Annotated in this window: 61 protein-coding genes and 2 tRNA genes (2 of these 63 running past the window's edge); 23 read left to right on the top strand and 40 right to left on the bottom strand. The window is 50.2% G+C overall.

All coding sequences use genetic code 11. The features are described 5' to 3' along the window. The 4 genes in view from astB to ACE15A_RS09430 are tightly spaced (each overlapping or abutting the next) and all read right to left on the bottom strand, a layout consistent with a single transcriptional unit that may run on beyond the window. Window positions 1–672, bottom strand: the start of a protein-coding gene (astB, locus tag ACE15A_RS09445) for an N-succinylarginine dihydrolase (RefSeq protein WP_053509414.1). 672 nt of this gene lie to the left of the window's left edge; only the first 672 of its 1,344 coding nucleotides appear in the window; the start codon lies at window positions 670–672; its stop codon lies beyond the left edge, outside the window. Further along, on the bottom strand, window positions 669–2,147 hold the full coding sequence (gene astD / locus ACE15A_RS09440; protein WP_129382407.1) for a succinylglutamate-semialdehyde dehydrogenase: 1,479 nt from the start codon (window positions 2,145–2,147) through the stop codon (window positions 669–671). The genes astB and astD overlap by 4 nt, the downstream gene beginning before the upstream one ends. Further along, a complete protein-coding gene (gene astA / locus ACE15A_RS09435) occupies window positions 2,144–3,178 on the bottom strand; it encodes an arginine N-succinyltransferase (RefSeq protein ID WP_023248005.1) in 1,035 nt (344 codons plus the stop codon). The genes astD and astA overlap by 4 nt, the downstream gene beginning before the upstream one ends. Continuing rightward, entirely contained in the window at window positions 3,169–4,395 is a 1,227-nt protein-coding gene (locus ACE15A_RS09430; RefSeq protein WP_053509418.1) for an aspartate aminotransferase family protein, read from the bottom strand. Before ACE15A_RS09430 ends, astA begins: the two co-directional genes overlap by 10 nt. 445 nt (window positions 4,396–4,840) lie before the next feature. On the opposite strand from ACE15A_RS09430, the gene xthA reads away from it, so the two are divergent. Both xthA and ACE15A_RS09420 read left to right on the top strand, forming a co-directional pair. Continuing rightward, on the top strand, window positions 4,841–5,647 hold the full coding sequence (gene xthA / locus ACE15A_RS09425) for an exodeoxyribonuclease III (RefSeq protein WP_023248003.1): 807 nt from the start codon (window positions 4,841–4,843) through the stop codon (window positions 5,645–5,647). Window positions 5,648–5,719: 72 nt separating this feature from the next. Beyond that, window positions 5,720–6,136: a pyrimidine (deoxy)nucleoside triphosphate diphosphatase gene (locus ACE15A_RS09420; RefSeq protein ID WP_053509420.1), complete on the top strand. Its 417-nt coding sequence runs from the start codon at window positions 5,720–5,722 to the stop codon at window positions 6,134–6,136. Here ACE15A_RS09420 and ACE15A_RS09415 read toward each other — a convergent pair. After that, the gene (locus ACE15A_RS09415; protein WP_023248001.1) at window positions 6,096–6,371 is read right to left on the bottom strand and encodes a YnjH family protein; all 276 of its coding nucleotides are present in this window, start codon (window positions 6,369–6,371) and stop codon (window positions 6,096–6,098) included. The genes ACE15A_RS09420 and ACE15A_RS09415 overlap by 41 nt on opposite strands. Window positions 6,372–6,609: 238 nt before the next feature. Between ACE15A_RS09415 and gdhA the strand changes: the two genes are divergently transcribed. After that, complete coding sequence (gene gdhA, locus ACE15A_RS09410; RefSeq protein WP_053509427.1) at window positions 6,610–7,953, top strand: NADP-specific glutamate dehydrogenase; 1,344 nt, start codon at window positions 6,610–6,612, stop codon at window positions 7,951–7,953. A gap of 29 nt (window positions 7,954–7,982) precedes the next feature. Here gdhA and topB read toward each other — a convergent pair whose 3' ends face one another. From topB to ACE15A_RS09395, 3 genes are all read right to left on the bottom strand, one after another. Further along, the gene (gene topB, locus ACE15A_RS09405; protein WP_053509429.1) at window positions 7,983–9,932 is read right to left on the bottom strand and encodes a DNA topoisomerase III; all 1,950 of its coding nucleotides are present in this window, start codon (window positions 9,930–9,932) and stop codon (window positions 7,983–7,985) included. Window positions 9,933–9,936: 4 nt separating this feature from the next. Further along, entirely contained in the window at window positions 9,937–10,980 is a 1,044-nt protein-coding gene (gene selD / locus ACE15A_RS09400) for a selenide, water dikinase SelD (RefSeq protein WP_053509430.1), read from the bottom strand. 117 nt (window positions 10,981–11,097) lie between these two features. Beyond that, on the bottom strand, window positions 11,098–11,649 hold the full coding sequence (locus ACE15A_RS09395) for an NAD(P)H nitroreductase (RefSeq protein WP_023247997.1): 552 nt from the start codon (window positions 11,647–11,649) through the stop codon (window positions 11,098–11,100). Window positions 11,650–11,822: 173 nt separating this feature from the next. Between ACE15A_RS09395 and sppA the strand changes: the two genes are divergently transcribed. From sppA to pncA, 3 genes are all read left to right on the top strand, one after another. Next, a complete protein-coding gene (gene sppA / locus ACE15A_RS09390; protein WP_053509433.1) occupies window positions 11,823–13,679 on the top strand; it encodes a signal peptide peptidase SppA in 1,857 nt (618 codons plus the stop codon). 92 nt (window positions 13,680–13,771) lie between these two features. Continuing rightward, window positions 13,772–14,788, top strand: coding sequence for an asparaginase (gene ansA / locus ACE15A_RS09385; RefSeq protein ID WP_053529810.1), 1,017 nt, complete (start codon window positions 13,772–13,774; stop codon window positions 14,786–14,788). Window positions 14,789–14,813: 25 nt separating this feature from the next. Continuing rightward, window positions 14,814–15,470: a bifunctional nicotinamidase/pyrazinamidase gene (gene pncA, locus ACE15A_RS09380; protein ID WP_053509437.1), complete on the top strand. Its 657-nt coding sequence runs from the start codon at window positions 14,814–14,816 to the stop codon at window positions 15,468–15,470. Window positions 15,471–15,624: 154 nt separating this feature from the next. Here the strand turns inward: pncA and ACE15A_RS09375 are convergent, their stop codons facing one another. Together ACE15A_RS09375 and msrB are read right to left on the bottom strand one after the other, a co-directional pair. Further along, on the bottom strand, window positions 15,625–15,903 hold the full coding sequence (locus tag ACE15A_RS09375) for a YeaC family protein (protein ID WP_053509439.1): 279 nt from the start codon (window positions 15,901–15,903) through the stop codon (window positions 15,625–15,627). Window positions 15,904–15,944: 41 nt separating this feature from the next. Next, window positions 15,945–16,358 carry a peptide-methionine (R)-S-oxide reductase MsrB gene (gene msrB / locus ACE15A_RS09370; RefSeq protein WP_023247992.1) on the bottom strand — a complete coding sequence of 138 codons (414 nt, stop codon included), beginning with the start codon at window positions 16,356–16,358 and terminating at the stop codon, window positions 15,945–15,947. Window positions 16,359–16,699: 341 nt separating this feature from the next. On the opposite strand from msrB, the gene gapA reads away from it, so the two are divergent. Next, window positions 16,700–17,695, top strand: coding sequence for a glyceraldehyde-3-phosphate dehydrogenase (gene gapA, locus ACE15A_RS09365; RefSeq protein ID WP_000153505.1), 996 nt, complete (start codon window positions 16,700–16,702; stop codon window positions 17,693–17,695). A gap of 335 nt (window positions 17,696–18,030) precedes the next feature. Beyond that, entirely contained in the window at window positions 18,031–18,915 is an 885-nt protein-coding gene (locus ACE15A_RS09360; protein WP_053509441.1) for a D-hexose-6-phosphate mutarotase, read from the top strand. A gap of 98 nt (window positions 18,916–19,013) precedes the next feature. Here ACE15A_RS09360 and ACE15A_RS09355 read toward each other — a convergent pair whose 3' ends face one another. The 3 genes from ACE15A_RS09355 to ACE15A_RS09345 all read right to left on the bottom strand — a co-directional run bounded on the left by ACE15A_RS09355 (window position 19,014) and on the right by ACE15A_RS09345 (window position 22,197). Then, a complete protein-coding gene (locus tag ACE15A_RS09355) occupies window positions 19,014–19,871 on the bottom strand; it encodes an aldo/keto reductase (protein ID WP_072158716.1) in 858 nt (285 codons plus the stop codon). A gap of 94 nt (window positions 19,872–19,965) precedes the next feature. Then, a complete protein-coding gene (locus ACE15A_RS09350) occupies window positions 19,966–21,162 on the bottom strand; it encodes an anaerobic sulfatase maturase (RefSeq protein ID WP_053509445.1) in 1,197 nt (398 codons plus the stop codon). Window positions 21,163–21,450: 288 nt separating this feature from the next. Then, window positions 21,451–22,197 carry a MipA/OmpV family protein gene (locus ACE15A_RS09345; RefSeq protein ID WP_053509447.1) on the bottom strand — a complete coding sequence of 249 codons (747 nt, stop codon included), beginning with the start codon at window positions 22,195–22,197 and terminating at the stop codon, window positions 21,451–21,453. 422 nt (window positions 22,198–22,619) lie between these two features. On the opposite strand from ACE15A_RS09345, the gene yeaG reads away from it, so the two are divergent. The 4 genes from yeaG (at window position 22,620) to ACE15A_RS09325 (ending at window position 28,668) form a co-directional block, all read left to right on the top strand. Next, window positions 22,620–24,554, top strand: a complete 1,935-nt coding sequence (gene yeaG, locus ACE15A_RS09340; protein ID WP_023179719.1) for a protein kinase YeaG — start codon at window positions 22,620–22,622, stop codon at window positions 24,552–24,554. Window positions 24,555–24,676: 122 nt separating this feature from the next. Next, window positions 24,677–25,963: a YeaH/YhbH family protein gene (locus ACE15A_RS09335; protein WP_023247987.1), complete on the top strand. Its 1,287-nt coding sequence runs from the start codon at window positions 24,677–24,679 to the stop codon at window positions 25,961–25,963. A gap of 643 nt (window positions 25,964–26,606) precedes the next feature. After that, complete coding sequence (gene dgcJ, locus ACE15A_RS09330) at window positions 26,607–28,097, top strand: diguanylate cyclase DgcJ (RefSeq protein WP_053509449.1); 1,491 nt, start codon at window positions 26,607–26,609, stop codon at window positions 28,095–28,097. A gap of 52 nt (window positions 28,098–28,149) precedes the next feature. Beyond that, window positions 28,150–28,668, top strand: a complete 519-nt coding sequence (locus ACE15A_RS09325) for a YbaK/prolyl-tRNA synthetase associated domain-containing protein (protein ID WP_162786051.1) — start codon at window positions 28,150–28,152, stop codon at window positions 28,666–28,668. On the opposite strand, the gene yoaI is transcribed toward ACE15A_RS09325, so the two are convergent. Further along, the gene (yoaI, locus tag ACE15A_RS09320) at window positions 28,665–28,772 is read right to left on the bottom strand and encodes a small membrane protein YoaI (protein WP_023247984.1); all 108 of its coding nucleotides are present in this window, start codon (window positions 28,770–28,772) and stop codon (window positions 28,665–28,667) included. The two genes, ACE15A_RS09325 and yoaI, sit on opposite strands and share 4 nt — an antisense overlap. Window positions 28,773–28,978: 206 nt before the next feature. Here yoaI and ACE15A_RS09315 point away from each other — a divergent pair, with 206 nt between their 5' ends. Next, on the top strand, window positions 28,979–29,425 hold the full coding sequence (locus ACE15A_RS09315; RefSeq protein WP_023247983.1) for a DUF441 domain-containing protein: 447 nt from the start codon (window positions 28,979–28,981) through the stop codon (window positions 29,423–29,425). Here the strand turns inward: ACE15A_RS09315 and ACE15A_RS09310 are convergent. After that, a complete protein-coding gene (locus ACE15A_RS09310) occupies window positions 29,405–30,199 on the bottom strand; it encodes a helix-turn-helix transcriptional regulator (protein ID WP_053509451.1) in 795 nt (264 codons plus the stop codon). The genes ACE15A_RS09315 and ACE15A_RS09310 overlap by 21 nt on opposite strands. A 99-nt stretch (window positions 30,200–30,298) precedes the next feature. Here ACE15A_RS09310 and ACE15A_RS09305 point away from each other — a divergent pair, with 99 nt between their 5' ends. Beyond that, window positions 30,299–31,483, top strand: coding sequence for a CynX/NimT family MFS transporter (locus ACE15A_RS09305; RefSeq protein WP_023247981.1), 1,185 nt, complete (start codon window positions 30,299–30,301; stop codon window positions 31,481–31,483). 156 nt (window positions 31,484–31,639) lie between these two features. Continuing rightward, complete coding sequence (locus tag ACE15A_RS09300) at window positions 31,640–31,987, top strand: DUF488 domain-containing protein (RefSeq protein WP_023247980.1); 348 nt, start codon at window positions 31,640–31,642, stop codon at window positions 31,985–31,987. On the opposite strand, the gene ACE15A_RS09295 is transcribed toward ACE15A_RS09300, so the two are convergent. Next, window positions 31,973–32,284, bottom strand: a complete 312-nt coding sequence (locus tag ACE15A_RS09295; RefSeq protein WP_053509453.1) for a hypothetical protein — start codon at window positions 32,282–32,284, stop codon at window positions 31,973–31,975. The genes ACE15A_RS09300 and ACE15A_RS09295 overlap by 15 nt on opposite strands. A 68-nt stretch (window positions 32,285–32,352) precedes the next feature. After that, window positions 32,353–32,604, bottom strand: coding sequence for a DUF333 domain-containing protein (locus ACE15A_RS09290; RefSeq protein WP_023247978.1), 252 nt, complete (start codon window positions 32,602–32,604; stop codon window positions 32,353–32,355). Window positions 32,605–32,799: 195 nt separating this feature from the next. Between ACE15A_RS09290 and ACE15A_RS09285 the strand changes: the two genes are divergently transcribed. Next, window positions 32,800–32,898: a YoaK family small membrane protein gene (locus ACE15A_RS09285; RefSeq protein ID WP_001589065.1), complete on the top strand. Its 99-nt coding sequence runs from the start codon at window positions 32,800–32,802 to the stop codon at window positions 32,896–32,898. Between the two features lie 138 nt (window positions 32,899–33,036). Here ACE15A_RS09285 and ACE15A_RS09280 read toward each other — a convergent pair whose 3' ends face one another. From ACE15A_RS09280 to ACE15A_RS09250, 7 genes are all read right to left on the bottom strand, one after another. After that, on the bottom strand, window positions 33,037–33,285 hold the full coding sequence (locus ACE15A_RS09280) for a GlsB/YeaQ/YmgE family stress response membrane protein (RefSeq protein WP_000512151.1): 249 nt from the start codon (window positions 33,283–33,285) through the stop codon (window positions 33,037–33,039). Between the two features lie 315 nt (window positions 33,286–33,600). Continuing rightward, the gene (locus ACE15A_RS09275; protein ID WP_023247977.1) at window positions 33,601–34,242 is read right to left on the bottom strand and encodes a hypothetical protein; all 642 of its coding nucleotides are present in this window, start codon (window positions 34,240–34,242) and stop codon (window positions 33,601–33,603) included. Window positions 34,243–34,471: 229 nt separating this feature from the next. Continuing rightward, a complete protein-coding gene (locus ACE15A_RS09270; RefSeq protein ID WP_023247976.1) occupies window positions 34,472–34,654 on the bottom strand; it encodes a DUF1869 domain-containing protein in 183 nt (60 codons plus the stop codon). 2 nt (window positions 34,655–34,656) lie between these two features. Further along, window positions 34,657–35,019 (bottom strand): DUF1971 domain-containing protein YeaR, encoded by a 363-nt coding sequence (gene yeaR, locus ACE15A_RS09265; RefSeq protein WP_023247975.1) that lies wholly within the window; start codon window positions 35,017–35,019, stop codon window positions 34,657–34,659. 172 nt (window positions 35,020–35,191) lie between these two features. Beyond that, the gene (leuE, locus tag ACE15A_RS09260; RefSeq protein ID WP_023247974.1) at window positions 35,192–35,830 is read right to left on the bottom strand and encodes a leucine efflux protein LeuE; all 639 of its coding nucleotides are present in this window, start codon (window positions 35,828–35,830) and stop codon (window positions 35,192–35,194) included. A gap of 97 nt (window positions 35,831–35,927) precedes the next feature. Beyond that, on the bottom strand, window positions 35,928–36,710 hold the full coding sequence (locus tag ACE15A_RS09255; RefSeq protein ID WP_024149664.1) for a transporter substrate-binding domain-containing protein: 783 nt from the start codon (window positions 36,708–36,710) through the stop codon (window positions 35,928–35,930). Between the two features lie 22 nt (window positions 36,711–36,732). Beyond that, window positions 36,733–37,278 carry a chorismate mutase gene (locus ACE15A_RS09250; protein WP_023247972.1) on the bottom strand — a complete coding sequence of 182 codons (546 nt, stop codon included), beginning with the start codon at window positions 37,276–37,278 and terminating at the stop codon, window positions 36,733–36,735. 316 nt (window positions 37,279–37,594) lie between these two features. Between ACE15A_RS09250 and ACE15A_RS09245 the strand changes: the two genes are divergently transcribed. Then, window positions 37,595–37,843, top strand: a complete 249-nt coding sequence (locus ACE15A_RS09245) for a biofilm/acid-resistance regulator YmgB/AriR (RefSeq protein ID WP_000208086.1) — start codon at window positions 37,595–37,597, stop codon at window positions 37,841–37,843. A gap of 52 nt (window positions 37,844–37,895) precedes the next feature. Here ACE15A_RS09245 and ACE15A_RS09240 read toward each other — a convergent pair whose 3' ends face one another. From ACE15A_RS09240 to ACE15A_RS09215, 6 genes are all read right to left on the bottom strand, one after another. Continuing rightward, a complete protein-coding gene (locus tag ACE15A_RS09240) occupies window positions 37,896–38,744 on the bottom strand; it encodes a MerR family transcriptional regulator (RefSeq protein WP_053509455.1) in 849 nt (282 codons plus the stop codon). Window positions 38,745–38,812: 68 nt separating this feature from the next. Next, window positions 38,813–39,406 (bottom strand): helix-turn-helix transcriptional regulator, encoded by a 594-nt coding sequence (locus tag ACE15A_RS09235; protein WP_053509456.1) that lies wholly within the window; start codon window positions 39,404–39,406, stop codon window positions 38,813–38,815. A gap of 144 nt (window positions 39,407–39,550) precedes the next feature. Further along, window positions 39,551–40,339: a cryptic aminoglycoside nucleotidyltransferase ANT(3'')/ANT(9) gene (aadA, locus tag ACE15A_RS09230; protein WP_053509459.1), complete on the bottom strand. Its 789-nt coding sequence runs from the start codon at window positions 40,337–40,339 to the stop codon at window positions 39,551–39,553. A gap of 108 nt (window positions 40,340–40,447) precedes the next feature. Then, window positions 40,448–41,095, bottom strand: a complete 648-nt coding sequence (gene zinT / locus ACE15A_RS09225) for a metal-binding protein ZinT (RefSeq protein ID WP_164984572.1) — start codon at window positions 41,093–41,095, stop codon at window positions 40,448–40,450. Window positions 41,096–41,205: 110 nt separating this feature from the next. Next, a tRNA-Arg gene (locus tag ACE15A_RS09220) sits at window positions 41,206–41,282 on the bottom strand. 8 nt (window positions 41,283–41,290) lie between these two features. Then, entirely contained in the window at window positions 41,291–41,617 is a 327-nt protein-coding gene (locus ACE15A_RS09215) for a four-helix bundle copper-binding protein (RefSeq protein WP_023247967.1), read from the bottom strand. Between the two features lie 193 nt (window positions 41,618–41,810). Here ACE15A_RS09215 and ACE15A_RS09210 point away from each other — a divergent pair, with 193 nt between their 5' ends. Then, entirely contained in the window at window positions 41,811–42,944 is a 1,134-nt protein-coding gene (locus ACE15A_RS09210) for a mechanosensitive ion channel family protein (RefSeq protein ID WP_053509464.1), read from the top strand. A gap of 81 nt (window positions 42,945–43,025) precedes the next feature. On the opposite strand, the gene ACE15A_RS09205 is transcribed toward ACE15A_RS09210, so the two are convergent. Genes ACE15A_RS09205 through ACE15A_RS09185 form a run of 5 tightly spaced genes read right to left on the bottom strand, consistent with a single transcriptional unit; the run spans window position 43,026 to window position 47,817 of the window. Then, window positions 43,026–43,616, bottom strand: coding sequence for an ATP-binding cassette domain-containing protein (locus ACE15A_RS09205; RefSeq protein ID WP_023247965.1), 591 nt, complete (start codon window positions 43,614–43,616; stop codon window positions 43,026–43,028). Then, on the bottom strand, window positions 43,610–44,407 hold the full coding sequence (locus ACE15A_RS09200; protein ID WP_023247964.1) for an ATP-binding cassette domain-containing protein: 798 nt from the start codon (window positions 44,405–44,407) through the stop codon (window positions 43,610–43,612). The genes ACE15A_RS09205 and ACE15A_RS09200 overlap by 7 nt, the downstream gene beginning before the upstream one ends. Continuing rightward, window positions 44,401–45,213, bottom strand: coding sequence for an ABC transporter permease (locus ACE15A_RS09195; protein WP_023247963.1), 813 nt, complete (start codon window positions 45,211–45,213; stop codon window positions 44,401–44,403). Before ACE15A_RS09195 ends, ACE15A_RS09200 begins: the two co-directional genes overlap by 7 nt. After that, entirely contained in the window at window positions 45,203–46,177 is a 975-nt protein-coding gene (locus ACE15A_RS09190) for an ABC transporter permease (protein ID WP_063390369.1), read from the bottom strand. Before ACE15A_RS09190 ends, ACE15A_RS09195 begins: the two co-directional genes overlap by 11 nt. Further along, window positions 46,177–47,817, bottom strand: coding sequence for an ABC transporter substrate-binding protein (locus ACE15A_RS09185; RefSeq protein ID WP_072158718.1), 1,641 nt, complete (start codon window positions 47,815–47,817; stop codon window positions 46,177–46,179). Before ACE15A_RS09185 ends, ACE15A_RS09190 begins: the two co-directional genes overlap by 1 nt. Before the next feature lie 688 nt (window positions 47,818–48,505). On the opposite strand from ACE15A_RS09185, the gene ACE15A_RS09180 reads away from it, so the two are divergent. Together ACE15A_RS09180 and ACE15A_RS09175 are read left to right on the top strand one after the other, a co-directional pair. Continuing rightward, window positions 48,506–48,820, top strand: a complete 315-nt coding sequence (locus ACE15A_RS09180) for a TRL-like family protein (RefSeq protein WP_023247960.1) — start codon at window positions 48,506–48,508, stop codon at window positions 48,818–48,820. 149 nt (window positions 48,821–48,969) lie between these two features. Continuing rightward, window positions 48,970–49,500 carry a cytochrome b gene (locus ACE15A_RS09175; protein ID WP_023247959.1) on the top strand — a complete coding sequence of 177 codons (531 nt, stop codon included), beginning with the start codon at window positions 48,970–48,972 and terminating at the stop codon, window positions 49,498–49,500. 81 nt (window positions 49,501–49,581) lie between these two features. Here the strand turns inward: ACE15A_RS09175 and ACE15A_RS09170 are convergent, their stop codons facing one another. After that, window positions 49,582–50,625 (bottom strand): exo-alpha-sialidase, encoded by a 1,044-nt coding sequence (locus ACE15A_RS09170; protein WP_053509468.1) that lies wholly within the window; start codon window positions 50,623–50,625, stop codon window positions 49,582–49,584. 339 nt (window positions 50,626–50,964) lie between these two features. Further along, a complete protein-coding gene (locus tag ACE15A_RS09165) occupies window positions 50,965–51,432 on the bottom strand; it encodes an Hsp20 family protein (RefSeq protein WP_044136293.1) in 468 nt (155 codons plus the stop codon). Between the two features lie 249 nt (window positions 51,433–51,681). On the opposite strand from ACE15A_RS09165, the gene ACE15A_RS09160 reads away from it, so the two are divergent. Further along, window positions 51,682–51,843 carry a hypothetical protein gene (locus ACE15A_RS09160; RefSeq protein ID WP_154707552.1) on the top strand — a complete coding sequence of 54 codons (162 nt, stop codon included), beginning with the start codon at window positions 51,682–51,684 and terminating at the stop codon, window positions 51,841–51,843. 207 nt (window positions 51,844–52,050) lie between these two features. Here the strand turns inward: ACE15A_RS09160 and ACE15A_RS09155 are convergent, their stop codons facing one another. Further along, the gene (locus ACE15A_RS09155; protein WP_000758947.1) at window positions 52,051–52,176 is read right to left on the bottom strand and encodes a lipoprotein; all 126 of its coding nucleotides are present in this window, start codon (window positions 52,174–52,176) and stop codon (window positions 52,051–52,053) included. Between the two features lie 378 nt (window positions 52,177–52,554). Between ACE15A_RS09155 and ACE15A_RS09150 the strand changes: the two genes are divergently transcribed. Next, complete coding sequence (locus ACE15A_RS09150) at window positions 52,555–52,899, top strand: c-type lysozyme inhibitor (RefSeq protein WP_023247956.1); 345 nt, start codon at window positions 52,555–52,557, stop codon at window positions 52,897–52,899. 727 nt (window positions 52,900–53,626) lie between these two features. Here ACE15A_RS09150 and ACE15A_RS09145 read toward each other — a convergent pair. Together ACE15A_RS09145 and ACE15A_RS09140 are read right to left on the bottom strand one after the other, a co-directional pair. After that, window positions 53,627–53,703, bottom strand: a tRNA-Arg gene (locus ACE15A_RS09145). Between the two features lie 390 nt (window positions 53,704–54,093). Next, a complete protein-coding gene (locus ACE15A_RS09140; RefSeq protein ID WP_023247955.1) occupies window positions 54,094–54,651 on the bottom strand; it encodes an Ail/Lom family outer membrane beta-barrel protein in 558 nt (185 codons plus the stop codon). Between the two features lie 821 nt (window positions 54,652–55,472). On the opposite strand from ACE15A_RS09140, the gene pagD reads away from it, so the two are divergent. Continuing rightward, window positions 55,473–55,566: the start of a virulence protein PagD gene (gene pagD, locus ACE15A_RS09135; RefSeq protein WP_380913452.1), read on the top strand. Its footprint extends 170 nt past the window's final position; only the first 94 of its 264 coding nucleotides appear in the window; the start codon lies at window positions 55,473–55,475; its stop codon lies off the right edge, out of view.

Raw genomic sequence — 55,566 nt, 5'->3', positions numbered from 1 at the left:
AAGACGCGCCACGGCCTCGCTGGCTTCGCGGGTCTGGCGTGCCGGGTAACGAGCGGGTCGCATTTCATTCTCTTCTTCGCGCCCATAGACAAAAAGCTGCACGCCTGCCGAACCATATTCGCCGCCAAGACGGTTATGATTCGCCGCGCCTTCATCTCCCAATAATGCGACCTGCGGTAACGCGCTATGCACTGAAAACTGGCTTTCATCGCGAAATATGGCGCGTAGCAGTGCTTCGGTAACTGGTGCCTCAATAGAGCGATGAAATTTATTGTTTAAATTCGCCACCGTCAGGTGAACTTTCCCGTCCAGCGCGTCTGCCGATGGGCAAACCGTCGCCGCATTCGCAACCCACATTGACGACGCTGAACTCACGCTGGAAAGCCAGCGTGGTGCCTGACGCGCAACCTTATCCAGAATCTGCTCATCGCTACCCGTGAAGCCGAGCTGACGCAACGCCGGAATAAAAGGCCGCTCATGCGGCGGGATCACGGCCTGGGGAAAACCGGCATCCGCCAGGGCTTTCATCTTTAGCAGCCCCTGCTTTACCGCCAGACGCGGGTTCGACACCTGAAAACGGTGGCGGGTCGATGCCTCATTGCCGAAGGATAGCCCAGCATAATGGTGCGTAAGCCCCACCAGTCCGTCAAAATTAACCTCATACGCCGTCATACCGCCTCCCTGCGAGAAAAGTCGAGGCCGGGGCTTAATGTCGCAGGCAACGTCAGTTCGGGAGATTCCAGACTGGCCATCGGCCAGGCGCAATAATCGGCGGCATACCAGGCGCTGGGCCGATGGTTGCCAGACGCGCCGACACCGCCAAACGGCGCAGTACTCGCCGCCCCGGTGAGCGGTTTATTCCAGTTAACGATCCCTGCCCGCGCCTCCAGCAAGAGCTGTTCGAACTGCGCGCGATCCGTCGACACCAGCCCACACGACAGACCAAAACGGGTATTATTCGCCAGACGAATCGCCTCATCGAAATGATCATAACGCCAGACGCTCAGCAGCGGACCAAACACCTCTTCATCCGGCACATCCGCGACGCCCGTCAGTTCAATGATACCAGGCGTCAGCAGGGAGGTTCCCTCTTTGACCTTCCGCGGCGCCAGTAGCGTGCGTCCGCCTAATGCCTCTCGTTGACGCCAGGCCTCCATCACATGCTGTGCCGCCTGCACTGAAATCAGTCCGCCGATAAACGGCTGCGGATCGTCGTCCCATCTGCCGGGCTGCAGGCGTCCGGCGACGTCAACCAGCCACGCCAGAAATGCATCTCCCTGCGCACCCTGTTTTACCAGAAGGCGTCGCGCGCAGGTACAGCGCTGTCCGGCGGTAATAAACGCCGATTGCAGCGTCAGATGTACCGCCGCATCCATATTTGCCGCATCCTCAATAATGAGCGGGTTGTTTCCGCCCATTTCAAGGGCCAGGATTTTTTCCGGCTGGCCGGATAGCTGGCGATGAAGCTGATATCCGGTACTGGCGCTGCCGGTAAACAGCAGTCCGTCGAGATCGTCGAGCGAACTTAGCGCTTGTCCGGTCTCCCGGCCGCCCTGCACCAGATTAAGAACCCCTGTCGGTAGCCCCGCCCGTTCCCAGAGTTTTATTACCGTTTCCCCGGTCCATGGCGTTAACTCGCTAGGCTTGAAGATCAGCGTATTGCCTGCCAGCAACGCGGGCACAATATGACCATTCGGTAAATGGCCGGGAAAGTTATAAGGCCCGAATACCGCCAGCACACCGTGAGGACGATGGCGCAACGTCGCGGCGCCATCGGCAAGTTCGTTTTTTTGTTCGCCTGTTCTGGCATGGTAAGCCTTAATCGAGATGGCAATCTTATTGATCATCGCCGTAACTTCCGTCGCCGCCTCCCAGCGCGGTTTACCGGTTTCACGGGCGATGACTGCCGTGAGATCGGTTTTATGGGCCTCCAGCAGGACGGCAAATTTCTCTACGATAGCCTGTCGCGCTGCAAAAGGCTGTCTGGCCCAGCGAGGAAACGCCGCGCGCGCTGCCTGGCAGGCCTCGGTGACCTGCGCCGCAGCCGCGTCATTCCCCTGCCAAAGTATCTCCGCGCTCACCGGATTAGTTTTGCTGCGGCGTTCGCCCTGACCGGTTATCCAGTCGCCGTTTATCCATAGCGTCATACGGTTTTCTCCTCTGCGCAAAGACGTACCAGCCGAACGTGGTCGCCCGCGCGACATTTCAGCGCATCCAACTGCGCGGCGGTAAATACAAGTCGTGAAGTCTGCGGATCGGCGCGCACCAGTGCGGCCCGAAAGTGGTGATAGTTTTCATTGGCAACCAGACATGCCGGATAGTCGCCAGGCGCGGGTTGCCCTTCCACGACTTCCACCAGTCGGCTTTTACGAATGGCCCGTACGCGGTCAATATCACACTCCAGCGTCGGCCCGCCGTCGAAGATGTCGATATAGTGGCGATAGCGAAAGCCTTCCTTTTCCAGCACCGCGCGGGCTGGTGCTGTTTGCGGGTGGACTTCGCCAATCACGGCCTGAGCCTCTTCAGATAAGAAATGGGTATAAATAGGATGTTTGGGCATCAGCTCGGCGATAAACGCTTTTTGCCCGGTACCGCATAAAAAGTCCGCCCGGCTGAAATCCATAGAAAAAAAACGTTTGCCGAGACTTTGCCAGAAGGGAGAATAACCGTGCTCGTCAATGACGCCGCGCATTTCCGCCACGACTTTCTCATTGAATTTATCGCGAAACGCGGCCATAAACATAAAGCGCGATTTTGACAACAAGTAGCCGTTACCCTCTTTACGCCATTCGGGATCGAGAAACAGCGTGCAAAGTTCACTGCTGCCGGTGTGATCATTACTCAGGAATAATGTTGGCAACGCGTTATATACATTCAGCTCTTTGGAGGCATGAACCAACGTACCGACACGATAGTTATACCAGGGGTCGTTAAGGCCGACCGCGACCTCAATGGCGCAGATCCCGCCAACCTCTCCCGTTTCACTGTCCTCGAGAACGAATACATACCCTTGCTCGCTTTTTGGCTGCTCGCCGGACCAGGTTTTTAGCGCGCGTTCAATGCGGGCCGCCAGCGTCGCTTCATTTGCCGGTAGCGAGGTTAAGCCGCCGCCCGTTTTGCCTGCAAGCTGCATCAGCGCGGCGATATCCGCATGTTCGACAGGACGAATCACCCGCATGATGCGCCTCCCGTCTGAAGGCGTTCGCACGCCAGGGCAAAACGATCAAGCCCGGTGGCTATCTCTTCGTCGCTCACATTTAACGCTGGCGCAAAACGCACCACGTCGCCGCCGGCGATAAGCACCATGACGCCTGCTTTTGCCGCTTCCTGGGCGATGAGTTTGGCTTTTCCGGCAAACTCCGCCTGTAATGCACAGCCAAGCAGTAGTCCCAGCCCGCGAATTTCACTGAACATGCCAAAACGTTCATTAATGGTATTTAACCGTTCAATAAACACATCGTGGCGCTGCCTGACGCCGTTTTGCATCTCCGGCGTATTGATGATATCCAGCACTTTTCCGGCGACTGCCGTCGCCAGCGGATTACCGCCATAGGTGGTGCCATGCGTACCTGGCGTCATGACGCTGGCATAGTCTTGCGTGGTCAGCATCGCGCCGATCGGGAAGCCGCCGCCCAGCGCTTTAGCGGTCGTCAGGATATCGGGCGTAACGCCATAATGGATATACGCATACAGTTCGCCGGTACGTCCAACGCCCGTCTGCACTTCATCAAAAATCAGTAACGCCTGATGCCGGTCGCACAATTCACGTAGCCCCTGCAAAAAAGCTTTCGTGGCGGGGATCACGCCGCCCTCGCCCTGCATAGGCTCTACGATCACGGCGCAGGTATTGTCATCGATGAGCGCACTGGCGGAGTTCAGATCGTTATAGGCGGCGTGACGAATATCCGGCGGCAGTGGCGCAAAGTCCTGTGAATAGGTGGGTTGGCCGCCAGCGCTGACGGTAAAGAGCGTGCGTCCGTGGAACGCGTTTTTAAAGGCCACAATGCCGCTTTTATGATTGCCGACACGATCGCGGGCGTATTTGCGCGCCAGTTTTAACGCTGCTTCATTCGCTTCAGCGCCTGAATTACAAAAGAAAACGCGTTCGGCGAAGGTAGCGTCGATAAGTTTTTTCGCCAGTCGCAGCGCCGGTTCATTGGTGTAACCGTTCCCGGTATGCCAGAAGCGGCTCGCCTGTTCATTTAACGCCTCGCGCAGCGCCGGATGCGCATGTCCCAATGCGTTGACCGCGATTCCGCCAGCAAAATCAATATACTCTTTCCCCTGCTGATCCCACAGACGTGAGCCTTCTCCGCGTACGGGAATAAAAGGCGCAGGAACATACACCGGCACCATCCATTCCTCAAAGTTTTCACGCGTAACTGACAGAGACATAGCGACCCCTTTCGGTAAAAATAAAGTTATTTATATGTTAAATAATATGAGTGTTTGCGCTGTAAATGTAGATTGCAGCGTTCGTGCCAGCCAGCGTTAAAATTGCATAAACGGAAGTGATGGACGGTAAATCAATGGTTTACAGCGTAACGATATTCACTTTTACTGCATGAAAAGTGAATATTCCCGCATAGTCGCTGACTAAAAAGAGGAAAAAGCGAAATATTATTCAGTTGCCAAATATAATTCTGGAATTGTGATCTTATACGAAATTTACTGGAAATTACCGCCCCGTTCTGGCGCATCTGCATTCAAACAGCGCCATTTTTGCTCTATAGAAAACACCATACGCTTCCATTGGCCGAATCTGACGATGAGTGGCAGTCACCCGGCAAAATTTCTGCTACCATCCCAACACGATTCACCTTGCAAAGTGGCAGTGACTATGAAATTTGTCTCTTTTAATATCAACGGCCTGCGCGCCCGTCCCCATCAGCTTGAAGCGATTGTCGAAAAACACCAGCCCGATGTGATCGGTCTACAGGAGACAAAAGTCCACGACGAAATGTTCCCGCTCGAAGAGGTTGCGAAGCTGGGCTATAACGTTTTCTATCATGGACAAAAGGGCCATTACGGCGTCGCGCTGCTAACAAAAGCCACGCCAATTTCCGTCAGACGCGGTTTCCCGGATGATGGCGAAGAGGCGCAACGCCGCATTATCATGGCGGAAATCCCCTCGCCGCTGGGTAATATCACCGTCATTAACGGCTATTTCCCGCAGGGGGAAAGCCGGGATCATCCGCTGAAGTTCCCCGCGAAAGCGCAGTTTTACCAGAACTTGCAAAACTATCTTGAAACGGAACTCAAATGCGATAATCCGGTATTAATTATGGGCGACATGAATATCAGCCCGACCGATCTGGATATTGGCATCGGCGAAGAGAACCGCAAACGCTGGCTGCGTACCGGTAAATGCTCCTTCCTGCCGGAGGAGCGTGAATGGATGTCGCGGTTACTGAAGTGGGGATTAGTGGACACGTTCCGTCAGGCGAATCCAGAAACGACGGATAAATTTTCGTGGTTTGATTACCGCTCAAAAGGTTTCGTGGATAATCGCGGACTGCGCATCGATCTCTTGCTGGCAAGCGCTCCGCTGGCGGAACGTTGCTCAGAAACCGGTATTGACTATGACATTCGCAGTATGGAAAAACCCTCCGACCATGCGCCGGTCTGGGCGACGTTTCGTGTTTGATTCCGCTATCTGATTAACCGTAAGACCGGGATAGCGCGACGCTTCCCGGCAGGAATAACGACCTTAACGAAAATGATAAAAAAACTCGATGTTGTTGCTGCCATCATTGAACGCGACGGCAAAATTCTGCTGGCCCAGCGCCCAAGTCATGCGGATCAAGCCGGCTTATGGGAGTTTGCCGGGGGTAAAGTCGAACCCGGCGAAACCCAGCCGCAGGCGCTTATCCGCGAGCTACGCGAAGAGTTAGGAATTGACGCCACGCCCGGCGTCTATATCGCCAGCCATCAACGCGACGTGTCTGGCCGACGGATTCATTTGCACGCCTGGCATGTGCCTGCGTTTAACGGTCTGATTTGTGCGCTGGAACATCAGGCATTCGCCTGGTGTACGCCGGAGGAAGCGTTGGAGTACCCGCTCGCCCCGGCGGATATTCCGCTATTGCAGGCGTTTATAGCTTTACGCGACGCCAGACTAACGGATTTGTGCTGATGGTTTTTTCGTCACGCTGGCACTGGAGCACTACCCCTTCCACTTTTATTACCGCGCCTTCGGAGTAATTCTGATCCTGGTAAACGCAGCACTGAATGCAGGGCTGGGACGACTGACCGTGCGTGCTGAAAACTTCCGGCGGGACATTCACCTGGATATCAGGACGACTGTTCTGGTTTGCCAGCGCGACCATTGGCATTACCGACATCACGGCGATCACAAGGCTTCGGCGCATAGGATTTCCTTATTTTTCTGGGCATATTCTCAGTATAACGGTAAGCCGCCGCGAAAACTTTAATCCTCTTTCGTCATCGCTTTTAGTTATGACCCTCGCCCCGTTATGAATTTACTTAGCGGCGTTATTTTTTTCTTGCTTACCGTCACATTGCTGATGGTATAGTCGAAAACTGCAAACGCTTATTCTGATAACACGCAAATACAACCACATTAATATATAAGAGGTTTTTATATCTATGGATCAGACATGTTCTCTGGAATCGTTCCTCAACCATGTACAAAAGCGCGACCCGCATCAAACCGAGTTCGCGCAAGCCGTCCGTGAAGTCATGACCACCCTGTGGCCGTTTCTTGAACAAAACCCCCGTTACCGCCACATGTCTTTACTGGAACGTTTGGTTGAACCAGAGCGCGTGATCCAGTTTCGCGTGGTGTGGCTGGACGACAAAAACCAGGTGCAGGTGAATCGCGCCTGGCGCGTGCAGTTCAACTCTGCTATCGGCCCCTATAAAGGCGGTATGCGCTTCCATCCTTCGGTAAATCTTTCCATCCTTAAGTTCCTCGGCTTTGAACAAACCTTTAAAAATGCCCTCACCACGTTGCCGATGGGCGGCGGTAAGGGCGGCAGCGATTTCGATCCGAAAGGGAAAAGCGAAGGCGAAGTGATGCGTTTCTGCCAGGCGCTGATGACTGAACTGTATCGCCATTTAGGGCCGGATACCGACGTGCCTGCCGGTGATATCGGCGTGGGCGGGCGCGAAGTGGGCTTTATGGCGGGAATGATGCGCAAGCTTTCCAATAACAGCGCCTGCGTTTTCACCGGCAAAGGGCTTTCCTTCGGCGGCAGTCTGATTCGCCCGGAGGCGACGGGCTATGGACTGGTCTACTTCACCGAAGCGATGCTTAAACGTCATGGTCTCGGTTTTGAAGGGATGCGCGTCGCCGTGTCCGGCTCCGGCAACGTAGCGCAATATGCCATTGAGAAAGCGATGGCCTTTGGCGCGCGCGTGGTTACCGCGTCGGATTCGAGCGGGACGGTGGTCGATGAAAGTGGCTTCACGCAAGAGAAGCTGGCGCGTCTGTGTGAAATTAAAGCCAGCCGTGACGGTCGCGTCGCTGACTACGCCCGTGAGTTTGGTTTAACCTATCTGGAAGGCCAGCAGCCCTGGAACGTACCGGTGGATATCGCCCTGCCATGCGCGACGCAGAATGAACTGGACGTTGACGCCGCGCGCGTACTGATTGCCAATGGCGTAAAAGCCGTGGCGGAAGGGGCAAATATGCCGACCACGATTGAAGCGACCGATCTGTTCCTTGAGGCGGGCGTACTGTTTGCGCCGGGTAAAGCCGCCAACGCGGGCGGCGTGGCGACATCGGGGCTGGAAATGGCGCAAAACGCCGCGCGGTTGAGCTGGAAAGCCGAGAAAGTGGACGCCCGTCTGCATCACATTATGCTGGATATCCACCACGCCTGTGTGGAGTACGGCGGCGACAATAAGCATACCAACTACGTTCAGGGCGCCAACATCGCCGGTTTCGTGAAAGTCGCCGACGCCATGCTGGCGCAGGGCGTCATTTAATCCCGTCGTCAGGCCAGATGGCTTTGCGCTTATTCGGCCTGACGACCTGTCTCCTCAGCAGGCGGGCTTTTTTTGCCCGCTCGCTTGCGCGGCGCGCTCTTTTTCTTTTCTCCGCCGCCTGGCGCTACAATCCCTCTGAAGCGCTTCACCGGCGTGCGCTTAGCCTGATCGATCAGCTGATACAACGTGCCGACCAACGGTTGCATAAAATCCTGGTAACGGCACTGCTTTTCGCTGATTTGCGTCAGAACAGATTCCCAGTGCGCGGTCATATCCGGACGGGCCACCATTTCCGGCAGCGAATGTATTAACGCTTTTCCAGCATCGGTAGAATGAATGTAGCGCCCTTTTTTAGTCAGAAAGCTACGCTTGAACAGCAGCTCGATAATCCCGGCGCGCGTGGCTTCCGTCCCCAGCCCATCGGTCGCACGCAGGATCTTTTTCAGATCTTTATCCTGCACGAAGCGGGCAATTCCGGTCATCGCGGAAAGCAATGTCGCATCAGTGAAATGACGCGGGGGCTGGGTTTGGCGTTCGACCACTTCCCCCTTTTCACACAGCAACTCATCACCTTTCGCGACAACCGGCAGCGGCGTACCGTCGTTCTCCTCGTCGCGCTCTTTACTGCCCAGTAACGTCCGCCAACCGGCCTCCGCCAGAAAACGCGCTTTGGCGACAAATTTCCCTTTGGCGATTTCCAGTTCAATAACGCATTTACGAAACACCGCGTCCGGGCAGAACTGCATCAGATACTGACGCGCAATCAGGGTATAAACTTTCGCTTCATTTTCCGTCAGATGGACAGAAGAACTGCGCGCCGTCGGAATAATCGCGTGGTGCGCATCCACTTTTTTGTCATCCCAGCAGCGATTGCGCGTATCAGGATTAACCACAGGCTGCGGCAGTAAATCCGGGGCGTGGACGCTAATCGCGTTCATTACCGCGTGCCGTCCGGCAAAGTGTTCTTCCGGCAGATAACGGCAGTCGGAACGCGGATAGGTAATCAGCTTGTGGGTTTCATATAGCTTCTGACAAATATCAAGCACGTTTTGCGCGCTCAGGCCAAAGCGTTTGGCGGCTTCAATCTGCAGCGTCGAGAGCGAAAACGGCAGCGGCGCGGATTCTGATTCCCGTTTATCATTATAACTGGTTACCAGAGCGGGCTGACCGTTGATCCGGTTCACCACATGCTCCGCCAGCGGACGATGAAGCAAACGCCCCTCTTCATCCTGATAAGGTTCGCACGCCTCGCTCGGCTGCCAGATAGCGGTAAAACGCTCGTCGGCAGGCGTAACGATGTGCGCCTTCACTTCAAAGAAGTCTTTGGCGACGAAGTTCTCAATCTCTTCATCTCGCCGCACCACCAGCCCCAGTACCGGCGTCTGCACGCGTCCCACGGATAACACGCCCTGATAGCCCGCATTACGGCCCAGGATCGTGTAAGCGCGGGTCATATTAATGCCATACAGCCAGTCCGCTCGCGCTCGCGCCAGCGCGGAGACGCACAGCGGCACGAAGTCGCTGTTCGCCCGTAGCCTGTCGATAGCACGCTCGACCGCCTGCGGGTTAAGGTCGTTTATCAGACAACGCTGCACCCGCTGGCGCTTTTCGGCAGAAAGCTGGAGATAATCCAGCACTTCATCAACCAGAAGCTGCCCTTCACGATCCGGGTCGCCGGCGTGAATAATTTCACCGGCTTGATGCAAAAAGCGCTTAATCACGTTGAGTTGTTTGGTGACGGAAGGTCGAGGCTGAAGCTGCCATTTTTCCGGCACGATAGGCAGGTCAGCCAGATTCCAGCGCGCATAACGGCTGTCATACGCATCGGGCTGCGCCTGTTCCAGCAAATGACCAATACACCAGGTGACGACCTGCCCGTTTCCGCATTCAATAAAACCATCGCCTTTACGGTGCGGCTTTGGCAGCACATCCGCAATGGCGCGCCCCAGACTCGGTTTTTCGGCAATAAACAACCGCATCAGGTTAACGAATCTCAACCATAGCACGACCGCCGCGGGCGTCGACCAGCTCGCCAATCGCGGTCAGATCGATACCAAATTCCGCCGCGGTGGCTTTAACGTCGTCTTCGGCGTCCGGCGTTACCGCCAGCAGCAAACCGCCTGACGTTTGCGGATCGCACAGCAGGCTACGAACTTCACGCGGCATGTCGCCCATCAGATGACCATAGCTGGCGAAGTTGCGCTCTGTGCCGCCTGGTACGGCACCCAGAGCAATATACTCTTCCACGCCCGGCAGTTTAGGGATGTCCTGATAGCAAAGCAGCGCCTGCACGCCTGCGCCCTGGCACATCTCGCTCAGGTGCCCCAGCAGACCAAAACCGGTAACGTCAGTCATGGCTTTTACGCCGTCGATATTGGCAAACGCCGCGCCAGCAACGTTCATCCGACACATGACTTCCGTCGCCAGCCCCTGATGTTCAGGTTTAAGCAGCGATTTTTTCTCGGCGGTGGTCAACACGCCAATCCCCAACGGTTTGGTCAGAAAGAGTTTGCATCCAGCCTGCGCGGTACTGTTTTTCTTCACCCGTTCGGTCGGCACCACGCCAGTGACCGCGAGACCAAAGATCGGCTCCGGGGCATCAATAGAGTGTCCACCCGCCAGCGCAATACCGGCCTGACGGCAGGCAAAACGCCCCCCCTCGGTCACTTCACGCGCAATATCGGGCGACAGGGTATTAATCGGCCAGCCAAGGATCGCGATCGCCATAATCGGTTTACCGCCCATCGCAAAAATATCGCTGATGGCATTTGTTGCCGCAATGCGGCCAAAATCAAACGGATTATCGACTATCGGCATAAAGAAGTCGGTGGTGCTGATAATACTGGTGCCATTACCCAGATCGTAAACCGCCGCATCATCGCGGGTTTCATTACCCACCAGCAGATTCGGGTCGACGAACTTCGCCTGCTCGCTATGCAGGATAGTCTCCAGCACTTTAGGGGAAATTTTACAACCGCAACCAGCGCCGTGGCTGTATTGCGTTAAACGAATGGCTTGCTCGCTCATGGACATCTCCTGTCATTGCATTCGCGCTATGGTAGCGCTCATTCCCTGATGTGGTAAGTATCACTGTCTGAATTACCGCGCCTTTGCTCAGAATCCAGACAGTTTTATCCCTCAGCGTCAGAAATAACGCACAAACGGCGTGGGGTCGGGGGTACTGATCGTCGTTGACGCTTTGAGCTGCGGCGTGCCGAGATAGAGAAAACCAACAATTTTATCCTGAGGGCGGCACTCAAAGGCTTCCCGCACGATAGCGCTCTCAGTTAACGCGCCGCTACGCCAGATACCATTAAACCCTTGCGCAATCGCCGCCATTTGCATTGCCATCACCGCGCATCCGGCGGACATCTCCTGTTCCCACACGGGAACCTTATGGTTTTCTTCGCATCTCGCCACCACGGTAATGATCAGCGGCGCGCGAAACGGCGCATTACGCGCTTTTTCGATCGCTTTCTCATCCTCCCCGGCAGCGGCAGCGCCTTGTTCAAGCACGGCGCTGAAACGGTCGCGCCCCTCTCCTTCAATCACAAAAAAACGCCACGGCTGTAGAGACTTATGATCGGGAACACGCATTCCTGCCCGCAGAATGTTCTGTAATTGCTCTCCGACAGGCGCCGGTTCTGCGAGACGAGAGGCGCTACGACGGTTGATCAGCAGTTCTAGTGCATCCATTTGATTAACTCCAGCAATGATATTTATTCACAAAATTAACACGGGAGCGGATTTTGTTACAGCACAGGCAGTGATTCCTGCTGACAACTGCCTGATGGGTCATTACGATAGCCACATCTTAATGCTTTATCCTCATCGAGGTATAAGCGTTGTTACTCAGATAGGGAGAATACATGCGAACCCTGTGGCGATTTATTGCCGGATTTTTTAAATGGACGTGGCGATTGTTGAATTTCGTCCGTGAAATGGTACTCAACCTGTTCTTTATTTTTCTGGTCCTGGTGGGCGTTGGGATCTGGATGCAGATCGGTAACGGCAGCAACAGCGAGCAAACGGCGCGCGGCGCTCTGCTGCTGGATATTTCCGGCGTCATTGTGGATAAACCGTCCACCAATCATCGTCTGGGCGCGCTGGGTCGCCAGTTATTTGGCGCCAGCTCCGACCGTCTACAGGAAAACTCCCTGTTTGACATCGTCAACGCTATTCGTCAGGCGAAAGATGACCGTAACATCACTGGTATCGTTCTGGATCTGAAAAACTTCACCGGCGCCGATCAGCCGTCAATGCGCTATATCGGTAAAGCGCTGCGCGAATTCCGCGACAGCGGCAAACCGGTTTTTGCCGTGGGTGAAAACTACAGCCAGGGTCAGTATTACCTCGCCAGTTTCGCCAATAAAATTTGGCTTTCCCCACAGGGTCAGGTAGATCTTCACGGCTTCGCTACGAATGGCCTGTACTACAAAACGCTGTTGGATAAACTGAAAGTTTCTACCCACGTTTTCCGGGTCGGCACCTATAAATCCGCCGTCGAGCCGTTTATCCGCGACGATATGTCGCCCGCCGCCCGCGAGGCCGACAGCCGCTGGATAGGCGAACTGTGGCAGAACTACCTGCATACCGTTTCCGCCAATCGCCAGATTTCGCCGCAACAGCTCTTCCCCGGCGCGCAGGCTATTATCGACGGGTTAACCAGCGTGGGCGGCGACACCGCCAAATATGCGCTCGACCATAAACTGGTGGATGCCCTCACCTCCAGCGCAGACATTGAAAAAGCGCTGACGAAGCAGTTTGGCTGGAGCAAAACCGAAAATAACTATCGGGCGATCAGCTATTACGATTATTCGCTGAAAACGCCTGCGGGTAACGGCGGTACTATTGCAGTTATTTTCGCCAATGGCGCAATTATGGATGGCGAAGAAACGCCAGGGAATGTCGGCGGCGACACTACAGCATCGCAGATCCGCGACGCACGCCTTGATCCTAAAGTGAAAGCAATTGTGCTGCGCGTCAATAGCCTAGGCGGTAGCGTCAACGCCTCCGAAGTTATCCGCGCCGAACTGGCGGCGGCAAAAGCGGCTGGCAAACCGGTGGTGGTCTCAATGGGCGGCATGGCGGCCTCCGGCGGTTACTGGATCTCTACGCCGGCAAACTATATCGTGGCCAGCCCCAGCACGCTGACGGGTTCAATTGGCATCTTCGGCGTCATCAATACGGTAGAAAACAGCCTGTCGTCGATTGGCGTACACAGCGACGGCGTCTCCACCTCGCCGCTGGCGGAGATTTCGATGACCAAAGCGCTGTCGCCGGAAGTGCAGCAGATGATGCAACTCAGTATTGAGTACGGCTACAAACGCTTTATCACGCTGGTGGCAGAAGCGCGTAAGCGTACGCCGGAACAGATTGATCAAATCGCTCAGGGCCATGTCTGGACAGGAGAGGACGCGAAAGCCAATGGTCTGGTGGACAGTCTCGGCGACTTTGACGATGCCGTCGCCAAAGCGGCAGATCTGGCGAAACTAAAACAGTGGCATCTTGATTATTATCAGGACGAACCAACGGTCCTTGATATGGTAATGGACAGTATGACCGGATCTGTACGCGCCATGCTGCCGGAGGCTATTCAGGCGATACTCCCGGTGCCGCTCGTTTCCGCCGCCAACACGGTGAAGGCCGAGGGGGATAAACTGGCGGCATTTAACGATCCGCAAAACCGTTATGCGTTCTGTTTGACTTGCGCGAACGTTCGCTAATGCTTCATCAATAGCCATGCCGGATGGCGGTTACTTATAGCTGCCATCCGATAATCATTAATACGTCCTTTGCGACACAACTAAACATTATCATGCAAAAGAAATCAATTTACGTTGCCTATACCGGCGGTACTATCGGTATGCAGCGCTCAGATCAGGGGTATATCCCGGTGTCCGGGCACCTTCAACGTCAGTTGGCGCTGATGCCGGAATTCCACCGCCCGGAGATGCCGGATTTTACCATCCATGAATATGCCCCGCTGATGGATTCATCAGATATGACGCCGGAAGACTGGCAGCATATCGCTGAAGATATCAAAGCGCACTACGATGAGTATGACGGTTTTGTTATTCTGCACGGCACCGACACGATGGCGTTTACCGCATCGGCGCTGTCTTTCATGCTGGAAAATCTGGGCAAACCGGTTATTGTGACAGGGTCACAAATTCCGCTGGCTGAGCTGCGCTCCGACGGGCAAATTAATTTGCTGAATGCGCTTTATGTCGCCGCCAACTACCCTATTAATGAAGTAACGCTGTTTTTTAATAATCGTCTGTTCCGCGGCAATCGCACGACCAAAGCACATGCGGATGGTTTCGACGCTTTTGCCTCTCCTAATCTGCCGCCCTTGCTGGAAGCGGGAATTCACATTCGCCGTTTAAATACGCCTCCCGCGCCCCACGGCTCTGGTGAATTAATCGTTCATCCTATTACGCCGCAGCCGATAGGCGTAGTGACTATTTATCCGGGGATTTCCGCCGAGGTAGTACGTAACTTTCTGCGTCAGCCGGTAAAAGCGCTGATTCTGCGCTCTTATGGCGTAGGCAACGCGCCACAAAATAAAGCGTTTTTACAGGAGCTGAAAGAGGCCAGTTCGCGCGGCATCGTGGTCGTTAACCTGACGCAATGCATGTCAGGGCGAGTCAATATGGGCGGGTACGCTACCGGTAATGCGCTGGCGCACGCTGGCGTGATTGGCGGTGCCGATATGACCGTCGAAGCCACCTTAACCAAACTGCATTATTTGTTAAGCCAGGGTCTGGACACTCAGGCGATTCGTAGCGCGATGGCGCAAAACTTGCGTGGTGAATTGACGTCGGATGATTAAAAATCCCGACGACAAGGAGGATATAATGACAAACCGGGCCTTATTACTGGTCGACTTGCAAAATGACTTTTGCGCCGGCGGCGCGCTGGCTGTGCCGGAAGGCGACAGCACTATCGATATCGCCAACTCTCTTATTGACTGGTGCCAGCCCCGCCAGATTCCGGTGCTCGCTAGTCAGGACTGGCATCCCGCGAAGCATGGCAGCTTCGCCAGCCAGCATCAGGCGGAACCCTATAGTCAGGGAGAGCTGGACGGTCTGCCGCAAACGCTCTGGCCGGATCACTGCGTTCAACATACCGACGGCGCGGCGTTACATCCCCTGCTTAGCCAACATGCGCTCGACGCCACCATTTATAAGGGTGAAAACCCGCTGATTGACAGCTACAGCGCGTTTTTTGACAACGAACATCGGCAGAAAACTACCCTTGATACCTGGCTTCATGAGCGTGACGTTACCGAGCTTATCGTGATGGGGCTGGCGACCGATTACTGCGTAAAATTTACGGTGCTGGATGCATTACAGTTGGGCTATGCCGTTAACGTGATCACCGATGGCTGTCGCGGCGTGAATATTCACCCGCAGGATAGCGCGCACGCGTTTATGGAGATGGCAGCGGCAGGCGCGACGCTGTATACGCTGGCAGACTGGAAAGAGACGCAGGGACCGGATACGTCGCGTTAGCATCGCTGCCAGACAAAGCTCAACGCAGGCAGGAGAGCGTTTCTAACGAAACTCTTCTCGTTTCAATGCCAAAACAAAACGCAACATCATATACAGCACAACTCATCGGCAATGAAAGAGCCGGATGGCGGCTACGCCCTCTCCGGCCTACCAATTACTGCATTTTCAATGTCGTAATCGGCTTTGACGTAATACCGAAATCCGCTTTGAGCTGCTGCTTACTTTTCATCACCATCTGACCATGAGTATCGATCGTCATATGTTGCGCTTCGGTATTGTGCCGCGCCTGCCATAGCATCACCAATTGCAGGCTGTTTTCTTTCTGTTCCGGCGTTAACGCCACACCGTCCGGCCATTTACCCAACTCAACAGCGGTGGATAAACGTTGATACACTTCCGGCGTCATGCTGTTAATGATCTCATCAAGATTCATGATGTATCCGCTCCTGTGGAATAATTTGCTGAATCGTTTTTTCAGCCTTTCAACTGATCGCCGTTTTTTTCGTCAGAAAAGGCGAGCGAGGCCGAGTTAACGCAATAGCGTTCACCGGTCGGCTGCGGACCATCCGGGAAAACGTGTCCGAGATGCGCATCGCAGTTTCCGCAACGAATTTCGACACGCTGCATTCCATGAGAAAAATCGTCTATGTAACGAATCGCCTCTTCGCTGACAGGCTCGTAAAAGCTGGGCCAGCCGCAGCCTGAATCGTATTTGGTGTGGGAGTGAAAAAGCGGCGTATCACAGACCAGGCAGTGATAAACCCCATCGCGTTTATTATGCAGTAGGCGTCCAGTAAATGGCGGTTCTGTGCCACGATCCTGCGTCACATAGAATTGCATTTCGGACAATTTTTTCTTGAGTTCTTCTGCTGAAGATTGGTTAGCCATTTGCTCACATCTCACTTTAAACGTGCTCACATTGCCTGACCGATTCTAACAAAACATTAACACCTCAGTACCAACTTTTGTTCTAAACTTGATCATTGCGAAATGGCGGCTTACGAATCGTGACTGATGTCACATTATTATCTCGGTTGCCCTTTAAAATTCGGGGCGGCGCCCCCATGTGGTTTCCAGCCGAAAGGAAGAGTGAGGCGAATCAGCCGCGCAAAGGTTGTGCAGAGGATTGATTTGTCGCAATGATTGACACGATTCCGCTTGACGCTGCGTAAGGTTTTTGTAATTTTACAGGCAACCTTTTATTCACTAACAAATAGCTGGTGGAATATATGACTATCAAAGTAGGTATCAACGGTTTTGGCCGTATCGGTCGCATTGTTTTCCGTGCTGCTCAGAAACGTTCTGACATCGAGATCGTTGCAATCAACGACCTGTTAGACGCAGAGTACATGGCATACATGCTGAAATATGACTCCACTCACGGCCGTTTCGACGGTACTGTTGAAGTGAAAGACGGTCATCTGATCGTTAACGGTAAAAAAATCCGTGTTACCGCTGAACGCGATCCGGCTAACCTGAAATGGGACGAAGTTGGTGTTGACGTAGTGGCTGAAGCTACCGGTATCTTCCTGACTGACGAAACCGCGCGTAAACACATCACCGCTGGCGCGAAAAAAGTGGTTCTGACTGGTCCGTCTAAAGACAACACCCCAATGTTTGTTAAAGGCGCTAACTTTGACAAATACGAAGGCCAGGACATCGTTTCCAACGCTTCCTGCACCACCAACTGCCTGGCGCCGCTGGCTAAAGTTATCAACGACAACTTCGGCATCATCGAAGGTCTGATGACCACTGTTCACGCGACTACCGCAACCCAGAAAACCGTTGACGGCCCGTCTCACAAAGACTGGCGCGGTGGCCGTGGCGCATCTCAGAACATCATCCCGTCCTCTACCGGCGCTGCTAAAGCGGTAGGTAAAGTACTGCCGGAACTGAATGGCAAACTGACTGGTATGGCGTTCCGCGTTCCGACTCCGAACGTATCCGTTGTTGACCTGACCGTTCGTCTGGAAAAAGCTGCTACCTACGAGCAGATCAAAGCTGCTGTTAAAGCTGCTGCCGAAGGCGAAATGAAAGGCGTTCTGGGTTACACCGAAGACGACGTTGTATCTACCGATTTCAACGGCGAAGTATGCACTTCCGTGTTCGATGCTAAAGCAGGCATCGCGCTGAACGACAACTTCGTGAAACTGGTCTCCTGGTACGATAACGAAACCGGTTACTCCAACAAAGTACTGGACCTGATTGCTCACATCTCCAAATAAGTTGAGATGAAACAGTCATTGGTAAGAGCGACTCAGGTCGCTCTTTTTTTTTCCTGAAAATATACCCGTCATACTTCAAGTTACAGGTGTGTTGGCTACGCTCTTTCACCCGAATCACTGACGGAAGTCAAGCTCATCGGGATGAATCAGGGATATCCATGTCCCTGGCCGAAGGTAACCTCCGGTTGCTCAAATTCGTTCCTGACGAATTTGTCGTTCACTTGCCGCGTTACCCGGTCTGCGACCTCGCCCCTTCGGGGCCAGCGCAAGCACTGGTCAAGGCACAAGCGCCTTGTCCTGCAACTCGAATTATTTAGGGTAAAGAGGATTGCGTAATGATTAATAAAATTTTTGCTCTTCCGGCTATCGAACAGTTTACCCCTGTCCTTTCCCGCCGCCAGCTTGATGACCTTGATCTGATCGTCGTTGACCACCCGCAGGTTAAAGCCTCTTTTGCATTACAGGGCGCGCACCTTCTCTCCTGGAAACCCGTCGGTGAGGAAGAGGTATTGTGGCTCAGTAATAATACGCCTTTCAAAACCAGCGTGGCGCTACGCGGCGGCGTACCGATCTGCTGGCCCTGGTTTGGACCTGCGGCTCAACAAGGTCTGCCGTCACACGGCTTTGCGCGTAATCTGCCGTGGGCGCTAAAAGCGCATAATGAAGATGATAACGGCGTAATGTTGACATTTGAGCTGCAAAGCAGTGAGGCCACCCGAAAATACTGGCCGCACGATTTCACGCTGCTGGCACGTTTTAAAGTAGGCAAAACCTGTGAAATTGAACTGGAAGCGCATGGCGAGTTTGCAACCACATCCGCTCTCCACAGCTATTTTAACGTTGGCGACATCGCCAGCGTTCAGGTCAGCGGACTCGGCGACCGGTTTATTGATAAAGTTAACGACGCCAAAGAAGGAGTCCTGACCGACGGCGTGCAAACCTTTCCGGACCGTACCGATCGCGTTTACCTCAATCCTGAAGCATGTAGCGTGATCCACGATGCGACATTAAACCGCACGATTGATGTGGTTCACCATCATCATCTTAACGTCGTAGGCTGGAACCCTGGCCCGGCGTTGTCCGTCAGCATGGGCGACATGCCGGATGACGGCTATAAAACATTTGTGTGCGTTGAAACGGCTTACGCTACTGCGCCGCAACAAGCCACAGAAGAAAAGCCATCTCGTCTGGCGCAGACTATCTGCGTCGCTAAACGCTAAAAGTGAATTGATACCAGCGTTTCTGTAGGCCCTGGAAGGTGCCAGCCGCCATCAGGCATTACTTGCCGAATGGCGGTGCTTACGCATTTTATTCGGCGTCACACCATATCCAACGCGGTTTTCCCTTTTGGCGCAGGCCAGGCGTTGTCCAGTAAGGCAAGTTCGTTTGCTGACAAGGCGATCTCGAGCGCCGCCGCATTTTGCTTCACGTGTTCTGTACTGCCGGCTTTCGGGATCGCCACCACGCCCGGATTCGCAATCACCCACGCCAGTAAGATTTGCGCCGCCGTAGCGTTATGTGCGCACGCAATTTCATTCACCACCGGATGATTCAGTAAACCGCTACGTAATCGGCCGGCCTGCGCAAGCGGACTATAGGCCATTACTGGCATCCGCTGTTGTTGACACCACGGCAATAAATCATACTCAATACCGCGTGACGCCAGATGATAGAGTACCTGATTTGTCGCACATTGCTGTCCCCCCGGGATGCGCCACAGCGCCTGCATTTCGTCATAATCAAGATTAGAGCCCCCCCAACGGCGAATTTTCCCCTGCGCTATTAGCCGCTCCATACCCTCAACGATCTCTTCGAATGAAAAGCTTCCGGCCCAGTGCAACAGATAGAGATCGAGATAATCTGTTTTCAGACGACGCAGGCTTCCCTCACAGGCGGCAACTATCTTCTGGCCACCAGCGTTCCACGGGTACACTTTTGACACCAGAAATGCCTCATCACGTCGCCCCACCAGCGCCTCGCCCACGACCTTTTCTGCCCCGCCGTCGGCATACATTTCAGCCGTATCAATAAGGCGTAACCCCAAATCCAGCCCCGCGCGCAGCGCCGAAACCTCGCGCTGACGATGATCTGCGCGCTCGCCCATATACCATGTTCCCTGTCCTATAGCAGGAAGCGTCTCCTGCCCGCAAAACGTTACGTTTTTCACTGTCTTCATTTCCTTTTCAATGTCACTCGACGGTAAAACAATACAGGACGCTTATACCCCAGGTAATGTTCGGCATCATACCGCGTAGGGGGCGATTTTCTTGTCACTGACGAATGTCATCCGCAATCATGTCGACGATGCGGGTAATATGCGCGGCGGGTCGATGATTCAATAATAATTGACGCATCACATTCATATAGGGCGTCACATGTTGAAAGAACTCCAGATATCCTTTACAGAGATAATTTTGTCGTTCGCCGCCGTCCATACAAATTCGGTGTTTCGGACAGCCGCCGTAACAGGCAAAGCGCCATGTACAGTTCTGGCAGCGTGAGGAAAGGTTTGCTTTAGCCGCGCCAAACTGCTGCTGAAAAGGAGAGGCCGCCATTTCTTCTAAAGAGTGTTGCCGTAGACTGCCCAGTTTATAGGCGGGAAAAACAAAATGGTCGCAGCTAAACACGTCGCCATTCTGCTCCACCAGCAAACTTTGTCCGCAGGTCGGCTGCATCGTACAAAGCGTGGCGGGCTCCCCCATCCAGACGCCAAGTAAGTTGTCAAAAAGCTGTACAAATATGCGTCCGACATCGTGACGTATCCATTGATCAAAAACATCGCACATAAATGCGCCCCACCCTTCAGGCGTGACGGAAAAGGGCATCAGCGAAGGCGAATCATCATTGCCAGATAACGTCAAAGAACGCTGCGCTTTTTGCGCGAGCGGCTCAACAATGGGAATAAATTGCAGGTGCTTACTTTCCAGTTCCTGCGTCAAAAAATGATAAATAGCGTTGCCATGACGGCATGACGCATCATTCACGACAGTGAGTGTGTTGAACTCGACATCATTTGCCTGCAGAAGGCGGATAGCATTAACGACTCGGGAAAAAGACGCCCGCCCTGACGGCGTTTTCCGGTAATGATCATGAACGACTTGCGGCCCATCAATCGATATACCGATCAGGAACTGGTGCTGCGCAAAGAAAGCAGCCCACTCTTCATTGATTAATACGCCATTGGTTTGCAGACTGTTGTAGATAGTTTTGCCGTTGGCATAGCGTTGCTGCAAGCGCACCACTTTTTGGTAAAAAGAGAGGCCGCATAGCGTCGGCTCTCCCCCCTGCCAGCAAAACGAGACTTCTGAGGATGGCGTATCATCAATTACCCGGCGGATATACGTCTCCAGCACATCATCAGACATGACGCGCTGCCCCCGGGGTTTATCAAGATAGAAACAATATTTGCAGGATAAGTTACACAGACTGCCGCCAGGCTTGGCTACTGTGTTGAATACTATGCTCATTCGTCTTACTCGCGGTGAAGAATGGGTATAGCATAAACGGGACGTTATAGGGAGATAGTCACCAGCATTGCAACAATTACTACACTAATTGTTAGCGCAATTGTAATCACCTGGATTTTTCATATAAACGACTCGTTTTTTAAACGGATGTAACAAAGCGTGAACCACGTAAGCCTGTACCATACCCGGTTAACAGCGCATTGATATACGCCACAATATTCGCGTATCAGTCAGCACAAAGCCTGCATAACGCAGGCTTTGTAGCGGTTTTCCGACAAATTCAATCAATCAGAATCTATAGGTTACGCCAGTAGAAAGGATACCGGTCCAGGATTTATCCACCATCGGGCTATCGGTAATTTCATCCGACAGACGGGTGTAGCGCGCAGTACCGTATACGCTCCAGTTACCCGCGAAATTATAGTTAGCGCTAAGCTCAAGATACGGGTTCCAGCTATCATTTGGGTTATAGCCGCGCAGGCCGCTACGCGAAGACTCTTTACGTGATACGCCGTAATAATAGTCGTTCTGGTTCTCGCTATTCCATTCTACCCCGATACCTGGCGTTAAGGTCAGCCCGCCATTGGTATACCGATACAGCCAGGCCAGATCCCAGACGATACCGTTACTGTTATCCAACGTATCCCCTGCCAGAGAGGTACGCAGGAAACCATATTGGGTGTGATGCGCGTAAGAGACGCCCGCCATCATAGTACTTTTACGCCTGTCCAGACGACGCAACTGATGGTCGTCGCTGTCGCCCGGCTTGAAGTACATCGGGGACCAGTACGCCATGATTGACAACTTATCGGTATTGTCATTCCACAGGTAATAACCGCCGCCCAGACCGCGGAACCAGAAATTTTCGCTTTCATAAGCGATGACCGGTATCGGGTAAACATCACTATCGTAATCTTTATAAGGGTGTTCAACCACACCAACGCCTGCGCCCAGCGTCAGGTTGCTTTCAGCGTGCGCGACGCTGGCGGACGTTGCGATAAGCATGCCAAGAGCCAGAAGTTTAAGTTTGGTCACAATCCATAATTCCTTATTCAAATGTTCTGCGGCAAAAGTGTAACCGCCAATACTTATAAGCCCAACTATTTTACACAATGTAACCGTTTAATATCACCATCACAGATTATTTTCAGATGATCGGCTGATGATCGTTATGTGACCGGAAACGCTTTTTCTGACATTAACCAGGCTTTTCCACCCGATGAGTTATTGATATGTCATCGAAATCTACTGGCGCGTACAGGCAAGTTTTGCAAATGCCATCTACGCTTAATGTTAAGAAGGTGTATCACCGGGCACGTTGATCTCCTGACCAATAAAATGGCATGAGAGTTGCTTTTCCTTAGCAGAGACGGCGTTCAGTCTACCTCTTCCGGGAGCCTCTACTATTCATATGAACGGCTCTTAACATGTGCGAAAAAACGAAAGGATGGCATATCATGAATATATTCGATCACTATCGCCAGCGCTACGAAGCTGCCAAGGACGAAGAGTTCACACTGCAGGATTTTCTTACCATTTGCCGGCAAGATCGCAGTGCTTATGCCAACGCGGCAGAGCGGCTATTAATGGCTATTGGCGAGCCTAATATGGTCGACACTGCCCAGGAACCCCGACTTTCTCGACTCTTCTCCAACCGGGTGATTGCTCGCTATCCTGCGTTTGAAGAGTTTTACGGCATGGAAGACGCGATTGAACAGATTGTCTCTTATCTGAAACATGCGGCGCAAGGGCTGGAAGAGAAGAAGCAAATTCTCTATTTGCTGGGGCCTGTGGGGGGTGGCAAATCATCGCTCGCTGAACGGCTGAAATCGCTAATGCAGCGCGTCCCAATTTATGTTTTAAGCGCCAACGGCGAACGTAGTCCGGTCAACGATCATCCGTTATGTCTGTTTAATCCACAGGAAGACGCGCAGATTCTGGAAAAAGAGTACGGTATTCCGCGCCGCTATCTCGGTACGATTATGTCCCCGTGGGCGGCCAAACGGCTGCATGAGTTTGGCGGCGATATTACTAAATTCCGCGTGGTGAAAGTCTGGCCCTCTATTCTGGAACAGATTGCCATCGCCAAAACGGAACCCGGCGATGAAAACAATCAGGATATTTCGGCGCTGGTCGGCAAGGTGGATATTCGTAAACTCGAACACCACGCCCAGAACGATCCGGATGCATATGGTTACTCCGGCGCGCTGTGCCGCGCTAACCAAGGGATCATGGAGTTCGTCGAGATGTTTAAAGCGCCTATCAAGGTGCTGCACCCATTGCTGACCGCAACCCAGGAAGGTAACTACAACGGCACGGAAGGTATTTCCGCCCTGCCCTTTAATGGCATCATACTTGCCCACTCAAACGAATCTGAATGGGTGACTTTCCGTAACAATAAAAATAATGAAGCCTTCCTCGACCGTGTCTATATCGTGAAGGTGCCTTATTGCCTGCGAATCTCCGAAGAGATCAAAATCTACGAGAAATTACTTAATCATAGCGAGCTGACTCATGCGCCCTGCGCGCCGGGCACGTTGGAAACACTTTCGCGTTTCTCGATTCTTTCTCGCCTGAAAGAGCCGGAAAATTCCAGCATCTACTCGAAAATGCGCGTTTATGACGGTGAAAGCCTGAAAGATACCGACCCAAAAGCCAAATCGTACCAGGAGTATCGCGACTACGCGGGCGTGGACGAAGGGATGAACGGTCTCTCCACCCGATTCGCGTTTAAGATCCTCTCCCGCGTGTTCAACTTTGACCATGCGGAAGTGGCGGCCAACCCGGTACATCTGTTCTACGTTCTGGAGCAACAAATTGAGCGTGAGCAGTTCCCGCAGGAGCAAGCTGAGCGTTACCTGGAGTTCCTGAAAGGCTACCTGATCCCGAAATACGCCGAATTTATCGGCAAGGAGATCCAGACGGCCTATCTCGAATCTTACTCTGAGTACGGACAGAACATTTTTGATCGTTACGTGACTTATGCGGATTTCTGGATTCAGGATCAGGAGTATCGCGACCCGGATACCGGTCAACTGTTCGATCGCGAGTCGCTAAACGCCGAGCTGGAAAAAATTGAAAAACCAGCGGGTATCAGTAACCCGAAAGATTTCCGTAATGAGATAGTAAACTTTGTTCTGCGCGCCAGAGCCAACAATAGCGGCCGTAATCCAAACTGGACCAGTTACGAGAAGCTGCGCACGGTGATTGAGAAAAAAATGTTCTCTAATACCGAAGAGTTGTTGCCAGTCATTTCCTTTAACGCCAAAACATCAACTGACGAGCAGAAAAAGCACGACGACTTTGTCGATAGGATGATGGAGAAAGGGTATACCCGTAAGCAGGTTCGTTTGCTGTGCGAGTGGTACCTGCGCGTGCGTAAATCGTCATGATGTTAATGCCCGGTGGCGCTTTCGCTTACCGGGCCTACAAAGTAATGTTCTGTAGACTGGCTAAGCGTTAGCGCTATCCGGCACTGACAGAATAGGCGCATAGTTGGCAGTACGGGGGGCATATGACCTGGTTCATAGACCGACGTCTTAACGGCAAAAATAAAAGCACGGTGAATCGCCAGCGCTTTTTGCGCCGTTATAAAGCACAAATTAAGCAGTCGATCTCCGAAGCGATTAACAAACGCTCAGTGACCGATGTCGACAGCGGAGAATCCGTCTCTATTCCAACCGATGATATTAGCGAACCGATGTTTCATCAGGGGCGCGGCGGTCTGCGCCATCGCGTTCATCCGGGTAACGATCACTTTATCCAGAATGATCGCATTGAGCGTCCGCAAAGCGGTGGCGGCGGCGGTTCCGGGAGTGGTCAGGGTCAGGCCAGCCAGGACGGCGAAGGCCAGGATGAGTTTGTTTTTCAGATTTCAAAAGATGAGTATCTGGATCTGCTCTTTGAAGATTTAGCGCTGCCTAATCTGAAAAAAAACCAGCATCGACAGCTTAACGAGTATAAAACTCACCGCGCTGGTTTCACCTCAAACGGCGTGCCGGCCAATATCAGCGTAGTTCGTTCGCTACAAAACTCTTTGGCGCGCCGCACCGCGATGACGGCCGGAAAACGCCGCGAACTGCACGCACTGGAAGCGGAACTGGAGACCATCAGCAACAGCGAACCAGCGCAACTGCTTGAAGAGGAACGATTACGCCGGGAGATTGCCGAACTGCGGGCTAAAATCGAGCGAGTACCGTTTATCGACACCTTTGATTTACGCTATAAAAATTATGAAAAACGGCCTGAGCCCTCCAGCCAGGCGGTAATGTTCTGTCTGATGGACGTCTCAGGTTCGATGGATCAGGCAACCAAAGATATGGCCAAGCGTTTTTACATTCTGCTCTATCTGTTTTTAAGCCGAACGTATAAGAACGTAGAAGTGGTTTATATCCGCCACCATACCCAGGCGAAGGAAGTGGACGAACATGAGTTCTTTTATTCGCAAGAGACCGGGGGGACGATTGTCTCCAGCGCGCTTAAACTCATGGATGAAGTGGTTAAAGAGCGCTACGACCCCGGACAGTGGAATATCTATGCGGCGCAAGCGTCAGACGGTGATAACTGGGCCGACGACTCACCGCTGTGCCATGAGATTCTGGCGAAAAAACTGCTGCCGGTAGTGCGCTATTACAGCTATATCGAGATTACCCGCCGCGCCCACCAGACCTTATGGCGAGAGTATGAACATCTGCAGGCGACGTTCGATAACTTCGCCATGCAGCATATTCGCGATCAGGAAGATATTTATCCGGTATTCCGCGAATTGTTTCAGAAACAGAGCGCCAATCAAAGTGCATAACCATAAATCAGCCCGTAATGCGTCACGGGCTGATTTATTACAAACTCAACGTTCACATTATTCGGCTGAAATAATTTTCCGTAAATAGCCTGGATGAAGATGCTCTGCCATATTGGGGAAATTAATCCCTTAACGCAATGCTATCACGCTAATATCACTAACACCAAGGCCATTCCCAGCCAAAAGGTAGCTCAGGCTCCTCTTCACCCTGACCAAGTATAGTACCCCTTCTGAATATGAGCAGCGGGCATGTGTTCAGGAGGTTGCGCATCTGTCATTACCGATACTGAAAAACCTGCCGCTATTAATATAAAAAACCGATAAAAAACATTTGCTTGAGCCGTTTCATCGTGCCTCCTGCGGAAGTACATTATTATCCTTACCACGTCACATTCCTTTTCACCGTAATAATAGTGGCTATTTTATTTTCGTTAGTGTTAAAGCGATGCCGTTAATTAACAACTTACTTTTTGCGATAATAGTCACGACTGAAAACATCAACGCCGCGTATTATTGGATTTATTAAATCGAGAATGATTTTTATTCCAGAACATCAACACGTTTTATTTTTAAACAGTCTATTAGAGGAATTCTCATCACTATGGTAAACTAACGCATCCGACTTTCAGGGCTGTAGTTCATCATGAATTTGCATCATAAAGCGCTCAGGCACTTTATCTCGGCAAGCGTCATCGTTTTGACATCGTCCTTCCTGATTTACGAACTTATTGCCAGCGACAGGGCAATGAATGCCTATATGCGTTATATCATGGAGAGAGCCGATTCGTCGTTTCTGTACGATAAGTACCAGAATCAAAGTATCGCCGCACATTTGATGCGAACCTTTGAAGCGCCGGGAGAGCCTGTCACCGCAGAAAAACGCCACGCGTTCTGCGCCGCCTTTGAAACCATTAACGGTACGCACGGCGTCAACCTGACTCGGCATAATTATCCAGCGCTGCATGGCACTCTGCAAACCGCCGCCACACGGTGTACCGATAATCTTGATGACGTCTTTTTGCTGCCTGCGTTTGATCAGGCGGTAAGCATCAACCGTGCGCAGGACGACCACAGTCACGGATTGGGCACACTGGAGCTTAAATTCCGCTATTATGTTGATTTAAATAAACATTATGTCTATTTCTATGATTTAATCAACTCGCGGCGCTTCGCCATGCATCGTTGGACTTTTTTACAAAAAGGTACAATGGGTATTAACAGAAAAGATATAGATAAACTTTTTACAGGCCGCACGGTTATTTCAAGTATTTACATGGATGATATTACCCAGGAAAACGTCATGAGCTTTTTAACGCCTGTCTATCTGGCGGGGACATTAAAAGGTATCGTGATGGTGGACGTTAACCAGGATAATTTAAAAAATATTTTTTATACCCAGGACCGTCCGCTGGTTTGGCGTTATCTTAACGTTACCTTAAAAGATCTGGACTCCGGAAAAGAGATCATTATTAACCAAAGCAAAAATAATCTGTTTCAATATGTGAATTATAACCATGATATCCCTGGCGGACTGCGCGTTTCTTTGTCCCTTGATTTAACCTATTTCCTTGTCTCGTCCTGGAAAGCTCTGGCCTTTTACTTACTGGCAACGGCACTCCTGCTTAATATGGTACGGATGCACTTTCGGCTTTATCGCAACGTCACGCGCGAAAATATTAGCGATGCTATGACCGGGCTTTACAACCGTAAAATATTAACACCGGTACTGGAACAGCGACTACAACGACTGGTCAATGCCGGTACGCCAGTGACATTTGTCGCCATTGATTGCGATAAGTTAAAACTGATCAACGATACCCAGGGACACCAGGAAGGCGACCGGATCATTACCCTATTGGCAAAAGCGATTAAAACATCGATTCGTAAAAGCGATTACACTATTCGCCTCGGCGGCGATGAGTTCTGTATTATTCTTGTCGATTACGCGGCGGATTTGGCTATCCATCTGCCAGAGCGTATTATTCGTAACCTGCAAATTATCGCACCGGATAAGACAGTCCATTTTTCCGCCGGGATTTATAATATGCAGCCCAATGACACGATTAATGATGCCTACCAGGCTTCCGATGCGCAGCTCTATCTGAACAAACAACAAAAACAGCATCGTTCATAATAGTGTTTCGCAGTAAATTTTCATATTGCACCAGGAGTGAGAAATGACCGAAATGACTGAAGTCGCGAAGGGCGTCGCTACGCACCAGCGTTTAGTGGCCTTATTAACGCAGGAGAACGCGCGCTATCGCGTGGTTAGCCATGATGCGGTAGGAAAATGCGAGGCAGTTTCTGAAATACGTGGTACCGCGCTGGGCCAGGGCGCAAAAGCGCTGGTCTGTAAAGTCAAAGGCAACGGCGTCAACCAGCATGTTCTTGCTATTTTAGCGGCCGATCAGCAAGCAGACCTCTCTCAGCTTGCTTCGCATCTGGGCGGCTTACGCGCCTCCCTTGCCAGCCCGGCGGAAGTCGATACGCTGACCGGCTGCGTTTTTGGCGCAATCCCGCCTTTCAGTTTTCACCCAAACCTGAAACTGGTCGCCGATCCGCTCCTGTTTGAGCGTTTCGATGAAATTGCCTTTAATGCCGGTCTGCTGGAAAAATCAGTCATTATGAATACACAGGACTATCTGCGCATCGCCCGACCGGAACTGGCAATCTTCCGCCGCTCGCAGTCATCGCCAACGGCTTAGCCCCCTCCCCGTTCAAGGAGCAAGACAGACACAACGATAATGATAAAAATGGCGAAAAACGACGCCGTAATCATCAGCGCTTCAAGAAACGGTGGATCGTACATAATTGTATCCTCCGGAAGACAACAATGACGGTTCACCTGTTATCAGTACGCTGCGTTGATGGCAATTTAATGACAAACGCCGTTTTTCGCATAGAGATTATCTTTCAGGCAGTTGCCTGAAAACCGTATCAATCGTTAAAAACGCCTGTGCGCTTTCCCGTTTGGGCGTAAAGTCGTCGGGCTTACTTTTTGGCAAGGAAACCATAATGTTTGATGTCACTCTGCTGATCCTGCTCGGACTGGCAGCTCTGGGATTTATCAGCCACAACACTACTGTCGCCGTCTCAATTCTGGTGCTGATTATTGTCCGCGTAACCCCGTTGAATACCTTTTTTCCCTGGATTGAAAAACAGGGACTCACCGTCGGGATTATCATTCTGACCATCGGTGTGATGGCCCCCATCGCCAGCGGAACCCTGCCGCCCTCCACATTGATCCACTCTTTTGTAAACTGGAAATCGCTGGTCGCGATTGCCGTCGGCGTTTTCGTCTCCTGGCTGGGCGGTCGCGGCGTTACGCTGATGGGAAACCAACCGCAGCTCGTCGCCGGGCTGCTGGTCGGTACGGTTCTTGGCGTTGCGCTGTTTCGCGGCGTGCCGGTCGGCCCACTGATTGCGGCGGGGCTGGTCTCTTTAATTGTGGGAAAGCAGTAACTCGCCCGTCAGATACTGGCCTGGAGTTTGTCCCAGGCCTTTTTTAAACATCGTAATGAATGCCGTGGTGGAATCATAACCCAGCATGTGCGCCGTCTGCTGTACATTACGTCCCGCTATCAGCGCTTGTAGCGCCAGAATTAATTGCAACTGATGACGCCAGCGACGAAAGCTTAGCCCCGTCTCTTTGACGACCAGCCGGGCAAGGTTACGCTCGCTCATCGCGAATACGCTGGCCCACTGCCCTAACGTATTCCATCGCGCAGGCTCCTGCGCCATTGTCTCCACCATTTGGCGAATTTTCGGATGCGCCGATACCGGTAATTGCAATTGTTCCTGCGGCTGCTGCGGCAGTTCATCAAACAACACCCGAATAAGGCGCTGCGTTGGCATTTGCGTTCTTTCGAGATCGGTTCTACGCGCCAGCGACAAAATCAACTCCCGGCATAAAGGCGAAATTTTTAACGTACAGCAACGCTCCGGCATGACGACCGCCGCAGGTTCAATAAATAAAAAGCACAGCTCCGCTCCTGCGGTCACATGATTACTGTGCGGCAGCGAGCCGGGGAGCCAGACAGCATACTGTGGGGGAACCATCCACATTGCATTTTCCACCTCGCAGGTAATCGCGCCGTGCAGAGCGAGGATCAACTGTCCCTTCCGATGTTGATGGCGAGGACTAAACAGTTCATCGTCCCTGGCGCGAATACAAAAGGCCACTGCGGCGTCGTGGTGAAGGTCGGGATCGTAACCGTCCAGTCTCAGGCCAATCATTATATTGTCCGATTTTAGCGATAAATTGTCATTTTAGCTTGATTCATCACAACAGTAAAAACTGTAAGGTATCGTCTCGCCTGACGAAATGAGAAAATGATGACGACTGCCCTTTCACCACGCGGCAAACAGGGCGCTTTCCTGATTGCCGGTATTTTGATGATAGCCACTACGCTGCGCGTAACATTTACCGGCGCTGCGCCGTTGCTGGAGACAATCCGTGCGGACTATGGTCTTTCCACCGCCCAGACAGGCCTGCTAACAACCTTGCCGCTCCTGGCGTTTGCGCTGGTTTCGCCGCTGGCGGCCGGTATTGCCCGTCGGCTTGGGATGGAACGCAGTCTGTTCGCTGCAATGCTGCTAATTTGCGCGGGTATTGCCCTCCGCTCCCTCCCCTCCGCCGCGCTGTTGTTTGCCGGAACCGCGATTATTGGTTGCGGGATCGCGCTGGGTAATGTGCTGCTACCAGGCTTGATTAAGCGCGATTTTTCACAACATGTCGCCAGACTGACGGGCGCGTATTCATTAACGATGGGCGCTGCCGCCGCGTTGGGGTCCGCGCTGGTGGTTCCGCTGGCATTACACGGTTTTGGCTGGCGCGGCGCACTGTTAATGCTGATGCTGTTTCCGCTATTGGCGTTTCTTATCTGGTTGCCGCAGTGGCGCACTACCCGCTCAGCTAACCTGAGTAGTTCCCGGGCATTACATGAACGCGGTATCTGGCGTTCACCTTTAGCCTGGCAAGTTACGCTGTTTCTGGGACTTAACTCACTGATCTATTATGTGATTATCGGCTGGTTACCGACAATACTTATCAGCCACGGTTATAGCGAAGCGCAGGCAGGATCGCTACATGGCCTGCTGCAACTGGCGACCGCCGCGCCTGGGTTAGCCATTCCGCTTATTTTGCATCGCTTTAACGATCAACGCTGGATTGCCGCGCTGGTCTCACTATTGTGCGCGGCTGGCGCGGCGGGACTTTGGTTTGTGCCGGGCCAGGCGGTCATCTGGACGCTGCTGTTCGGCTTCGGTTCAGGCGCGACGATGATCCTCGGCCTGACGTTTATCGGTCTGCGCGCCAGTTCGGCGCATCAGGCGGCGGCGCTTTCCGGCATGGCGCAGTCGGTCGGGTATTTACTGGCGGCATGTGGGCCACCAGTCATGGGAAAACTTCATGATGCCAGCGGTAGCTGGTATCTGCCACTATCAGGCGTGACGGTTCTGGCTATCGTCATGGCGATTTTCGGCCTCTACGCCGGGCGCGATCGGGAGATAGCGTCATAAATAAACCTGATGCCAACCCCTGGATGCCTGATGGTCAGGCCTGATCCATTAAAATTATTACCGCTATCCGGCAAAATGCGTCCCTTAAACGCCGGTCAGCGTGGTATATATTTAGCGGCAAAAGTACCGTAAGCGGCACTATCACAGGAGGGAAAAATGCTAATCCAGTGTAAGCGCGTCTATTTCCCGGCGGAAAAAGACGATGGTTATCGGGTGTTGGTTGACAGACTATGGCCGCGAGGCATTAAAAAAGCGGCGCTGGTCTATGATGAATGGAATAAGGCCATTACGCCGTCCACTGAATTGCGCAAAGCCTTTCATAGCGAAGTGATTGATTTTAACCACTTCGCGCAGCAATACCGGGCAGAACTCGCGCAACAACGACAAGAAGGCAAACGGCTGGCGGATATTGCCCGACACCAACCGCTGACGTTGCTATACGCCGCCAAAGATACTCGCCAGAACCATGCCATTGTGCTGGCGGAGTGGCTACGAGAACTGTGATTGTCGGACCGCCGACAGGCCTGGTTGTCTGTCCGGGGACAACGGCATCAAATGTTCTGCGCGTACCCAGGCCAGGCCGTGCTGACCATCGGCGGAGGCTACGTCGCCCGTCACTAGCCACAGCGCCCGAGGCGCTTCTTTCGGCAGTATGGTGACGTGCCCATTTAGCGGATTAATGAATTCATCGCCGGGTTGACACAGGCAAAATAGCTCAACCGACTTACCAATATTCCGCCGTCCGGCGGGCGTTTTAGCGCCAATAACTATTGCCAGAGCGCCCGGCTTTAACTGAAACATATTTTCTTGCGCCGCATGAAACTCATTATCAGATTATTCTTAATCATATCGCGTCGGACCGCAGGTTGTCACTTTTTCGTATCAGGGTGATCTCTGCGCCACAACGTCCACTCATCAATGATCTCGCCATTGGGCAATTTGCAATCGGAACGCACGCCTTGCGGGGTCTGCACCGGCATCAGCGTACCGCCTTGTTGCTCGCAGTAGACGGCTGCCGGATTAGGCATTCCGATACGCGGCGGCCTTGAGACATCGGGTTGCGACGATGAACAAGCGCTCAGCAGCAATACGCCTGGCAACGCAAGCCACGTAAATTTCATAACGGCTCCTTAAAGAGATATTTTGTCCAAGATAACCTGACGGGTACGCTATTTCCATACTTTCTGTCAGCGCTTTAGCGGGTATTTATCCCAGGTTAAGTAAGTCACAGCCCCCTCCTGTCACAAAGCAACCGACCTTTTGTCGCTGAGGGAACCCTGCTATTCTGGCCCCCCCTGAACAGTGAAGGTAATAGCATGAGAGTGGGTATCCTGTTCCCTGTCGTCATTTTCATTACGGCAATACTATTTTTGGCATGGTTTTTTATTGGCGGTTACGCCGCGCCGGGTGCATAACAATGAGGAAAACAACGATGGTGTTGATGGGCATCGCGCTAATTGCGGTGCTGGGTACAGAACTGGGCTGGTGGTAAATCCATTTTAAATAATAAAGGCTACCTGTCGTAGCCTTTATTATCTCTGGAGGTTTTGCGTTTAACTTTTGATTTTTCTGTAGATTAACAGCACGACAATCGCGCCGATCACCGCGACTGCAAAGCTGCCGAAGTTGAAACCATCCACTTTGCCGAAGCCAAAGAGCGTACTGATCCACCCTCCGACTACCGCACCAACGATCCCCAGAATGATCGTCATAAAGAATCCGCCGCCATCTTTACCTGGCATGATCCACTTAGCCAAAATACCCGCAATAAGTCCAAAAATAATCCATGAAAGAATGCCCATTTTTTCCTCACTTATGTCTTAACGTTAGCGGTTTATTTGCCGTTAAAAAGAATAGCACATCGTCAGGAAAATGAAGTTTGTGATGACTATCACCTTTTAGCGTCGTAAATAAAGACACATAAACATCAGGGTTGCATCCTTTAATGATAACGATTATCTTTATCAATACCGAGTGGTTGAGTTTATAACCCACCTGTTCGGTACGACATTGCTCACATTGCTTCCAGTATTGTTTGCCCGCCTCGCCGAGCGCGGGCTTTTTTTTTGCTAACCGCTATGTATCCCATGTTGAATCCATGGTCTTTGTCAGCCGATCTATTTTGCGTGGTACGAGGCCATCTCCAGCGCAGTATATTCATCCTGCTTGTCCTGCTGCATAAACCCAACGGTCACCATAAACAAACCGATCATAAATGGCACTTCGTACAATTCTTCAATTAAATCGGTGTAATGGGCGTTATGTAGGAATACTGGCGACAACAATCGATGATGCTCAACAGTGTCGGAAATCAGGTATGAACACGCCGTCACGGCAAACAGCCACAACGGCAGAGGAACGTCCCGCAACAGACGAACAATCTCTTTACGTAACCCGGCAGAAAACAGGACTGGCAATACCAACGCAGCAATTAATAGCACTGAAATCGTTCTGAACAGTATACGCGGCTCGTCAGGGAAATAGTCACGCCCCCAACTGGTGCTTCTACCCAGCAGTACCACCCACCAGACAACAGCCCATAGCCAAAACTGCTTTGCCCCTTCGGGACGGGAAAATGGTCGTATATACCAGGCGGTAAAGAGTGCCCCAAACAGCAACCATAACGCTTGTCCGTTTTCAATCCATCTGACCACCACGCCATTAAGCAAAGGCAATTGCCAGTCCGCCGTAAACGGAATAACCACAGCGGCAAGCGCAAGAATAAGTGCTGACGAAGTTAATCGGGTATCGAGTTTCATGATCATAAGACTCTTCTGGTTTTTAATACCCAATCATAAATTTTATGAATACGCTCTCATTAGCAAACAATGCGATATTCTTAATGTTTTCTTAATGTTTCTTTTCAACCGATGTCTGGTGTAAATAAACAGCGCTTCCCGATAAGCAAAAACCGCATCACACTGGCCACGTGCGATGCGGTTTTTGTTTTAAAAAATCACTTTATGTCAATGATATATTTCGCTATTCTTACCAACCGCAAACGTCGTGTTCGTTTTCGGTATCGTAAGAGCGCACGGTATTGACCAAATTCTTTACAATGTCTGCAGCAACTTCAGGCACCAGCAATGTCATTGGCGCTTCCGTTTCATAGTCCACGGAGACGCCGTTGCTATTATTCGTGACCGTGACGGTATAAGTGGCTTTTCCCATCATTATTCTCTCCCGGTATGAACGACTTTTCGTGAGTTTGCCCCTTCCATCAGCACTTCCGGCGCGACAAAAAAGTCGATGTTAAAATAGGTGTCGTCTGTCATGACCTCAATATTGTGCCACTTTTCCGGAGGAAAAACGCCAAACTCGCCGGCATTGATTACCATGATTTCTTCCGGCTCAGAGCAGTATTCATCAGCGTATCCGAGATATTTGACCGCCCCCTGCATCACCGAGAGGCGAGGATAAACGCCGGGTCGCGTTCCCTTATCAAGGTGGCGTTCGAAAATTCCGGCAGGCGCCGTCTCTTTGTTCCAGAATGGCGTGGAACGGGTATGGATATGGTTTTGTGGAATTTGCAGCATTTTCCTCCCTCTTCCCGCAGGTCACTCAACGATAGTCTCATCGCTGTCGTAAGAAGGTTACGCCCAAAAAACAGCATCTTAAATACCATTTATTGGTTACTCTTTTGCTGTTTTCCACGCGATAAAACGGAAAGGAGAGCAATGACCCGCCGTTGTCAGCGGGTCGATGGGGTTAAGACTGAAGCGTTGCCAGCCGGGCGGCGAACCCGACAAAAAGAAGACCAATCAAGGAATTGCCCACTTTTGCCAGTTTCTTTTTGGTACCAATATAGTGGGTTACAAAAGCGCCAGAAAGAATTAAAAAACTCAGATAGCAGAAACTGACGATTTCAAGGGTGATCGCCAAAATAAAAAATGACGCCCCGGTATGCGGCGCATTGACATCAATAAATTGCACAAAAAAGGAGACATAAAAAAGTATGGCTTTAGGATTAGTCAGGCTAAGAATTAACGCACGTTTAAAAATAGCGCCAAAAGGAACCACCGTTTCCGCTGCCGCACGCCCTTTCGAGGTCAGAGTGGCGTAAAGAATTTTTGCGCCAAGGTAAAGCAGATAAAACGCGCCGAGATAACGAACAATGTTAAACAGAACCGGCGTTGTTTTGATCAGCGTCGCCACGCCCGCATACGCCAGAAACATTAATACCGCATCGCCGATAAATACGCCGCATGCGGCAAGATATCCTCCTTTAACCCCGCGTCCCACGCTATTTTTAAGCACAAAAAGCGTATTCGGCCCGGGTACCAGAACGATAAAAATCGCCCCGACCAGGTACGTCCAATAATTCAGAACTCCATACTCCGCGAACACATTAACCTCTTCCTGAAAAGATTTACGCTTAACTGCGAAACAATATGCTAACGAATGCACCGGAAGATGGGAAGCGAAACCACGCCTCTCCAGGCCGCTATTCCGCCACGCTTATATCCAAATCACCAAAATAACGTTCTTTTATCGCTAACCAGACGCCGTTACGCTTAATTTGCTCCAGTCCCTGATTGATTAATCGTTGTGTCGCCTCATCCTCTTTACGGATACCGTAAGCCGAACCAATGCTGAATAAATGCGTATCCGTCACTGCTGAACCTTTTACTTCAAACGCCTCGCCTTGCACAGTGTGTAAAAACCCAAATTTCAGCGCAATGGCCGGACACAACGCGCCATCCAGGCGTCCGGCCACTAAGTCCAGATAAATCGACGCCATATCAGGATAGCTTTTTATCACTACCCCGGCAGGCAGCCACCAGGTATTGGCCCACGTTTCCTGAATACTTCCTTGCTCCACCGCGATATTTTTGCCCTGTAACCGCGTAACCTGCGGCAGTAAATTCACCGCTTTTCTGGCAACCAGTACCGTGGGGTCATGGTATACATAGCGGCTAAAAGCAATTGACGCCCTTCTTTTTGGCGTAACGCCAAGCGGCATGATGAAATCGACTTTTCGCGCCAGCAGTTCCGGGATCTGCGCATCAAAGCTGTTCACGACATAATGACATTTTGCATTTATGGCCTGACACAGCGCGTTTGTTATATCAATCACAAATCCCGTCGGATTGCCATGTTGATCTCTGACCTGGAGCGGAGGATTGGTTAAATCCACCCCAACACGCAGAAGTTTTGGTTCCGCGTGTCCTGCGGTTGCCAGCATGAATAAGCCTGACATGATCAGTACACTCGCTTTTCGGGGCATTACCACTTCTCGTTATGTGGGATTAACGCGCGCGTCGCACCAGAGACAATGCTGCCAACATATCACTGATATCGCTCTCATTCAGATTCGGCGCATTAAACTGCGCTCTCAGCCACACCATATCCTCGTGGCTGAAAGCGCCGACCATCAAGCGCTGGCTGATAATGATCAACAGTTGATTATCAATTTGTCGAATTCGTTGCCGGGAGGTCGACAATGTTTGTATCGGAAAGGAGGGTTCCGACCCGCTTTGCCACTGCGCTAAATAGCGGTACTGTATCGCTTTACTGGCATCCATTAGCGAACGAATAAAAGGGGCTATCGAATGCGGGTCCAGCCCGTTATTTTTCGCTTCTTCTTCAGCCTCGGCAAAAACATTTTGTTCACGCGCGAAATCCTCTATCGGTAGATGGTGTTTCATTTTATAAGCAGCCACTTCTTTCATTAATAACATGCGTTCATTGAGCGCCGTAGAGAGCGCGCCGAGCGATACCGACGTTACCGCATCAGCAAAAGTGGAACTACACATCAATAAAGAACAAAGAAAAATGGCGATATAGCGAATCATTAATCAATCTCCTTTTACGGAGACCTGACAGTAATTTACCTATATTAAGATAACATTAAGTAATTATTACATATAGGTGTTAATGATTGTTCGTTTAAATTTGGGTTACAAAAAGAACAAGCCGTTGATTCTGCTAAATCTTTACCTGCATTTAACGTGCATAAAATATACAACAAATCACATATGTGTGATGCAAGTCACATTTTTATGATTTTTTATTACAGTTTTATGATATAGGTCTAACTTTAATAGGTCACTAATTTCTCTCCCCCCGCTCAGGGAGATCGGCTTCAATTTACATCGAATATGGTGAAATATGACTACCATTACACTAGTCAATGAACAAAATAGTACTGGCAACCCTTTTTCTGCACATATGTTATGTGAACAGCGAGCTATTCAGGAAATTACTTACGAACTATTGCAATCACAGCAGCATGTCTCAAATAAGGATATTATCGCAAAACTTATTGAAAAACTGGAAACAGAAAAAGACGTAGTCCAGCTTGATATTTACCGTAACGCCTTAGAAGCCGTTTTGTTTCAGACACCTGACGACATCTAATATAAACAAGGGAGAGTTTACTCCTCCCTTGTTCGTTAATAATATGGATGCTTCAACGTGCTGCGCCTGATTTTACGTAACCGTTTGAATAAGTTTGTGGCGCGACATGCTGCATTTTATCTGGCATGTCGTGCTGCTGGTATACGGCTGACAATAATGTTAAGCCCGGGCCGTTTTTTATCTGAAGACTAAATTTACCCGATTCTTTTAAAGACTGAATAAGGTTTTCCTGAGCGGGTGTTAATGTCTCATCATGCCACAGAACAATATGCTCGAAAGCGGTTGATAAAAGATCGGGCATCGGCGCCTGCCAGGGGATGACTTCAACCCGCATACCTTCACTACAATATTTAATCGTTTCCAGCCATAGCTCAATAGGATCGTTTAGCGAAAACGCGGCAATCAGCATTGTGCCCGCCGGCGCCTTCCGTACGCTACTTAGCTGGAAGGTGGCGTATTCAATAATCGCTGTATCCAGTAATGCCTTTTCAAATCGACGCGCATCATCATCGCCAACTGACAGCCACAGCCGTAAAGGACGCAGTATTGACTCAATCACGATGACCGGCGGGATTTCCCGACCATAACGCCAGAGTAATTTTCGCAGTTTGGCAGGTTCGAATTTTCTACACTGCGCTAAAATCTCCTCCTGGTAGAATAACCATCCAGAGCGGCAATGCGTCTCTTCACCATAGAGGGCGGGCTTGATCTCTTTTAATGAGAAACCTTTGCTTAATGCGTCGATAATATGCTGTATTCTGATAACATCTTCTATGCAATAAAAACGATTGCCAGCTTCATCCTTGACGGGCTCAAGCAGACCATAGCGTTCCCAGGATCTGATATTCGCTGTTGTGACGCCACACTGCGCAGCCATTGCGCTAATACTAAAAGTAGCCATGTCTGTCTGGCCTCATGATGATGTAAGAAAGCATAGTGAACCTAAACGTCATCAGAAGCAAATCATTATTAAGCAATAGCCTTACTATTTACATGAGAAATTAGATTACTGACATTACTTATTGTAATCCAGTGCGTAAAGGCTTTAGATACCGATAGTATTTGATAGTCCAGGACCGTTCTACAACCTAATTTAGCTAAAACATGGTAGCGTACTGAGTAAATAGTTTTTAAATGCACATTTAGCTCACGGCTTATTTGTCGGATATCCATTCCTTTGACTAACATCGCCAGAACATTTTTTTCATTCGCCGTTAATCGGACTTTCTCTGGTCTGGGAAAAAATTGACCAGAACTTGCCTGAATCAGTAATTCGCGCCACTCGGAAATTGATGCATCTATTTTTATTCGATAAATAGTATGGTGTTCATCAATAAAGTTATATTCATTATGGGTAACAATCCCGATGAGCACCGTTTTAAATGCGCTTGTAATATATTGCTGTACGGTGTAGTAATCGTCGATATCAAAGATAATATAATTTACGTTGCCAACTATTATTGCGGCGTCCTTAAATATGGATTCCAGACCATAATTAAGAAACAGGTTTTCGCTCAATAGTCTTGTATCTGTCTTTAAAACAGATGATGCGGAACCAGTCATAACCACCTCAACAAAACGAGAGCCATGTGGGAATGTCCATTCCATGGCTCACATAAGATCATCTGCTTTATTCAGCGATGATAACTTATTAAGTAGTAGTTGAGGAACGCCGTTTGCGCAACCCGGCAGACGTCCTGGGGCATCTTATGTGAACTGCGTGGGGATGTGCGCTTTCGCAAAATCCACAAAGCGTACGACCGCAGGCAGCAAAATACGCCAGTCCTTTTTCTCCAGACCTAAATATTCACGCTGCGCCGCACGCAACGTAGCGGCATAATCTTCTGGCAACTGAGGTAACAGCCAGTCGGCAGCAGCATTCTTAGAGGTAAATCTCCCGGTAGAAAGGGTGTACCAGATGCGCGCCAGGGTTAAAAGGATATGGTACTCGTCTCCCTGCACATCTGCCGCAGATTGCCAAAGGTCGAGGGGATAACGCAAGGCCTTCACCAACTGCGCCGCGGGAGCCGGCGTGAACAGCCGTTCTGCGTGTTCCCCCTTTAGCGGTATACTGGCTTCCAGAATCTGGGTTATCAGTAGCACAATATCCCAGTCCTGCTGCGCTGGCTCATAAATCCCCTGACAAATGTCCTCTCTTAGCCATTCGCCAAATTGCATTTCCCGGGACGGTGGAAAACGCCAGGGAACCAGTTGCGAATAGAGCACGACAGTGACCTCCAGAGCGCGTTTTTCTGCCGACAGCCCCGACGGCGATGAAAGCGCCAGCAATTCACGCATCAGCGTTGCGCGTTGGACCTCCGTCAGCGGCTGGCATATTGTCACCAGCAGATCAATATCGCTGTTTGGCTTCAGACCGCCCGCGACAGCGGAACCATATAAATGAATAGCACGCAACGTGTCGCCTGTTACACGAGTAATCAGGCGACACGCCGCATCCGTCTGGCATTGAATAGAGGGCGGTATGGACAGGATCATCGTTACTCCGGATTGCAGATATCTTTTTATTTTGGTTGCCAGAAATATGGCATAACGGCAGAAAAAAAGCTCGCTATTCATGGCGAGCTTTTAACGTTGCAATCAGGCTTAATGATGCAGCATTTCGTCAACTACCTCATTCGCCTTTAACTGATAAGGATAATAGGTAGGCCAGTTTTCCATTTCTTGCAACAATGCCTGCTGTGAAGTATTTCCCATAAAGATATGGAAGTGACCAGATTTGCGCGGCGCAATAATATGATCGCTAAACTGAACATATTTAGGCGCTTTGCTGTTCGCATCTTTACATTCGAACAGATAGCGCACACCTTTTTTACCCGAGACGTAAGTCAGAATTTTATAGCCAGCATAATCATATTTACAGGACGCAACGTTATTGTCGCGATGAAATTCTATAACGCCATTTTCAATGCCGATAGTTTCAACATTCGTCGCGTATCCTTTGCGATAATATGCTTTAATATCCTCAAACGTTTTTCCCGGGTCTTTCTTCGCCTTTTGTCTGAATACAGGCTCCAGTTCGCCGCTGACCAGATAGGGATAGACGGATTGCCACATACCATCCCAGTCTGTGAGTGCGCGATCGCGTACATTAGCGTCATCAAACACACCCGCTGCCGCTTTTTGCTCAACCTCCGTCATCGGCGCGCCATGCCCATGATGGCCATGCGCGAAGGCAGGACTATTCACAAACAGCATTCCCAGAACTATTGTCAGTTTTTTTAAATGAATCACCAAAACGTTACCCTCATCTTTCTTAGAAAGATGTTTGTTATATTATAACATTGCTTTTATTTCAACACAAACTAAGCGACCACCGCGCAGGTGGCCTTTTTGACGTCAACTGGTCCGCCATCGAGGAATTGAACCCCGAACCTTAGAGGTAGAAGCTCTATGCTCTATCCGGTTGAGCTAATGGCGGGAGAAAAATTACGCGGCCATTTTAAGGCAGGCGTCTGCGCACTGGCTGCACGCCCGCGCACAGTTCTGGCAATGATCGTGGTCGTGCCTTGCACACTCTTCGGCGCAGGCTTTGCAGATATCTGCGCAAAGGCGGCATACTTTCTGTGAATACTCGCTTTCCAGCGCCATAAATTGCGCCGCCAGGCGACAAATGGCCGCACATTGCATATCTAACTGAATGCAATGCTTCATCATTTCGACGTTATCTTCACGCAGACAAGAAGAAGCGCAGATATCACACGCTGCGGCGCATTCATAACACTGTTCAATACACCCACGATGCTCTTGTTGCATAAGTCACTCCTTATTTTATTAAGAGGAGTAGATAAGTCTGCACAGAAACGCAGGGATAGCCAAACGGCTAACCCTCTTTTTCATACTTTTTGAACAAAATCGCTGAATAAAACAGCAATAATAAAGCTGGAAATCGGCCTCCGTGATGTGACGTCTATACTGTAATGTTCATCTGCTTTTCATCGGAGGTAAAATGGAGTATCTGGCACGACTAAATATCGTTACGATGCTGATGTCGACGACATTCTGGATCAACCTGGCGGTCGTTTTTTTCGTCACCCTCATCACATACTGGCTTATCAACTGGCTACTCAATGTGGTCTATAAAACGCTACAACGCCCGGATAAAAAGGATGATGCTCATGGGCGGCTGCGCTCCATTATTTTCGAGATGTTGAAAAAGACCAGTAAAATGCTGATCTTTTTTGCCGCATTTCTCTTTAGCCTGCGTTTTGTCGCCCTGCCCGACCGGTTATTCTCTACCCTTTCACACGCCTGGTTTTTAGTGGTTGCGATTCAAATGGCGATTTGGCTTGATCAGGGCGTACAGTCATGGATGCGTCATCTACTGTATGCCCCAGGCTCCAATAAAAACCCGGTGACGCTGGTCATTCTTGGTATGATTTTGCGCGTGCTCGTCTGGTCTATGATGCTGCTCTCCATCCTGGCGAACGTCGGCGTGGATATTACCGCGCTGGTCGCAAGCCTTGGCGTTGGCGGTATTGCTATTGCCCTGGCGGTGCAGACCGTTCTGAGCGATGTCTTCGCTTCGCTGTCGATTGGTTTCGACAAACCCTTCGAAATCGGCGATTTCGTCGTCTTTAATGATGTAGCCGGTACGATTGAACATATCGGTCTGAAAACCACTCGCATCCGAAGCCTCAGCGGCGAACAGATCGTTTGTGCGAACGCGCAGTTGTTGCAGCAAACCATACACAACTATAAACGGATGCAAACGCGTCGTATCGTATTTACTTTTGGCGTCGCCACTGCGACACCACCGGAAAAGTTACGCCTCATCGGTGATATGGTGAAAAAGATTATTACCGATGTTGGCGAAACACAATTCGACCGCGCCCATTTGTTGGCCTTTGATCAGGATCGGCTGACCTATGAGGTGGTGCATATCGTCAATACCGCGGATTACAATAAATACATGGATATTCAGCAAGAGATAAATATCCGTATTATTGAAAAATTAATTGAGAATGACATCGAACTGGCGCTGCCAAGTCTGGTCGTCAGAGCCCCCGTACAGGTTGAAGAGACCACGGACTACAGTAATACAGCTGATACAAAAGACGCAGATAAACGCGTCATCCAGTAAAAATTATGCCAACAATACCGGGAACCAATGGGTTCCCGGTGCCTTAACGGCGACTCTGCTATGCGGGGAAACGACTTGCTACTATTCCACCCGTAAATGGCGAGTACAGACCTGATCAAGCAGCGCGGACTGATGACTAATCACCAACATCCCTAATGAACGGCTGCGGCACACCTCAAGCACGTATGCCCATATTGCTTTTTGAATAGACGGATCGAGTTGCGCCGTCATTTCGTCAGCAATCAGAAAACGCGTACGCGGGTCAAGCGCGCGCAATATCGCAATACGCGCCAACTCCCCGCCTGAGAGCTGCATTGGCCGACGCGTCAGCCACTCGGGTTGCACGCACAGACGCTTCAACGTTTCCGGGTCGGGGCGCCAGGCATCACGTACAGCGTCTCCGGCGCTTCGCCAGGGATTAAACGTTAGTTCAGGATGCTGGGGGACAAGCTGCACCGGACAATACTGATGCAGGGGTAACGGGCTGCCGTCCAGCAGAATGTCGCCTGCCGTCGGCTTCTGCCATCCGGCCAGGACGCGCCCCAACGTCGTTTTCCCCGTTCCGCTTGGCGCATGAATTCCTACCCGTTCACCGGCAGAAATCGCAAACGTCAGGTTCTGCCATAAGACTTTCCCGCCCTGACGAATAACGAGGTCGCGGCAGCTCAGCATTCTACGTTCTCTCCGGTCTGCATAAATAACGAGTTGATTTCAGGCAATGCTTGCCATTGCCGTTTTAACGGCTCACTCATCTCTTCCGGCTGTAATCGTTCGCGGCGAATATTGTCCGTAATATGGCCCTGATGCAGCGCCACAATGCGATCGGCATACCGCGCCGCCAGCAGCAGGTCATGAGTCACCCACAGCACGCCGCATCCCCGCTTGCAGAGACCTCGCAAGTGCTCAAGCAACTGGTTTGCCAGTGCCGTATCAAGCCAGGCGGTGATCTCATCCGCGAGGATATAACGTGCCTGGCTGAGCGAGGCATGGCAGGCCAGAATACGTTTAGCCATCCCGCCGGAGAGCTGGCGGGGAAAGCGTTCCAGGACCGTCGGTTCAAGATCGCTTTGCTGTAATAGCTGTACCATCTGTGCCTCATCCCAGGTGCGTCCGGTCAGATGACATGCTCTGCTCAAATGTTTTTTGATATTCAGCATGGGATTAAGCGCCTGTACTCCCTGCGGCACGTAGCTAAAAGTATTCCCTCTAAGCTGCCTGATGGTATGTCTGTCCAGTTGGTTGCCATCAAGCATAATCTCACCACGAAAGCGTAAGTTTTCCGGCAACAGATCGAGCAGGCATTGCAGCAGCAGACTTTTGCCCTCCCCGCTGCCGCCAACCAATGCCACCATTTCGCCGGGCGCGATATCAAAAGAGACATTCTGTAACAACGCTGACCAGCGTCTCGCGCCATACCAGCGATAACGCGCGCTCTCCAGCGTGACCTGTCGTAAGCTCAGCATACGTCACTCCTTAGCCACAACCGCTGAACGGCGCGCGCAAACTGGTCGAAGAGCATCACCAACGTGAATAACATTAGCCCCGGAAACAGCACCAGCCACCAGTTACCATGGCTAATAAACCGTAGCGCATCCGCCAGCAACAGCCCCAGTGAAGGTTCATGCGGCGCCAGTCCAAACCCCAGAAAACTTAACGCCGCGCTGTGCAATACCGCATGAGGAAACATCAATAACGTCCCCGTCAGCCATTGCGGCAACAGCGCCGGAAGATAGTGGTATCGCCAGCAATAAAGGTGTCCATGCCCCAGACGATACGTCAATGTCAGGTAGTCACTCTGCGCTACCCGCTCCGCGTCGGCGCGCAGAATCAGCGCCAGACGGGGCCAGTGCGTTAACGCCACGGCCGCAATGACGCCGCTTTTACCACCGCCAAGCGTAAAACAGATAAGGATCAGCAAAAGTAAATGCGGCATGGCGAGCATGGCATCCGTTATCAGCCGCATCAGGAGATCCAGTCGGGTATGAATACGCGCCGCTGCCGCCATCACTAGCGCGATAACGCCGCTGCACAGCGCGGCGCCAATGCCAATTTGTAAACTGGTGAAGGCGCCCTGAAAGCAACGAAGCCATACATCGCGCCCCAGATTATCGGTGCCAAACCAGTGCTGGATATCAGGCGACAGATGCCGGGCAAGCAAATTAACCTCTGGCGGCTGGCTCAATGTGGCATAACCGTATCCGGCAATAAACAGCAGGCAGGCGACGGAGAGAATCAAACGCAGCAACGTCGGGGCAGGATTATAGAGCATCGGGACGCTCCAGCGATCGATTAAGTACCACCACAAGCCAGGCTGAAATCGTATTTCCGGCAAACACTAATAGCGTACTGAATAGGACGATCCCCATGAGCAGCGGAACATCGCCGCGCAGGCCGGCATCGATAGTGGCCTGCCCCAGCCCCGGATACGCAAAGACTTTTTCCGCCAGTAATGCCCCTCCCAGCAGCTCGCCCAGAGAAGCAAACTGTAAACAGATCGCTGGGGTGATCGCATGACGTAACACCTGATGGCGTAATAGCGACCATCCTTTATCTCCCTGAGCACGCGCAAAACGAATAAATTCGCTCTTCATCACACTGGCTATTTTTTCCCGCGTATGCAACGCGATTTGCCCCATGCCCAACAGACTCAACGCACATACCGGCAGCACAAGATGGCGTAAACGTTCCGATAACAGAGCTGTTACTGCATTATTTCCGGGTTCCCAGGCGCAACAGACAGGCAATACCGGCCAGCGGACGGCAAATAGCGCCAGCAACAGCATTGCTATCCAGAAGGTGGGCAACGATGATAATAAATAGCTGATACGGCAAATCATCTTATCCGGCCAGCGGTGGAGAAAACGTCCGGCCAGAAAACCCAGTGCCACGCCCAGGACACCAGACAATAGCCAGGCGCCTGCCAGCAGCGCGAATGACGTCGCAAAACGTTCCCGGATCACGCTGGCGACAGGCGCATTGAACAGCATGGAATAGCCCATGTCGCCCTGGAGCAGACGCCAAAACCAGTGACCGAAACGCTGCCACAGCGGCTGGTCAAGTCCCCAACGCGCCGCTATTCGCGCATATTGTTCTGGCGGCACATGGAGCAGATCGTTGCCGATATAAGCGCGAATAGGATCAACGGGCGAAAAGCTGAGCAGAATGAAGGTGCCGGCAGCCACCAGCACCAACAGGATAATCAGCCGCAAAAAATGACTGAAGAACAATTTCATTACCGGCAGGTCCAGGTCCAGTCATCAAGATTGTTTAACACCGACCAACTACCGTGGATTTCTGGCGCGCCTTTCCCCAGATCAATACAGGGGTTTGCCAGATAGGTATGCTGAATATTAAGTAGCCATGCCCATGCCGCATCGCCCTGGACGCCCGCGCCCTGCTTCCCGTCCCACTCAACCTGCTGCCAGAAAGGAATCGCCTTTTGCCAGTCAGGCGCATCTATAGCCTGTTTCAGATGTGCTTCTACCGCAGGGTTGCTGTAATAGCCTGGGTTATAATATTCCACCCCAGCGGCTTTCCCGCTGTAGTGATGGAAAAGTTCCATCGGGTCCAGACTTCCCCAGCCAAACAGAGTAGGGTTAGCGTGCATATGGCGCTCTACAGTTTCCCAGCTTCCTGATTGCAACGAGACGACAATGCCTAAAGGCTGCAACATGGCGCGCACCGCCTCGGCCAGATCCCGCCGGGTACTGTCGCCACTGGCATACCATAAGGTCAGACGCGCTTCTTTACCTGCTTTTTCACGCACGCCCGCACTGTTTATCTTCCAGCCAGCCTCATCCAGGATGGCGCGCGCTTTTGCAATATCGCCGTCGCTGAATACCACCGAAGGATTTTGCCACGGCAATCCCTGTACCGCGCTATAGGCGGGTATCGCATGGCCTTCCATCACCTGTTCCGCCAGTTGCTTACGATTAATGGCATAGTTAATTGCGCGCCTGATAGCGACATCAGCAGTCACATCGTTACCGACAGGATAGCCGTTAGCATCCTTTTTACCGGCTGGAACCATCGGGAAGACAATGCCTCGGTTTTCAACGCTATCGCGTACCCAGAGTTTAAGATTATCCTGCTGCGGGGCCACCGCCATAGAAGGGGCAATGCGCACCAGCCCCAACTGTCCGCTACGCGCAGCGGCATAGGCATTATCTTCATCCAGGAAGACAAAAACCAGCCGGTTAAAATCATTCTTTTTACCTGCATACCAGGGGTTGGCTTCAACAATCAGTTGCTGACCAGGCTGGAAACTAACCAGTCGGTACGGGCCGGCGCCTATCGGTTCGCGGGCGAACGTTTTTTCATCATAACGGCTGGCAGGAACAATCCCTAACGACCCTAATACATTCACAAAGGTGCTCTGCGGATGGCTCAGCGTCATCTCAATTCGGCGCGCATCCAGCGCTCGCGCATGACTAAAGTTGCCCATGTCAATTTTACCGCCGCTCTTCGCCGCTTTGTTATATGTAAATACGACATCTTCGGCAGTTAATGGCGAGCCATCGGAGAATTTCAGATCGGGTTTTAAGGTCAGTATCCAGGTTTTACCATCGGGGCTGGTATCCACTTTTTCCGTCAGTAAATTACCCCAACTCATATCGGCGTTTTGCTTGAGCAACGGCGCATGAAGCAATAAGTAACTGCCGTGGCTCCAGCCCAGCATAGGATCAAATCCTTCCGTTGGCTCAGGGCCAATGGCCAGCTTTAAGGTATGGCCATCTGCCGTGTCCGACGCAGCGAAAAGCGGCGAGGTGAATGCCAGAGCCATCGCGCACGTTATGAGCGCCAGTTTGCCTTTAATCATCAGTTTACCCCAGATTATGCGTTGTTTTTGTTCCTCCCGGCGAAGCGTAAACATCGGGAGGCCTCCTGAGGACGGCATTATGGCGAGCTTTTATGATGAAAAAAATGATGCAGAACAGAAAGTATGATGATCTCCTAAAAACATCATACGCAAAATGTTGATACCCACAGGGTATCAATGCAGGAAGCGTCAACGTGGATGAAAGGTCGCTTTTGGCAGGTATAAAACGAAAGAAAAATAGCGCCAGCAACACCGGGTTAATTAACGCTATCTTATTTCATCAATATTCCGTACTAAGCCTTCTCATCCTGTGCTGTACATTTTATCATCATCATTAGTCAGTACTGAAGCGTAAGAACCTATCGTAATTAGCGCCTCCTGGCTTTAAACCTAAACCATTATTAAACGAGCCGGGCATTAATGAAACTTACCATCAGAATGCCGGTCATATGGCAACTCAATGAAATGACATGCTATGGAGTCCAGCCGAAAATGTTAATGCCGACAAGGCTCATAATGATTCTTTTAGCCGTACTATTCTCATTGCTAACAGGATGTGCAAGTTATAAAAACTCTGCGTGGGGAATATATCCGGCCTCTACAGATATTTGTCCATCAGGTACGACATCAACAGGAGGATGCAAAGAGTAATATCGCATATTTAATATACATTATCTTTTAAATGGCTGTCCGGACGATTTCGGACGGTAGGCTTTCTATTAATTTATAATGGACTATTTCCATGAAAAATAAAAAACACATTTTTTCAATTATCTTTATTAGTTCTCTTTTAACTGGTTGTGCTACAGGACCATCACCGACAGGGATTGGATTATATACGGATGTTAAAGGGCCTATTACGGCCACCAGTCTCCCGGCGACCAAAACCGGTAAAGCGTGTGCGCAAACGGTATTGGGTATTGTGAATACCGGGGATGCATCTATTGATTCAGCGAAAAAATCGGGGGATATTTCTTTAGTTTCGAGTGTTGATTATGAAACTACAGGCTCATATCCGTTTTATGGTAAAACCTGTGTTGTCGTAAGAGGACAATAACAACAGTAAGCCGGCGATGCCGCCGGCTTTTTATCCCATTTTACGTGCCGCTATCTATGCCCGTTCCTCGCGATTAAGAGCCCCGTTTTAAGGTTCTGTTAAGATTTTACGCATACCCTACAAGCGGTTGTTAATAAAGGATAATAATAATGGCACATTTCTCAAGACTGCAAATAACGCTCCACTGGTTAACATTGTTCCTGATAGGTATCGCTTATGCCGCCATCGAGTTACGGGGGTGGGCGCCAAAAGGCTCCAGCGTTTACCTGTTTATGAAAGACATGCACTATGATATGGGCGCTCTGGTCTGGGCGCTGATGTTTTTACGGTTATATCTTAAACACAAATACCCAACCCCGGTCATTACGCCTCCCCCTCCTCGCTGGCAGCATGTGGCCGCCCAATTAATGCATATCGCGCTTTATCTCACTTTTCTCGCTTTACCGCTGCTGGGCGTCGCGATGATGACGTTAGGCGGAAAAAACTGGAGCTTTTTTGGTTTTACTGTACCGGTATTTTTGACGCCAGATAGCACGCTAAAATCGGATATAAAGCGCATTCATGAAATGCTGGCCAATATCGGTTATTTCCTGATTGCAATGCATGCAGCAGCGGCATTGTTTCACCATTACATACAAAAAGACGATACATTTTCAAGAATGTTGCCCGGTAAATCGTAATTATTCGGCCATCTCGGCGTGACAGACCACGCCTGGCAAGGCGTTATTATTCCGGCGCTATCGGTCTCGACTTATAGCGCCTTACACAGTTTGTAATCGACAATATACGATATTTTTCCGGTTCCACGTGTAGGTGATATGTATGACTCCCCCCTCGCTAATAATAGCGGGATAAGAATACTCACCACGGTCACTTTCCAGGTCCAGTAACGGTAGCCATGATGTGCCATTATCATGGGAGGCAATAAGTGAAAGCGGATAACGCTTTCCCCAGTTGCCACTGACAGGATTTAAAGCAAGAATCAGCGTACCGTCCTGCATACTAACCAGATCGATACCACTATTATTATTCGGTAAAGATGTGGCGCGGGCAATAGACCAGCTAACGCCATAATCGATTGAATCACTGCGAAAAATTGCCCCACGTGTACTTCGTAACAACATATGAATATGCCCCGGAGAAGATTCCCACAGCGTAGGCTGAATAACGCCATCCCAGCGCAGGAGGTTTTCCAGACAACACTCCCACAGCATGCCCTTTTTTACACCATCCCACAACGCTACGTTTTTCCCGGAAATAGCGCCATAGGGTTCCAACGGCACAAAAGAGATATTCCAATGTTTTCCTTCGTCACAGGAGCGATCCACAAATGCTTCCCAACGTTCAGCATTTTCAATCGACCCTGGCGCAATCCAGGCGCCATTTGATGCCAGCAGGAGTTTATTTTTTACGGGACCTCGCGGCAGAATATCACCGTTGACCAACTCAGCTGGCGTACTCCAGGTAAATCCTCGATCGCTGGAGGTGATAAACCAGGTTTTCCACACGTGTACGTCGCTGCCTACTTTATAAAATAACCACAATTTATCCGACGGGTAAAATAACACCGGATTCCAGTGTGCTTCCCCCTCGCGTGCCGCCACTCGCTGCGGTTTTGTCCAGATATTATGTTCATAGCGAGATAACCAGATGGCTGTATCTTTGCTTCCTTCGCACAGCCCCGCGAACCATGCGGCCACGAGCGTACCGCACGGTAAGCGCGCAAGCGTAGAGGCATGGCACTGGAAAGGCTCGGTTTCGCTTTCAGGTATAATGACCTGCCGATTAACGAGCTCTAATTTCATATCTGCCTCTGATAAATGATGTAGAAAGACATCAGCTTTTTTCACGTATGACAGCAGTCATAGCAGAAATAGCATCAACAAAATTAAAACGATGCATCGTTATACGAAGTTACGTTCAGACACCGCACCATAACAGGCAGGATATAGAGAATGGACAAAAATTGGACTGACCTCGCGGATAATTCCAACCTACCGCCGTCCAATGGCGACGAGGTCAGTGGCACGGGATAATATAGAGGTCAGGGTTATAATATTTAGCGATCTGTGCCTACAAGCAAGGCGAAACCCTTTTTGCTACAGACAATGAAGACCCGTCTAAACGGGCCTTCATTAACGCGATTATGATTTGTGTTCAATCGCCTTTGGTTTGCTTTCTATGGCAATTTTTTTCGGTTTCTCGCTTTCAGGAATCTCCTGGTAAATCTCTACCAACAAGAGCCCCTGCTCCAGTTTCGCATTATTCACCTTAGCATGTTCAGGCAAAGAAAAACTCAACTGGAAATCCGACTTACGAATACCACGATAAATCCAGTGTGTCTGATCCTCTACAGTATCTTCAGTGTGTTTACCCGTAATATTCAGGTTGCTGCCAACCGTTTCAATTTCAAGCTCTTCCTCCTTCCAGCCAGGAACGCTCACGATAAGTAGATAGTTATTCGCATCGCGCTTTTTCAGATCGTAAGCTGGCGTCGCAGCGACTGGCGTATCTCCTGTTAATTGACTGAAAAGTCTATCAATACGGTTGAAACGGTCCGAGAAAAGAGAATCAGCAAACCCGGGAAGTGCTGACAAGGTACTGAGTGCCATCATTAACCTCCTGAATCACTATTCAAAAGTTCAACATCACGGCAAGCATTGCTTGTCCACTGACTACATAAGGACGGATAAACCATTTTCAAGCCTATAAAAGCATCTTTTTAGTTATGAATTTAAGCGGTTAACGAAAAATGCCCCTCCGTTCATCGTAATTTCTGACATCTTTTCATCTTTACAATTTTTTCACCATCGACACAATTGATAATGATTATCATTTGTATTGGTGTATGGAGGTTGGTTATGGCAGTGACCAACGCCCTTCTCCATTATCAGACCCAGCGCCGCCTTCGGGCGGCCTTTTGGGAGGAAATATGGTCGCCAAAAATAAAATTCACGGTCGGCGCATGTGTCAACCTCTACAACGGTTACACAAACATTGTTTTTTTCAGCAACTGGCGGTAAACCCAACCGGAACAAAATATGTTTCAGTCACTTCTGAAACAAAAACCTGGCTTATACATCTTGTGACTTCAGTGGATACGCGATAACTACTGTTCACGTGATACTAAGACTTTAATGAAATGGTATTCATGCATCTACCATTTGCGCCCGGCAACTCTTGGGCGCAACACCTGAAGATATGCTACCCGTTACCAACCGACAGGAGATTTAGTTATCGTCTCCGGCGTAAAAAACTTCGATATCTTTGTTAAACCATTTATCAATATTGTGCCACATCAGACAACCTGTCAGAAAACTTGCGATCAAAATCCCTCCTATAAGCCACTTTTTCACATATACTCCTGAATAATCCCTGTTGATTCCATTACCTGATCGATAATAAAAAGACCACCATTTGAAGAAATAGTTTCACTGATAGATTCTGTATGAAGCAAGATAGTGAACAGCACTGCTTTCTTCGGTTTCTATGCCATAGTATTGAGCAGCGGCGAAGATCGTTTTCCATCGTGTCATAATGATTTGCAGCCTATAGTTTATGATTTTAAGATTTATCTGCTCATCGCATATGTCAATGACGGATAAATTATAACTCGCTTTTCTGGCGCTACTTTTCGCCAGTAAACAGGAATACTACAGCATTAATGATATTGATGCTGTCTTATCTCCCGCTCTTCAGGGAATTAACTACAACAATATGAACAAAGGATACTAATGATGAAACGTAAATTGATCCCATTTACCCTCTTTCTTGCGGCGCTTAGCGTCAGTACCGCATCTATGGCAGCTTCGCAGGAAATTTCTAAATCTATATACACCTGTAATGATAACCAGGTGATGGAGGTGATTTACATCAACACCGAGGCTGGAAATGCCTATGCGATTATCAATCAGGTAAACGAGATGATCCCGATGCGGATAATGAAAATGGCCTCAGGAGCAAACTATGAAGCTATGGACAAAAATTATACATATAAGCTTTATACAAAAGGCAAAACGGCTGAACTGGTAGAAGGTGATGATAAACCTGTTCTCAGCAACTGTTCCTTAGCTAACTAATCTTTAGAAATGCCTGAAGTCTTGTTATCAGGCATTTCCTCTTCAACCTTTCCTGGACAGAATACGTGAATCACTACGGTGTTATCATGGCTAATTAATAGCCATTTTTAAAGAAAAGTTCGAACTATCTGAATTGTCGTTGTTTAGCGTCTAAATGTTTTGCTTTATTAGGTGGCATAGGTAGAATTCGCAGCGGCTGGTAACCATTCATATTCGCACTATCGAACGATCACCAGCCAACCGCGCCAGGGTCTTGCATACGCTCTGGCGCGGTTAAACCTTCAGACCGCGAACGGAACCATTTATTTCTGCTATTGATCATACCTTTCAAGCTAACCAGTATTATTCTGACCTGCCTGATGTAAAAAAGCCCACCCTACTGAACCGTAGAGGGTAAATTTTGTTTTATAAAAATAGCGGTGCCGGGTGCCTCCCGGTGAACCATACCACAGTCAATATGGTTCGCGAGGAACATTAACTATTTCGACTGGACGCCCCGCCGCAAAGGGGGATTCACCGCATAAGAAAAATCTACAACTCACCGGGAATAAAAGACAATAACATTTTTGTGCATTTTTTATAAATGACTATCTTGTCACGTAATAAATGAAATTATTCTGTAACAGAGTTGCAAGACATAACTTATTCAAAACTGAAGTGGTCAGTGGGAATCGAACCCACATCATCAGCCAGACACTGAGGTAATAACATTATACGACAACCACATTGGACCGCCACCGAGGTCTCGAACCTCGCACCATCAACTTAGGAGGTTGATGCTCTATCCAGCTGAGCTAGTGGCGGCTGGAGACTCCTGCCAGGAGCAAAAATGGTACTCTATTGGATATAAAATACATCCCTTGCTACTTTTCAGAAGTCTGTCAACGGCGGGTACAATATGCGAAGGGGATCACAAAATCTTGATGACATTGTGATTAATTCAGAGAAAATTTTTCAGGGTGAATCTTGTTAGATCTGTCGTTATTTACACCAGGCCTTCATGCTTACCACATACCTGAACTACCTTGATTCCTTGCAACAATCACCTACCTGCGCTCATGCTGTGGAATGTTATGTTCAGAGCGATATCACGAAACGAGAAGAGACAAGAAGATACTTGTTTACAGTAAAAAATCCTCTTTATTTTATTAACTGGCTGTGCGGAAGGCGAACCTTCCGCATAGATCATGCTTTTCAGAAACGGTATCCAACCCCAACGTTGAAGCCGTTTATTTTTGTAGAGGAAATATTGCTTCCTTCATACCCAACATCGATAACAATATTCTCCAGCGGATTCATCTGTACACCCGCGCCCCACGCAAAGCCCGTTTTCCTTGAGGATATTTTGGCAGAGTCCGTGTCACCACCCTGAGTGGAATGCTCTTTTAACGTCGCCTTCATTGTACCGACACCTGCCAGCGCGTATAACGAGAAATTGTCGGTCAATCGATAAGCCGGCCCAACCATTAAAGAGCCGTACTTCACCTCAAACTTGTCATGGTAATGAATGCCTTCGGGCTCAATAGAGCCGGAAGCCTGGCTATCTCCATATAAATAACTTAGCGAAGTAATGAAACTTACCGGAGAGTCATCCTCATAGCGGTATTTCATATTTACCCCACGGATATTTTTGAAATCCTGAACTTTACTTTGTGCATATCCCACGGAAAACGCGTTAGTATCGGCCTGTGCAACATTTACAACCAAAACGCTTGTAGTAATAACTAAAGTGGAAAAAATAAGCTTTTTCATAACAACTCCTTAATACTACTTCTTATTTACGGTGCGTTTAAACACCCGCAGTACCGATCCGACATTCAGTTATCGCCACTATGCCGAACCGACAAAACCAGGAATAATTCACCGCTATCGCTCCCGATGCGTTTACTTCTTAAAAGACATTTTTACTAACGAGAACCCGTACCGTCTATTAAGGAAACCCGTTCTCCAAGGTCATCTTTTTTTTATAGATTTACATTCTAATCTTTCTCACACACACTAATTTAAGAGGTCCCATGAAACGTCTGGCCATTACAGAAAAACCAACCACTAACATAACCCATTGATATGCAAACATAAACACCCACACCACTCGCATACCGAAATATCTGACGCCGACCAGCTAAAAACATGTCCAGTAAGCAAACTCTCCATATAACCATAACATATTGCATTGTGCTTCACAGTCCTCACTTGACTCTCCAGACGAAATACAGTTATATGCCATCGCTGGCGCTGCGACCATATTCACTTGCCAGAAAAAACTTCACGATACGCTTCATTGCCTCTCCGATGTAATTTTTAATATATCTATCAATTACAACATTTCTTGTCATAAGAATAGAATCAACACCACAATTCCAACATAAATATCGCCCGTGTTGAGAGAGAGTTTACATTCTATAAAAATAATAACGGATGCAAATATTGATTGTTCAATAAAATATTCCACCCCTACAATAAAGCACATTAATATTAAAAACGATTAACTCTTCGTTTAATAAAAGATGGTAGTTATGTTCCATAATACAGTATATAAAATACATAAGTCATTGCATATAACAGGAGGTGTTATGAAACATCATGCTTTTATGCTTTGGTCATTGATTATTTTTTCATTGCCTGTTTTGGCCCATTCATACCGTTCCGTCAGTTTACAACAGGCAT

It is taken from the genome of Salmonella sp. HY31 (assembly GCF_042604575.1).
Classification (GTDB): Bacteria; Pseudomonadota; Gammaproteobacteria; order Enterobacterales; family Enterobacteriaceae; genus Salmonella; species Salmonella diarizonae.
The sequence above is the reverse complement of the archived record's forward strand: the minus strand, read 5'-3'. Positions and strand labels throughout refer to the sequence as shown.

Excerpts from the sequence above, each read along its gene's own strand:
- astD (WP_129382407.1), bottom strand. The coding sequence starts at position 2,147 with ATGACGCTATGGATAAACGGCGACTGGATAACCGGTCAGGGCGAACGC.
- astA (WP_023248005.1), bottom strand. The coding sequence starts at position 3,178 with ATGCGGGTGATTCGTCCTGTCGAACATGCGGATATCGCCGCGCTGATG.
- ACE15A_RS09430 (WP_053509418.1), bottom strand. The coding sequence starts at position 4,395 with ATGTCTCTGTCAGTTACGCGTGAAAACTTTGAGGAATGGATGGTGCCG.
- xthA (WP_023248003.1), top strand. The coding sequence starts at position 4,841 with ATGAAATTTGTCTCTTTTAATATCAACGGCCTGCGCGCCCGTCCCCAT.
- ACE15A_RS09420 (WP_053509420.1), top strand. The coding sequence starts at position 5,720 with ATGATAAAAAAACTCGATGTTGTTGCTGCCATCATTGAACGCGACGGC.
- ACE15A_RS09415 (WP_023248001.1), bottom strand. The coding sequence starts at position 6,371 with ATGCGCCGAAGCCTTGTGATCGCCGTGATGTCGGTAATGCCAATGGTC.
- gdhA (WP_053509427.1), top strand. The coding sequence starts at position 6,610 with ATGGATCAGACATGTTCTCTGGAATCGTTCCTCAACCATGTACAAAAG.
- topB (WP_053509429.1), bottom strand. The coding sequence starts at position 9,932 with ATGCGGTTGTTTATTGCCGAAAAACCGAGTCTGGGGCGCGCCATTGCG.
- selD (WP_053509430.1), bottom strand. The coding sequence starts at position 10,980 with ATGAGCGAGCAAGCCATTCGTTTAACGCAATACAGCCACGGCGCTGGT.
- ACE15A_RS09395 (WP_023247997.1), bottom strand. The coding sequence starts at position 11,649 with ATGGATGCACTAGAACTGCTGATCAACCGTCGTAGCGCCTCTCGTCTC.
- sppA (WP_053509433.1), top strand. The coding sequence starts at position 11,823 with ATGCGAACCCTGTGGCGATTTATTGCCGGATTTTTTAAATGGACGTGG.
- ansA (WP_053529810.1), top strand. The coding sequence starts at position 13,772 with ATGCAAAAGAAATCAATTTACGTTGCCTATACCGGCGGTACTATCGGT.
- pncA (WP_053509437.1), top strand. The coding sequence starts at position 14,814 with ATGACAAACCGGGCCTTATTACTGGTCGACTTGCAAAATGACTTTTGC.
- ACE15A_RS09375 (WP_053509439.1), bottom strand. The coding sequence starts at position 15,903 with ATGAATCTTGATGAGATCATTAACAGCATGACGCCGGAAGTGTATCAA.
- msrB (WP_023247992.1), bottom strand. The coding sequence starts at position 16,358 with ATGGCTAACCAATCTTCAGCAGAAGAACTCAAGAAAAAATTGTCCGAA.
- gapA (WP_000153505.1), top strand. The coding sequence starts at position 16,700 with ATGACTATCAAAGTAGGTATCAACGGTTTTGGCCGTATCGGTCGCATT.
- ACE15A_RS09360 (WP_053509441.1), top strand. The coding sequence starts at position 18,031 with ATGATTAATAAAATTTTTGCTCTTCCGGCTATCGAACAGTTTACCCCT.
- ACE15A_RS09355 (WP_072158716.1), bottom strand. The coding sequence starts at position 19,871 with ATGAAGACAGTGAAAAACGTAACGTTTTGCGGGCAGGAGACGCTTCCT.
- ACE15A_RS09350 (WP_053509445.1), bottom strand. The coding sequence starts at position 21,162 with ATGAGCATAGTATTCAACACAGTAGCCAAGCCTGGCGGCAGTCTGTGT.
- yeaG (WP_023179719.1), top strand. The coding sequence starts at position 22,620 with ATGAATATATTCGATCACTATCGCCAGCGCTACGAAGCTGCCAAGGAC.
- ACE15A_RS09335 (WP_023247987.1), top strand. The coding sequence starts at position 24,677 with ATGACCTGGTTCATAGACCGACGTCTTAACGGCAAAAATAAAAGCACG.
- dgcJ (WP_053509449.1), top strand. The coding sequence starts at position 26,607 with ATGAATTTGCATCATAAAGCGCTCAGGCACTTTATCTCGGCAAGCGTC.
- ACE15A_RS09325 (WP_162786051.1), top strand. The coding sequence starts at position 28,150 with ATGACTGAAGTCGCGAAGGGCGTCGCTACGCACCAGCGTTTAGTGGCC.
- yoaI (WP_023247984.1), bottom strand. The coding sequence starts at position 28,772 with ATGTACGATCCACCGTTTCTTGAAGCGCTGATGATTACGGCGTCGTTT.
- ACE15A_RS09315 (WP_023247983.1), top strand. The coding sequence starts at position 28,979 with ATGTTTGATGTCACTCTGCTGATCCTGCTCGGACTGGCAGCTCTGGGA.
- ACE15A_RS09310 (WP_053509451.1), bottom strand. The coding sequence starts at position 30,199 with ATGATTGGCCTGAGACTGGACGGTTACGATCCCGACCTTCACCACGAC.
- ACE15A_RS09305 (WP_023247981.1), top strand. The coding sequence starts at position 30,299 with ATGACGACTGCCCTTTCACCACGCGGCAAACAGGGCGCTTTCCTGATT.
- ACE15A_RS09300 (WP_023247980.1), top strand. The coding sequence starts at position 31,640 with ATGCTAATCCAGTGTAAGCGCGTCTATTTCCCGGCGGAAAAAGACGAT.
- ACE15A_RS09295 (WP_053509453.1), bottom strand. The coding sequence starts at position 32,284 with ATGTTTCAGTTAAAGCCGGGCGCTCTGGCAATAGTTATTGGCGCTAAA.
- ACE15A_RS09290 (WP_023247978.1), bottom strand. The coding sequence starts at position 32,604 with ATGAAATTTACGTGGCTTGCGTTGCCAGGCGTATTGCTGCTGAGCGCT.
- ACE15A_RS09285 (WP_001589065.1), top strand. The coding sequence starts at position 32,800 with ATGAGAGTGGGTATCCTGTTCCCTGTCGTCATTTTCATTACGGCAATA.
- ACE15A_RS09280 (WP_000512151.1), bottom strand. The coding sequence starts at position 33,285 with ATGGGCATTCTTTCATGGATTATTTTTGGACTTATTGCGGGTATTTTG.
- ACE15A_RS09275 (WP_023247977.1), bottom strand. The coding sequence starts at position 34,242 with ATGAAACTCGATACCCGATTAACTTCGTCAGCACTTATTCTTGCGCTT.
- ACE15A_RS09270 (WP_023247976.1), bottom strand. The coding sequence starts at position 34,654 with ATGGGAAAAGCCACTTATACCGTCACGGTCACGAATAATAGCAACGGC.
- yeaR (WP_023247975.1), bottom strand. The coding sequence starts at position 35,019 with ATGCTGCAAATTCCACAAAACCATATCCATACCCGTTCCACGCCATTC.
- ACE15A_RS09255 (WP_024149664.1), bottom strand. The coding sequence starts at position 36,710 with ATGCCCCGAAAAGCGAGTGTACTGATCATGTCAGGCTTATTCATGCTG.
- ACE15A_RS09250 (WP_023247972.1), bottom strand. The coding sequence starts at position 37,278 with ATGATTCGCTATATCGCCATTTTTCTTTGTTCTTTATTGATGTGTAGT.
- ACE15A_RS09245 (WP_000208086.1), top strand. The coding sequence starts at position 37,595 with ATGACTACCATTACACTAGTCAATGAACAAAATAGTACTGGCAACCCT.
- ACE15A_RS09240 (WP_053509455.1), bottom strand. The coding sequence starts at position 38,744 with ATGGCTACTTTTAGTATTAGCGCAATGGCTGCGCAGTGTGGCGTCACA.
- ACE15A_RS09235 (WP_053509456.1), bottom strand. The coding sequence starts at position 39,406 with ATGACTGGTTCCGCATCATCTGTTTTAAAGACAGATACAAGACTATTG.
- aadA (WP_053509459.1), bottom strand. The coding sequence starts at position 40,339 with ATGATCCTGTCCATACCGCCCTCTATTCAATGCCAGACGGATGCGGCG.
- ACE15A_RS09215 (WP_023247967.1), bottom strand. The coding sequence starts at position 41,617 with ATGCAACAAGAGCATCGTGGGTGTATTGAACAGTGTTATGAATGCGCC.
- ACE15A_RS09210 (WP_053509464.1), top strand. The coding sequence starts at position 41,811 with ATGGAGTATCTGGCACGACTAAATATCGTTACGATGCTGATGTCGACG.
- ACE15A_RS09205 (WP_023247965.1), bottom strand. The coding sequence starts at position 43,616 with ATGCTGAGCTGCCGCGACCTCGTTATTCGTCAGGGCGGGAAAGTCTTA.
- ACE15A_RS09200 (WP_023247964.1), bottom strand. The coding sequence starts at position 44,407 with ATGCTGAGCTTACGACAGGTCACGCTGGAGAGCGCGCGTTATCGCTGG.
- ACE15A_RS09195 (WP_023247963.1), bottom strand. The coding sequence starts at position 45,213 with ATGCTCTATAATCCTGCCCCGACGTTGCTGCGTTTGATTCTCTCCGTC.
- ACE15A_RS09190 (WP_063390369.1), bottom strand. The coding sequence starts at position 46,177 with ATGAAATTGTTCTTCAGTCATTTTTTGCGGCTGATTATCCTGTTGGTG.
- ACE15A_RS09185 (WP_072158718.1), bottom strand. The coding sequence starts at position 47,817 with ATGTTTACGCTTCGCCGGGAGGAACAAAAACAACGCATAATCTGGGGT.
- ACE15A_RS09180 (WP_023247960.1), top strand. The coding sequence starts at position 48,506 with ATGAAAAATAAAAAACACATTTTTTCAATTATCTTTATTAGTTCTCTT.
- ACE15A_RS09175 (WP_023247959.1), top strand. The coding sequence starts at position 48,970 with ATGGCACATTTCTCAAGACTGCAAATAACGCTCCACTGGTTAACATTG.
- ACE15A_RS09170 (WP_053509468.1), bottom strand. The coding sequence starts at position 50,625 with ATGAAATTAGAGCTCGTTAATCGGCAGGTCATTATACCTGAAAGCGAA.
- ACE15A_RS09165 (WP_044136293.1), bottom strand. The coding sequence starts at position 51,432 with ATGGCACTCAGTACCTTGTCAGCACTTCCCGGGTTTGCTGATTCTCTT.
- ACE15A_RS09160 (WP_154707552.1), top strand. The coding sequence starts at position 51,682 with ATGGCAGTGACCAACGCCCTTCTCCATTATCAGACCCAGCGCCGCCTT.
- ACE15A_RS09150 (WP_023247956.1), top strand. The coding sequence starts at position 52,555 with ATGATGAAACGTAAATTGATCCCATTTACCCTCTTTCTTGCGGCGCTT.
- ACE15A_RS09140 (WP_023247955.1), bottom strand. The coding sequence starts at position 54,651 with ATGAAAAAGCTTATTTTTTCCACTTTAGTTATTACTACAAGCGTTTTG.